Here is a 57,671-nt window from a genome sequence, read left to right as displayed (position 1 = left end):
CGCATGTTTTCAAGGAATTCCGCAGTCATTGTATAATGACTGGAAACATCTCCGGCAATGAGCAGGAGATCCAGTTCGCGGGATTTCACTTCTTCCGACAGCAGTGTCTCATATATATCAGTTCCTATATTTCCGCGATCGATATGCAGATCGGAAATGACGCCAATTTTCATAATGAATCTCTCCGTCTTTCTATTGTTGGCTTCAATTCTATCATGCTGAATTCCAAATGCCATCTTGGAAAGCTGTGACCATTTGAAGATATAAAAAGGAGACCGGCCGTCCGGTCTCCAATGTAAAACGGTATTTCATTATGCGAAGAACCCGACAATTGTTGCTGTAAGCAGACTCACGAGTGAAGCACCATAGACGAGTTTGAGGCCGAATTTTGCAACTTTGTCGCCACTTTCGTTATGGAGGCCTTTGACAGAGCCTGCAATGATGCCGATGCTTGAGAAGTTGGCGAATGAAACAAGGAATACTGAAATCATCGCCTGTGACTTCTCACTGAACTGATCGGCAATCGCCTGATAGTCGAGCATCGCTACGAATTCATTGGTGATGAGCTTCGTTGCCATGAGGGCGCCTGCCTGCTGTGCTTCAGACCAAGGTATCCCGATAAGGAATGCAATTGGCATGAAAATGTAGCCGAGAACGTCCTGGAATGTGATGCTGACACCGGGGATGAGCAGGAATGCCTGGTTCAGGATGGCGATCAGGGCAATATAGCCGATCAGCATCGCTGCAACAGTCATCGCGACTTTGGCACCATCCATGATGTAGTCCCCAAGAATCTGGAAGAAGGATTTTCCGTCATCCGGGCTGCCGCCGATGTCAGTGGCAGCCTCTTCCTCTTCTGTCAGTATATAAGGATTGATTACGTGTACGATGACATATGCACCGAACAGGTTGAGTACGATTGCTGCAACTACATACTGGGGCTCGAGCATCGTCATGTATGCGCCGACGATGGACAGTGAAACGGACCCCATGGACTGTGCCGAAAGAGTGTACAGCCTGTGTGTTGTCAGTTTAGGCAGCTGGTTTTTCAGGGAGATGAATACTTCGGACTGCCCGAGAATCATGGATGCTGCACCGTTGTATGATTCAAGGTAACCCATGCCGGTCACTTTAGTCAGCAGAATTCCCATTCCACGGATGATGAGCGGAAGGATCTTCGTGAACTGCAGAATGCCGATCAGTGCGGAAATGACGATGATAGGCAGAAGAACATTAAAGAAGAACACGTCTGCAGGGGCACCATCTTCAAGAGTTGTGAGATCCCCCATTACGAATCCGACACCTTCTGCTGCGAAACCGAGCAGCACGTTAAATCCTGAAGCCAATGCGCCGATGATGGACTGTCCAGCACCTGTGGAAAGAAGAAGGAATGCAAAAAGCAGCTGGATGGCGAGAAGAACGAGGATGTTCTTCCAGTTTTTGAAGGCGAGTTTACGGTTGCTGCTGGCAAGCCATGCTAAAAACAGCGTGAAAGCAATACCGATAATACCCAGTAGAATACTCAATACGGTCACCTCATAAGTTTTTTATTTACAATTATGTATGAATCCATTATGTGCGTTTAAAACCTGATTGTAAAATAGTCCTTAATTATTATAATGCAAACGTTTACAGAAATAAAGGGGGAATTTATAAAACTTTCCATTTGCCTTATTCCGACTGAGATTATATAATTATAGTCAAAGAAGGTCAAAAGAGGTGATGAAATGCGTAATATGTCGGACATCATCGAACAATATTTGAAGCAGCTGATCCAGGACTCCGGCGGTGAGGTTGTTGAGATAAAACGGGCACATATTGCTGAAAAATTTGATTGCGTCCCATCGCAGCTGAACTATGTCATCAAGACCCGCTTCACAAATGAACATGGGTATACCGTGGAAAGCAAGCGCGGCGGCGGGGGATATATAAGAATTACCAAAGTGGAGACGCATTCCAAGTCTGAATATCTTGCCCATCTGAAGAAACTCATCGGCGATGGTGTATCTGAACAGAATGCAAACCGTATCATCCAGTCCATGTTCGAAAATGAGGTCATAACCATCAAAGAGGCAAAGATTATAAATGCCGCGGTGGAACGTGAAACACTGATGCTGGAGCTCCCTTACCGCGATACATTAAGGGCGAGTATTCTGAGAAGAGTGATAGACGTTATTCTATACAGCGAGGAGTGAGCGGATGAAATGCGAATCATGCAATGTGCGTGAAGCGACCATCCACATTACAAAAGGCAGTGGATTGGATAAGTCGGAAAAATTTTTGTGTGAACAGTGTGCAAATGCCTCCTTTGAAAGTGACTTCAGCTATCCGGACGATTCATTCAACATCCACCAGTTGCTGAAATCACTATCGCAGCAGAAGACCACGCAGCAGAAAGAGAGGAAACGCAAGGAGTGTGAGACGTGCGGATCGACCATCGACTCAATTGTCAAGAATGGAAAGTTCGGCTGCCCGGACTGCTATAGCACATTTGACAGGCAGGCCCCGGAAATAATTACACGTGTCCAGGCGCATCAGACGGAGCATATCGGTAAAGTGCCGAAAAAGGCCCGTTCACAGATAAAGGTCAAAAAACAGATTGAAACACTGAGGCAGAAACTGTCGGAACTTATAGAATCACAGGAATTCGAGGAAGCGGCAGTCGTCCGTGATGAAATCAGGGAACTTGAGAAGGCAGGTGGAATGGATGGCGCAAAATAATGTGAGCCCCTGGATAGAAGAGTCCGCCGAGCTTCCTGTTGAAATGTCAGCACGGGTGCGGCTTGCCAGGAATGTCAGGCATGTCCCTTTTCCGCATATGATGAGGGACGACGATGGACTGGATGCAGTCCTGGAAAAACTCAGCACGGCTTTTGATGACTATCAGAAAGTGTCGATGAACATGCTGAAGTTCGAAGACAAGGCGTTGCTTGTGGAAAAGCATCTGATCAGTCCGCTCTTTACCAGGCAGGGACTGCACAGTTTCATCAATGAGAATGAATCGGTTTCCATCATGATCAATGAAGAGGATCATATACGTATCCAGACGATGGGCACGGGAGTGCCGATCCATGCACTCTACAAAGAAGCTGAAAAGATAGATGAATCCCTGGAAGACGTGGTGGACTATGCCTTCGATGAACATTTCGGCTACCTGACAGCCTGTCCGACGAATGTCGGAACCGGCATGCGGGCCTCTGTCATGCTCCATCTTCCCGCGCTTACACTGGGGAGGAAACTTGAACGGCTGTCAGGCAATTTAAACCGTTTCGGATTTACGTTAAGAGGTATATATGGAGAAGGGTCCGTTCCTCTCGGACATATATATCAGCTGTCGAATCAGCTCACACTGGGACAGGGAGAGGAAGAGATTATCCAGAACCTGGATGAGCTGAAGTCGCAGATCATCGAAGAGGAACTTGAGATGCGCTCACGTCTTGAAAGCGAACATCTTCTTGAAGTGAAAGATTCAGCATCCCGTTCCTACGGGCTGCTGAAGCATGCATATAAGATGTCTCTTAAAGAAGCGGCGAAATGTCTGAGTGATGTCAAGCTGGGCATTGATCTTGGAGTCCTTGAGCATGACGGTTTCAAGTTCCAGAAATGGATCCAGCTGATCCAGCCGGCTTTCCTCAAAATGAGACTGAACGAACAGCACAAACACTATACATCTCTTGAACAGGCGGTCGATGAAGAACGTGCAACACTATTAAGAGAATTATCAGGAGGGAAATGAATATGCTATTTGGCAGACTGACAGAACGTGCACAGAAAGTGCTCGCATACGCGCAGGAAGAAGCAATCAACCTCAAGCATTCGAATATTGGTACAGAGCACCTGCTCCTCGGTCTCGTTAAGGAGAATGAAGGCATCGCAGCGAAAGTGCTGGAATCATTCAATATTACAGAGGATAAAGTCAAAGAAGAGGTATTCAACCTCATCAATGAAGGGTCAGAATCCTCTTCTTCCATCCACTATACGCCGCGGGCGAAAAAAGTCATCGAGCTTTCAATGGATGAAGCGAGAAAACTGCATCATAATTTCGTCGGTACGGAGCACCTGCTCCTCGGCCTGATCCGTGAAAGCGAAGGCGTGGCCGCCAGAGTACTATCCAACCTTGACCTGAATATAACCAAAGCGCGTGCTGCGGTGATCAAGATGCTCGGCAATCCTGAGGCGCTCCAGCAGAAAGATAATATGAAGAAGGACCACAACACACCCACACTGGATTCGCTCGCCCGCGATCTCACACAGATAGCCCGTGATGATATGCTGGATCCGGTCATCGGTCGTTCAAGCGAGATCACACGGGTTATCGAAGTCCTGAGCAGAAGGACGAAGAACAACCCTGTGCTGATTGGTGAACCTGGTGTGGGTAAGACTGCGATTGCCGAAGGGCTTGCACAGCAGATCGTCAAAAACGAAGTGCCTGAAACACTGAAGGACAAGCGCGTCATGTCACTCGACATGGGAACGGTTGTGGCGGGCACCAAGTACCGCGGTGAATTTGAGGAACGCATGAAAAAGGTCATGGAGGAAATACACAAGGCCGGCAACGTAGTGCTGTTCATCGATGAGCTGCATACACTGATCGGTGCCGGCGGAGCCGAGGGCGCAATAGATGCATCCAATATTCTGAAACCGGCGCTTGCCCGCGGTGAAATGCAATGTATCGGTGCGACGACACTGGAAGAGTACCGCAAGCACATTGAGAAGGATGCGGCACTCGAACGCCGCTTCCAGCCGGTGCAGGTGGACGAGCCGAATGTGGAGGATGCCATCCTCATCCTGAAAGGGCTGCGCGACCGTTATGAAGCGCACCACAGGATCACAATCAGTGATGAAGCCTTGGAAGCTTCGGTTACGATGAGCGACCGCTATGTCCAGGACAGATACCTGCCGGACAAGGCGATTGACCTCATAGATGAAGCCTCCTCCAAAGTGAGGCTGAGAAGCTACACGTCTCCTCCGGATCTTAAGGATCTTGAAAATAAACTTGAGGAAATCAAAAAAGAGAAGAATGCGGCGGTTCAAAGTCAGGAATTTGAAGCAGCGGCGAACTTCCGCGATCAGCAGACAAAACTTGAAAAAGAGCTCGAAGACCGTGAAGACAATTGGAAGAAAGAGCAGGGCCAGTCTTCGCAGTCCGTGACAAGGAGCGATATCGAACTCGTCATCAGCGGCATCACGGGCATACCACTCGCAAAGATTGCGGAAGAGGAGTCGGAGAAGCTGCTTAATCTGGAATCCATACTCCACGACAGGGTGATCGGCCAGAATGATGCAGTGGAATCCATCTCCAAAGCTGTAAGGCGTGCCCGTGCCGGCCTCAAGAACCCAAAACGGCCGATCGGCAGCTTCATCTTCCTCGGGCCGACAGGTGTCGGTAAGACAGAGCTCGCCAGAGCGCTGAGCGAGGCGATGTTCGGTGAAGAGGATGCGATGATCCGCGTTGATATGAGTGAGTACATGGAGAAACACTCCGTGTCGAGGCTTGTCGGTTCACCTCCGGGCTACGTCGGCTATGATGACGGCGGTCAGCTCACTGAAAAGGTGAGAAGGAAGCCTTATTCACTCATCCTTTTCGACGAAATCGAAAAAGCGCACCCCGATGTATTCAACATGCTGCTGCAGGTGCTTGATGACGGCCGGCTGACAGACTCCAATGGCCGTACAGTGGACTTCCGCAATACGATCATTGTCATGACATCCAATATCGGAGCCCAGGAACTCAAAGATCAGAAGTTCGCAGGTTTCGGTACTACAGATAACGCGAGGGACTATGACACGATCAGAAACACGATGATGAAAGAGCTGAAAAACACATTCCGTCCGGAATTCATCAACCGTGTCGACGATACCATCGTCTTCCACAGTCTCGAGAAAGAACATCTGAAAGAAATAGTGACACTCATGATCGGTCAGCTGAAAACAAGGCTTGCCGGACAGGAGATCCATCTTGAAGTCACAGATGCGGCGAAAGAAAAAATCGCCGATGACGGCTATGATCCGGAATACGGAGCAAGGCCCCTCGCACGCTCCATCCAGCGCCATATTGAGGACAGGCTGAGTGAATCCCTCCTGTCCGGCGCACAGCTGGAAGGAAGAGTAGTGACAATTGATTACAAAAATGATGAGTTTGATGTCAGTACAGACGAGAAGGAAAAAGTGGAAAAATAAATGAAGAAACGGCGGCTCCCGATTATATGGGGGCCGCCGCTTTTAGTTTAGAGAGAGGATTTTCTGCGCAGTCTCATCATCGGTAACGAGCACATCGACAGCGCCACTGAGCAGGCCGGCGTGGATGCTTGGGACTTTGTTGTCCCCGTGCGCGATGGCAATGGTTTCTGGGATTTGTCTAAGGCCGTCCATATCAATGCCGATGACACTTTCATTGATATGATGGTCAAGGCTGACTCCGTTCTTGTCAAAGAATACTGAGTTGATGTCCCCGGCAGCTTCTGCAGCCCTTAACGATTCGACATCTTGTTTTGACAGGTAGCCGATCGTCTCCATAGTGGAATCCACGACAGGATTCCCCATGCCGACTATTGCCATATCTACGGATCTGCCTTCATCAAGGACCCCGTATATATCTTCTGACTCCAGCAGTCTGTTTTTAGTATCTATATTCTTTATCATAGCAGGCGCATACAGGTAGCTGCATGTCGTGTTTAATTTTTGGGCAAATTTCAAAGTAAGCATATTTGAATGAAGATCGAGTTCGCTTCTTCCCATGCCTCCGATGAGGGGGACAACATTCACACCTTGATTTTTCTCAAAAGGATATGCGTTGACAAAAGCAGAGACTGCATTGCCCCAGCTGATACCGACAGAGCTTACGCTGTCCATTCTTTTGGATACATGAGCCGCGGCAGCCTGGCCCAGAAGACTGAGTGTTTCTTTTTGGGCATAGTCAGAGCTCGGAATGACAATCGCTTCCTGCAGGGAGTATTGTTTTTCAAGCCGGAGCTCGAGATCGACAGTATGGGCAGACTCATCCTTGATGAAAATCTCAACAATCTTATCTTCCCGTGCCTTGGTGAGCATTTTGGAAACGATGGGGCGGGATACACCGATTTTCCTGGCAATCTCAGCCTGCGTCATCCCATCGAAATAATAAAGTTTAGCCACCTTGACGATGAGCCTTTTGTCTTCTGTGATTGTTGCCATAGGCCAACCTCCTTGTATCGTAACAATTATATCATTTAATAAATCGAATGCCATCCCGTTCAAGGAATGGCAGTCTGAGTCAGAGTATCAATTCAACTGGATTTTCTGCAAGATGCTTTACAGTATTGCAGAATGCTGCAGCGGGGGCACCGTTTACCCCCCTGTGATCAAACGACAGGCTGAACGTTGCCGCCTTTTTATTGATAAGGCGGCCATCGTGGACGGCTGGCCTATCCATTGTACCGCCTATGCCGAGTATACCTGCCTGAGGCTTGTTGATAATCGGTGTAAACTGCCTGATGCTGTACATGCCGAGGTTGGAAATCGTGAATGTCCCTCCCTGCATTTCAGCAGGAATTAATTTTCCATCCCTTGCCTTACTGATCAGTTCTTTACTGTCATCCCTGATGGAAAGAAGGGATTTCGACTCTGTATTTTTGATGACCGGGACAAGCAGCTCTTTGTCTACGGCAACAGCAAGACCGATGTTTCGGGCATCATGATATTGTATCACATCGTTTTCGAAGGTGATGTTGATCTCAGGATGTCTGTTGAGTGCTCTGGAAGTGATGAGAATGAAAAGATCGCTGAATGACACTTTATCATCCGGATTCTGCTGATTTACACGGTTTCTGAGGTCGATGAGATTGTCCATTTCGACTTCAAAGTCGATTGTTACATGTGGAATGGACGTGCTGCTGTCAGCCATCCTGTCAGCGACAGTTTTTCTGGCTCCTTTCAGTTTCTCAGTGCGGACTCCAGTTGCCAGGTGATTGACGGGAGTCTTCTGATGTTCCTCAGAACCGGATGTGTGATCTGCCACATCCTGCTTATGGATGCGCCCGTTTCTTCCGCTACCTGAAACATCATGGATATCAATTCCCTCATTTCTGGCCAGGGCGCGTGCGGCAGGCGTAGCCCTTACTTTTCCAAGGCTGTTTTCCCTGGTTCCGGACACGGTCCTATCACTCTTTGATGGCGCTTTTTCTTCTGGTGTCCCGGTATCGGAAGATGCGGCATTATCCTCTCTGCTGCCTTTTCCCCCTGTTTCTTCAGCAGAAGCTTCTGAGCTTAATCCTGGAGCGGTATCAGGCACTCCCTCACCTTCTTCCCCGATGTATCCGATCACATGGTTTACGGGTACGACATCGTCGGCTCCGAAGTATGTTTTCAGAAGAATACCTTCATGGTAGGCTTCCACCTCTATGTTGATCTTATCAGTCATGATCTCAAGGATGGGCTCGCCAATCTCTACGGTCTCCCCCTCATCCTTGAACCATTCGATCACAGTACCTTCGGCCATGGTACTGCTAAGCTTGGGCATGAATATTTCGTTCGGCATGATTAACCCTCCTTAAGATTGGTAATTGACCATTTCCTGAATATTTTCGACAATCTCCTCTACAGAAGGAACAGATGCCTTCTCCAGCACCGGGTTGTACGGAACCGGGACAAACGCCGCTCCGAGACGCCTTATAGGATAGTCAAGATAATCGAAAGCTTCGCTTTCCGCAACTATGGAAGCAATTTCTCCGCCAATCCCTCCGAATTTGACAGCTTCATGCACTACAAGCAGTCTTCCGGTCTTTTTGACTGATTCCACGACTGTTTCCGTATCGAACGGCACCAGTGTTCTCGGATCCACCACCTCTACATCGATTCCTTTTTCTGAAAGCAGATTGGCGGCCTCAAGGGATTTGTGGACCATCATTGCGGTGGCGACAATCGTCGCGTCTGTGCCTTCTTGTTTGATATCCGCTTTGCCGAGAGGGATGCTGTATTGTTCTTCAGGCACTTCCCCCGATGTTTTGTACAACAGTTTATGTTCATAGAAAACGACCGGATTGCTATCATCTATTGCGGCTTTGAGCAGGCCTTTTGCGTCTCCGGCTGTTGAAGGCTGTACGACTTTAAGACCGGGTATATGCGCAGCCCATGCCTCGAGGCTCTGTGAGTGCTGGGCTGCAGCACCTGTGCCGGAACCTGATGGCGTCCTGAGAACCATCGGAATCGTTCCCTTCCCGCCGTACATATAACGTATTTTTGCCGCCTGGTTTGCCAGGTTATCCATTGCGATAGTGATGAAGTCTGAGAATTGCAGTTCCAGTATCGGGCGCATTCCTGTAAGTGCAGAGCCGACTGCGGTACCGGATATCGCAGCTTCTGAAATGGGGGTGTTCCTGATGCGTTCGGGCCCAAACTCTTCAATCATGCCTCTGGAGACACCAAATGCGCCTCCATATACACCGATATCTTCTCCGAGCATGTAAACATCTTCGTTATTTCTCATTTCCTGCGACAAAGCTTCTCTGACAGCCTCTAAATAAGTTATTTCTCTCATGTTTTTCCCTCCTATTCAGCGTAGACATCTTCAAGCAGTGTGGATACATCGGGTTCTTTGCTGTCGAGTGCGAATTGGACGCTCTCCTCAATCATCTCCACAGCTTTCTTTTTGATATCCTCAGCGTCCTCTTCTGTAAAATGGCCGGCCTCGATGAGCTTTTCCTTCATCAGTCTGATCGGATCTCTGTCTCTCCATTGCTTTTCCTCTTCACGGGTTCTGTATTTTTTCGCATCACTTTTCGAATGCCCTTTCCATCTGTAGGTTTTGCATTCCACAAGGCTTGGCCCATTTCCTTCCCTTGCGAATCTGACAGCTTCATCTGTCGCCTGCATGACATCGAATATGTCATTTCCATCCACGACGCTGCCGGGGATGCCATAGGAGGCGGACCTGTCAGCGATATCGCTGACATTTGTCATATCATTTACTGATCCGGACATCCCGTACTGGTTGTTTTCGCATACAAAAATGACAGGCAATTTCCATATGGATGCAAGATTCAGAGCTTCGTGGAAACTTCCTTCGTTTGATGCACCGTCTCCGAAGAAGCAGACTACGACATATCCTTCGTCTTTCATCTGGGAGGTGAGGGCTGCGCCGGCTGCGATTGCAAACCCGCCTCCGACGATCCCGTTTGCACCGAGATTACCTTTTTTGAGGTCGGCGATGTGCATTGAACCGCCTTTCCCCTTGCAGTACCCAGTTTCTCTGCCGAAAAGTTCTGCCATCATATATCTCGTGTCCGCACCTTTTGAAATACAGTGCCCGTGGCCCCTGTGTGTGCTCGTGATTTTATCACTGTCATCAAGCAGAGCGCATACGCCGGCGGCAGATGCTTCCTGTCCCACCGCCAGATGGGTTGTTCCGTGTATCTTTCCCTTTGCGAAAAATTCGTCGACTTTTTCATCAAAAAGTCTGATAAGCCACATCTGTTCATAAAGTTCTGTCAACTTCTCTGTGGAAACAGCTTCCGGCAATTTCAGGTTCATATGACATACCCCTTTCATTTACATATGTTCAACTATGGAACATTTGATAAAAATGATAATGGATAAGACGCATCATGTCAAACATAACTGAATTTTATTTTAAGTTTTAATTTTCAGATATCTATTGACATGCGGATGGAAACGCTTTACTATTTACATAAGTTCTTTATTGGAACAAATGTAAAAGGGGGAGTCGGGAGTGCAGACATGGATATTCATTGCATTATTGTTTGCCGTCTTATGGGGGCTTCAGTTTCTGCTCACTCACTATCAGTTGAAAAATTATCATCAGACGATACGCGAGATGAGCAAAAGGGGTTCAGGATATTTGGGAGTAGGAAGAAGCAAAAGGCGATTTGGCAAAGGGGTAGTCATGGTTTTGGTGGCTGATGTGGATGATGTTGTGGTAGAAGCGAGAAAAATGGAAGGTGTCACAGTCTTTTCCAGGTTTGAGGAATACTCGGAGCTTGCAGGGCAAAAAATGTCATCCCTTCTCTCCTATGAAGCGGAGCCACAACTGCAGCAGGCGATTGTAAGTGCAGTAGAGAAAATCGAAGTGACTAAAGCTGATAAGGAAAGGCAGGGGTAACTATGGACTTTGTAGTCAGGATTGCAGAAGGTTTCATCGGCATGTTCCAGGAAGGCGGGGATACATTCATGGGGATGGTGACAGATATCATTCCCTTGCTGATTGTACTGATTACCGCCGTGAATGCAGTTGTAAGGTTTGTCGGTGAAGATAGGGTGACCAGATTTGCACAGAAACTCACGAAATATTTCATACTCCGCTATACACTATTTCCGATTTTGGCAGTGTTTTTCCTGACCAATCCGATGGCGTATACATTCGGGAAATTTCTGCCGGAAAAGCAGAAACCGGCTTTCTATGACTCAGCCGTTTCCTTTGTTCACCCGATTACAGGGTTGTTCCCGCACGCAAACCCGGCGGAACTGTTTGTGTACCTGGGCGTGTCAGCAGGACTCACGACACTCGGCATGCCTCTCGGACCGCTGGCTCTTATGTATTTTGTGACCGGTGTTGTGGTCATTCTGATCCGGGGGATACTAACGGAGATAATCACAGTGAGGATGATGAAAAAACAAGGGCTTTTAAAGGATGAATAGGGGGTTCAGAAATGTATAAATCAGTTAAAATTTCAAAAGGTTCCGGCGGATGGGGCGGTCCTCTTATGGTCACCCCCAGTGCAGAAAAGCCATATGTAGTCTCGGTTACAGGTGGCGGCATCGATCCGCTTGCCCAATACATTGCTGACCAGACAGGGGCAGAAGCAGTGGATGGGTTCAATACGAAAGTGGATTACGATGAAATGGCGTGTGTAATCATAGACTGCGGAGGCACTGCAAGATGCGGCATCTATCCAAAAAATGATGTGCTTACGGTAAATCTGCACGGAACGGGTCCATCGGGGCCGCTCATGCAGTTCATTAAAGAAGATAATTTCGTCTCCGGGGTAAGGGAGAGGAATATTGAACTGTCTGAAGATGGGGGGACATCGTCAGATGGAACCAATCCGGTCAAACCGGCTGCTGCCGGCAGGAAAACCTCGAAAGAATTGAAAGAAGAAGCAAAGCAGAAAGTTGCCGACAACAAAAAGGAACCTGAAAAGAAAAAATTCATTGAACGTATCGGCCGTGCCATGGGTGGCATAGTCAGCGTATTCTATCAGGCCGGACGCGAAACGATTGATCAGGTCATCAAAAACATACTTCCATTCATGGCATTCGTATCAATGCTCATCGGTATCATTACATTCACCGGCATCGGCGATCTCATCGCCAATGCAGTAACCCCGCTTGCCGGAAACATTCTGGGTCTGCTGCTGCTTTCGGTAATCGTATCACTGCCGGTACTGTCACCTGTACTGGGCCCTGGTGCGGTAATCGCCCAGGTAGTCGGTGTCCTGATTGGTGTAGAAATCGGCAATGGCAATATACCACCGGAAATGGCCCTGCCTGCATTATTTGCAATCAACCCTCAGGCAGGTGCGGATTTTGTGCCGGTTGGACTGACCCTGGGGGAGGCAGAGCCGGAGACGATCGAAGTCGGTGTGCCGGCAGTGCTGTTCTCAAGAGCGATCACAGGACCACTTGCTGTTCTGATTGCATTCGGTTTCAGTTTCTTCATTTATTAACAGCAAAGGAGATTTTTGAGCAATGGAAAAATTAAACGCAACAATCAGTGAACTCGGCAACGAATGGGAAATGATGAAAAGTGAAAATATGGTGATTCTGTTCAACGAAGACTCACCACAGGAACTGCGGGACATTTCAGTGGTCCATGATGGTGCTGTTTCAGAGATAGTGGAAGCAGGAGATGTTATGGAACTTGGTGATGAATCTTATGACATATTGTTTGTCGGCGGCAAAGCGAATGAAACACTCCGTGAGCTGGGACATGCGACATTCCAGTTCAATGGTCAGAGCGATTCAGACTTGCCCGGTACGATATGCCTCGAGAAAAAAGAAATTCCCAGTCTTGAAATAGGGCAGAAAGTCATCATCAAATCTAACTAAAACATGGAGGTAGTAAATCATGCTTGGAATAAACAGAGAACTTGAAAAGCTGGAGAAATCAGGCAAACAGATAAATGTAGGACTGGTAGGTGCAGGCCAGATGGGCAGAGGCATGATTTCTCAAATCGCCTCCATGAATGGCATGAAGGTCGTTGCAACATCAGATATACAGATTGATAATGTGATTCGTGCGTATGAACTGGCAGGCATCCCTTCCGAAGAAGTGATGGTCGCAGATACTCTCGGGCAGGCGGCACAGGCGGTGAAGGAGAACAAGAGCGTTGCAATGATAGATTCCGGCCTTCTGTGCCAGGTGGACGGTATCGATGTGATTGTTGATGCAACCGGGATCCCGGAAGTCGGCGCTTCAGTTGCCCTCGGGGCAATCGAGCATAAAAAGCACATCGTCATGCTGAATGTCGAAGCTGATATTACAGTCGGTGTCTACCTTAACAGTCTGGCAGAGGAGCAGGGAGTCGTATATACGGGGTCTGCAGGTGATGAACCGGGAGCGATAATGGAACTGTACGATTTTGCCGATGCACTTGGGTTTGAAGTGGTCGGGCTGGGTAAAGGGAAGAACAATCCGTTAAATCAAGATGCCAACCCTGACAGTGTTGCAGAGGCGGCGAGAAAGAAGAAATCCAACCCCAAAATGATCGCTTCATTCCAGGATGGCACCAAGACCATGGTGGAGATGAATGCAGTGGCCAATGCCACCGGATTCCTGCCGGACCAGCCGGGTATGCATGGTTTTAAAGCCGGTGTCAAGGAACTTCCGGAAATCTTCAGGCTCGAGTCTGAAGGTGGAGAGGTGAGGAATCATAAAATCGTCGATTTTGTGCAGGGTATCGCCCCCGGTGTATTCGCCATCATCTCATCAGAAAAGGAAGAAGTGAACGAAGAAATGAAATATTTGAGCATGGGGGAAGGGCCGAACTATGTACTTTACAGGCCATATCATCTGACAAGCCTTGAGACGCCGCTGTCAGTTGCAAAAGCCTATCTGCATAACACACCGACCATTGCACCATACAAAGGGATGGTTGCCGAAACTGCAACAGTAGCCAAAATTGACCTGAAAGCAGGAGACAGCCTGGATACAATCGGAGGGTATACAATATACGGAAGAATCTACGATTATGAAGAGGCCAAATCCATGAATGCCCTGCCTGTCGGACTTGTCAGCAATAAACTGGTGCTGAAGAATGATGTCCGAAAAGGGGATGTCATCACTTACGATGACGTCGACCATGATGAGTCCTCCCTCATATGGGAACTCAGAAAAAAGCAGGATGCAATGCTTGAGCGATAAATTATGGCATCTACTGGAATAACCATGGATCTGTGAACAGGAGGGTTCATGATTTTGGGGGAAATATGAATTTTGGTTTAAAGCGAACATCTTTCATCTGAAAGAAGGGCTGCAATGGAAGGAGAAGACAATGCAGATTGACGAAGAGTTGATGATGATCGACATCGATTTTCAAACGAAGGAGGAAGTTTTGGAAGCGATGGGCACAAGGCTGTACGAGTTAGGGTATGTCGCGGATGATTTCATAGAGAATGTCTTAGACCGAGAGGAGAATTTCCCCACAGGTCTTCCCACTTCTCCCTACGCTGTTGCCATCCCGCATACTGATACTGATAAAGTGATCGAGCCCGGAATTGCTCTGGCGACATTAAAAGAACCGGTGCCATTTTCAAGTATGGGGAATGCGGAGCTGGAGGTCGGTGTGAAAATAGTATTCATGCTTGCCGTAGACGCGCCCGGTGAACAGGTGACCACCCTGCAGAACCTTATAGAGATGGTGCAGGATGAAAGGGTTGTTTCGAAGCTCGCCACAGTACGGAGTATCGATGAGTGCAACAAGGTGCTGGATGATTTTAAAGAGCAGAAAAACTAGATCCGATTTGGATAAAAGGGGATGAGGGGTGTGCAGGTTTTTGAACAGGTAATGCAGTGGTTTCTTGATTTAGGGGCAAGTGTCATGCTCCCTATAATTTTTCTTGTTTTTGGACTGATACTAGGAGTGAAATTCGGCAAAGCGTTTAAAGCGGCTTTGACCATCGGTGTCGGCTTCATAGGACTTAACCTGGTGATCGGTCTTCTGACCGACAACCTGGGACCTGCAGCTGAAGCGATGGTCGAGAACTATGGGTTGTCAATGCAAACCATAGATGTAGGATGGCCGGCTGCTGCCGCCATAGCATATGGCACATTTTTGGGGAGTATGGCAATCATAGTAGGAATAGTAGTCAATGTTTTATTACTGGTGACAGGTATGACGAAAACCCTCAATGTCGATATATGGAACTTCTGGCATATCGCATTCTCGGGTTCCATCGTCTATGCCATTACAGGGGATTTTGGGCTGGGAATATTCACCATGATTACACATTCGATGCTAATCTATTACTTGGGGGATATAAGTGCCAAATATGTGCAGAAATATTACGGCCTTGCCAATATGTCCTTTCCTCACGGCCTCTCGGTGGCAGGGCTTGTATTGGCGCTGCCGTTGAATTGGCTCTTTGACAGAATCCCGGGTTTGAATAAACTCAACCTCAGCCCCGAATCGATACAGAAGAGGTTCGGGATTTTTGGTGATAATACAGTATTGGGTTTTTTCATAGGTATAATAATCGGTCTGCTTGCAAGTTACGGTGTAGGAGAAACATTGGGGCTTGGTGTGGCGACAGGTGCAGTGATGCTACTTTTGCCGAGAATGGTGTCCCTTCTTATGGAAGGGCTTTCTCCAATATCTGAGGCGGCGACGGATTGGGTCAAGAAGAGGTTTCCCGGCAGAGAACTGTTCATCGGGATGGACAGCGCACTGGCAGTGGGGCATTCTTCAGTGCTGGCGGCCTCCTTGTTGCTCGTTCCAATTACTTTACTCCTGGCAGTGATTCTCCCGGGCAATACCACGCTGCCGCTTGGAGACCTGGCAACCATTCCTTTCATCATCTGTCTGATGGTGCCTGTTTTCAGAGGGGATATTTTCAGGAGTGTCATAGGGGGCGGAATCCTTCTTGCAGGTGCATTGTATATTTCTTCATGGGCAACGCCGTTCATTACCGAAACTGCAAAATCGGCCAATTTTGATCTGGGGGGGAATACATCAATCACAGTGCTGAGTGACGGAGGTGCGTGGACAACCATCCTGTTTGGCGGGCTGGGCGACCTGGCCGGCTGGATTGGCATTGGAATTGTATTTTTGGTTACGCTGGTTCTGATAGTGTATAAGAATAAAGTCAGTGACTTGAAAAAAGAACAGGAATCATAAATAGTTAAGGAGGCGAAGAAAATGACGAAGAAACTTTTGATAATGTGCGGAACTGGTGTAGCGACTTCGACAGTGGTGACGGGGAAAGTGAAAACATGGCTCGAAGATAACGGTCTGGAGGATAAAGTCTCGCTGCATCAGTCGAAGATAAGTGATGAGTTAAACCGCATCGATGACTATGATATCATCGTTTCCACGACCATTGTCCCGGATGACATCCGGGACAAAGTGATCGACGGTGTGCCATTGCTTACAGGAATGGGAGTAGATGAGATGTATGACAGGATAGAGGAAAAAATCAATCAATGAATCGACACGGTGGTCGAATACATCGAAAACCGGCGGATGCATCATGGTGCATCCGCCGGTTTTCATGTTGCTGTGAATAACCCGGTGTTATCCTCCGCCTTCCTCCAGTCTGACGAATCTGACGTGCTCGAGAAAGGTGCTGCTGATATTTCCAGATTCGTCTTTTTCGATCAGCAGGAGTTTCTGGCTGAAGGTGTCCCCGACGGGGATGATCATCCTGCCTCCGGGTGCGAGCTGGCGGGTAAGTGCATCGGGGATTTCAGGGGCGGCGGCTGTGACCATGATCCTGTCATACGGGGCGTGTGCTTCCCATCCGCGGCTGCCGTCACCAAGGTGGAAATGGATATTGGTATACCCTTCCGCATGAAGCCGCTCCTTCGCCTGCTGATGGAGCGGCCCGATCCTTTCGACTGTATGGACGTCTTCTGAAAATTTGGCGAGAAGGGCGGTCTGGAAGCCGGACCCCGTTCCGATTTCCAGTACTTTGCTGTCATCTTCAAGCTTCAGATGCAGTGTCATGTTCAAGACGAGTGACGGCTGGGATATGGTCTGGCCGTGCCCGATGGGGAACGGCATGTCCATATCTGCATCGTCTTTGTGCTCATCCATATATACGCTCCGGTCGAGATTCCGGAAGAATGCTGTGATTTCATCCTTTGGATACTTCATGGAATGCTCACCTGCCTTTTAATCCCCATACCCGGATTATGGAGAGGTTATACGGTATGAATAGGAATATGCGGGTATTCTCTTGAACTTCATTGATAATTTTCCGGGCTGCGGGGAATATTATCCCTGTGCAGGGGGTCCAAGCTTTAAAATTACATTAAATAGTAATACAATAGTAACGATAAACAAAAATAAAATAGGAGGAATAGTGCCTGATGGCTAAAGCGAAAAATGTATTCGAATGTATGGCCTGCGGATATGAATCCCCGAAATGGGCGGGGAAATGTCCGAACTGCGGCGCATGGAACCAGATGGAGGAGAAGCTGGTCCATAAAGAGACCACGGGCAGGGGGACATTCGGCAAACCTGAAAAGCAGGAGCGGCAGCGGAGCCGCAAGCTGGACCGTGTCAAAAAAAGCCATACCCCCAGGACGCTGACCCAGAGCGGGGAATTGGACCGCGTGCTCGGCGGCGGCATCGTGGACGGCTCACTGATCCTCATCGGAGGAGATCCGGGAATAGGGAAGTCGACGATTCTGCTGCAGACGGCCTTGAAACTGTCGGAAGACCATGAAGTACTCTATGTTTCTGGTGAGGAATCACTCGAGCAGATAAAACTGCGCGCGGACCGGCTGCTTGAAGCGAGCGACAATCTGAACGTATACAGCGAAACAAATCTCTTCCATATCCACGATGAAATCAAGAACACCAAACCTGATTTCCTCATCGTAGACTCCATCCAGACCATCTTCCACCCGGATGTCACGAGCGCGCCGGGCAGTGTCTCACAGGTGCGTGAATGTACCCAAAGTCTAATGAACATCGCGAAAAGCGGCAATATTGCTACATTCATCGTCGGCCATGTGACGAAGGAAGGTCAGATCGCAGGCCCGAGGATGCTTGAGCACATGGTGGATACGGTCCTTTATTTCGAAGGGGACCAGCATCATACCTACCGCATTCTGAGGGCGGTCAAAAACCGCTTCGGTTCAACGAACGAAATGGGTATGTTCGAAATGAAGAATGTGGGCCTCACTGAAGTATTGAATCCGTCGGAGATATTTCTAGAGGAACGTTCCAAAAATGTCCCGGGTTCTGCGATTGTTGCAACCATGGAAGGGACGCGTGCAATGCTCATTGAAGTGCAGGCGCTGGTTACACCGACGCATTTCCACAATCCGAGACGGATGGCAACGGGCATAGATCATAACCGCCTGTCGCTCCTCATGGCGGTGCTCGAGAAAAGTGAAGGGTTGCTCATGCAGCAGCATGATGCCTACATTAAAGTAGCCGGCGGCGGGAAACTGGAAGAGCCGGCGGTGGATCTGAGCATCATCGTGAGCATCGCCTCGAGCTTCAAGGGTTCTGCGGTACGCGGTGATGACTGTTTCATCGGCGAGGTCGGCCTGACGGGGGAAGTGAGACGGGTCACGAAAATCGATCAGCGGCTCATGGAAGCAGCCAAACTCGGCTTCAGGCGTGCCGTCATCCCGGCTTCGAACATGAAGGGCATCGAGGTTCCGGAAGGCATTGAAGTCATCGGTGCCCGCACATTGAAGGATGCCCTGAAGGCTGCTGTCAAATAAGAAGACAAGGAGGTTAGGCCGTTATGCTGAAATATCTGCTGTATGTTCTTTATTTTCTCATAGGGATTTCGCTCGGGGTCTGGCTGTTCCCGGAACTCGTCCAGGTGCTGCCGGTGGCGGTGCCCGCCATCGTCGGCAATGTTCTCGTATACGGCGTTCTGGGCGGTTTTCTGTTCCTCGGGCTGTTCCTCTGGACCGTACCGAAATTCGAGTCGCTCATCAGGAGGGGCGAGGGACTGATCATGAACCGCAACCTTTCGGAAATCGTATTTGCCACTCTGGGAATGATCATAGGACTTTTAATTGCTGTCTTAATTTCATTATTGATCAACACCATGGACATTCCCATCTTCGGCGATATCATCCCGTTCGTTCTTGCGGTTGTCCTGGGCTATCTCGGGTTCCAGATCGGTCTCAAGAAATTCAGTGAAGTGCTGGATCTGTTTCCGAAAGCCGGCGCCTCGAAAGATGCCGGAGAAGCAGCACGGGGGCAGAAGAAATTTCTTGATACCAGCGCAATCATAGATGGTAGAATAGTGGATGTATTGAAAACGGGATTCGTTGAAGGGGAGCTCATCATCCCGCAGTTTGTGCTCGATGAGCTGCAGCTCATCGCGGATGCGACGGATCCGATCAAACGCGACAAGGGCAAAAGGGGTCTGGATATGCTCAATGCGTTGCAGGAACTGAGCAGAAGCGTTAATATTATGCCGGTTGCCTACGAAAAACTTGATGTGGACCACCAGCTGATAGAACTGGCCAAAGAGGAGAACGGCGCTGTTGTCACCACAGATTACAACCTCAACAAAATCTGCCAGCTTCATCAGATCAAAGTGCTCAATGTCAATGAACTCTCAGACGCCATCAAGATGGTCGTCATCCAGGGGGACACATTCGACCTTCTCGTGTCGAAAGCCGGCAAAGAGGAAAAACAGGGTGTCGGCTACCTCGAAGATGGTACAATGGTAGTTGTAGAAAACGGCAGAAAATTGATAAACCAGACGATAAAAGTAGAAGTGACAAGTGTTCTCCAGACCAACTCAGGGAGAATAATCTTTTCAAAGAAAGTGAGCTAAATATGGGATATGTTGCAGTAATACCAGCCGCGGGCCTCGGCAAGCGGATGGGTTATGATTATAATAAAGTCTTCATCCAGATCAATGAAATGGCGATCATACAGATGACGATTGAACAATTTGAAAAGGACAGGAACTGTGATGCCATCTATCTTGCGGCCAGGAAAGAAGAGATGGACAGCATGATCGACCTGTTCTCCTCGTCCTATAAAGTAAAAGGTGTGTTCGAGGGCGGGGACGAGCGGCAGCACAGTATCTTCAACGTTCTGAAAAATATCCCTGAGTGCGAGTATGTGCTTATTCACGACGGGGCGCGGCCGTTTGTCTCACAGGATATACTTTTTGAATTGTATGAAAACGTCAAGCACAAGTCTGCTGTGATCTGTGGCGTGAAGGTGAAGGACACCATCAAGAGGGTTGAAGGCGGCAAAGTCAAAGAGACCGTCCCCCGGGACGAACTTTTCGTGACGCATACCCCACAGGCATTTAGCTATGACCTCATCATGAGGGCCTACAGTGAAGCGGAAAAGAATAACCTGAGTGTGACGGATGATGCGGGCATGGTGGAATCGTTGGGCGAGGAAGTCCATGTTGTCACATCGAATTACGACAATATAAAAATCACTACCATGGAGGATCTGATCATGGCGGAAGCAATCATAAAAAGAATGGTGGATCATCATGTTTAGAATCGGGCACGGTTTTGACGTCCATGCTTTCGAGTCGGGCAGGCCGCTCATCATCGGTGGCATTGAAATTCCGCACGAGATGGGACTCAGGGGTCATTCGGACGCGGATGTACTGCTGCACACGATGGCGGATGCGATACTCGGAGCGCTCGCACTCGGTGATATAGGCAAATTCTTCCCTGACACTGATGAAGCGTACAAGGGTATGGATTCCAAAGTGCTGCTTGCAGAAGTAGTGGAAATGATGGAGGGAAAAGGCTACAGGATCGGTAACATCGATGCTGTGATCATGGCGGAAAAGCCGAAGTTCAGACCTTATATAGACGACATGCGTGAAATATCCGCCTCGCTTTTGAAGGCGGAAACCGGCAATGTTAACATTAAGGCGACGACTACAGAAAAGCTTGGCTTCACCGGCAGAGGAGAGGGCATCGCAAGCGAAGCGGTGGTACTACTTGAAAAAATGGAGGAATCATAATGGATAAAGTCAGAGTAAGGTATGCACCCAGTCCGACTGGATATCTGCACATCGGCAATGCAAGGTCCGCGCTGTTCAACTATCTTTTTGCGCGTCATTACGGCGGGGATTTCGTCATCCGCATCGAGGATACCGACAAGGCGAGGAATGTGGAAACCGGCGAAGAGTCGCAGCTGCACTATTTGAAATGGCTCGGTCTCGAATGGGATGAGAGTGTCGACCAGGACGGAGGCTACGGACCGTACCGCCAGTCTGAACGCGGACACATCTATGATCCACTCGTCCAGCAGTTGCTGGATGAAAACAAGGCATACCGCTGCTATATGACGTCTGAAGAGCTGGAAACGGAGCGTGAAGCGCAGATTGCCCGCGGTGAGATGCCGCGTTATGGCGGACAGCATGCCAACCTGAGCGAGGAAGAGGAAGAGGCGCTGATCGCAGAAGGCAGGCAGCCGAGCATCCGGCTCCGCGTGCCCCGGGACAAGACATACACATTCGACGATATCGTCAAAGGCGATGTGTCGTTTGAATCGAACGGTATAGGCGACTGGGTCATTGTGAAGAAGGATGGTGTGCCGACATACAACTTCGCTGTTGTCGTAGACGACCATTACATGGGAATTTCCCACGTCCTCCGCGGCGACGATCATATTTCCAATACGCCGAAGCAGCAGATGGTCTATGAGGCATTTGGCTGGGAGGAGCCGAAGTTCGGACACATGACGCTCATCGTCAATGAGGATAAGAAGAAACTGTCCAAGCGTGATGGTTCAATCATCCAGTTCATCGAGCAGTACAAGGATCTGGGTTACCTGCCTGAAGCACTGTTCAACTTCATCGCGCTGCTTGGCTGGACACCTGAAGGGGAGGAGGAAATCTTCTCCAAAAAGGAATTCATCGAGCTGTTCGACGAAAAGCGCCTGTCCAAATCTCCGGCGTTTTTCGACAAGCAGAAGCTGACATGGATCAATAACCAGTATATGAAGGAAAAGGATACGGAGACTGTGTTCGAGATGGCGCTGCCGCACCTTGTCAAGGAAGGGCTCGTTGCGGAGAATGCTTCAGAGGAGGAGCTGGACTGGGCGCGTAAACTTGTCGCACTCTATCAGGAGCAGATGAGTTTTGCCGGGGAGATCACGACGCTCTCCGAGCAGTTCTTCAAGGAAGATATCGAGTTTGACGAGGATGCCAATGCAGTGATTTCGGATGAGCATATACCGGAACTTATGACAGCCCTGCATACACGCTTCGGTGAACTTGAGGATTTTTCCCCCGAAACGATCAAGGCTGCAATCAAAGATGTCCAGAAGTCGACAGGATACAAGGGCAAAAAACTCTTCATGCCGATCCGCGTAGCGGTAACCGGTCAGACAAGAGGGCCTGAGCTTCCGGATACGATTTCGCTGCTTGGTAAAGAGAAAGTGATGGATCGCATCGCAAAATTGAAATAGCGGGCAAACACCTTGCAGATGCAGGGCTTATGCCTTATGATTAAGACGATATGGGGACCAGGAGTAGGATTGGCGGCGGAAATCAGAGATCATCCGGAAGCTGCGAGGATGACCGGCCACTGATCAGAATTGCACCCTGTATGCAACTTCATAATTTTGAAGTGCGGACTGTATTTTCAGTCTGCAAACAGAGTGGAACCGTGCATATTGCGCCTCTGTCCCATCATCGGGGCAGAGGCTTTTTATATACGGTGTCAATACAGGAGGGATGAATAGTGTTTCGGAGAATAAATGAAGATATCGACATGGTGCTTGAGTTGGACCCGGCGGCAAAAAACCGCCTTGAAGTATTCTTTACGTATTCCGGTCTCCATGCAGTGTGGTCCCATCTGCTGGCGCACAGGCTCTACAGGAAAAACTTTACGACGAGCGCGCGTATCATTTCACAGGTGAGCCGTTTTGTCACGGGCATTGAAATTCATCCCGGAGCGCAGGTCGGCAGGAGGCTTTTCATAGATCACGGCATGGGTACGGTAATCGGTGAAACATGCCGGATAGGCAATAACGTGACGATATACCAGGGAGTAACGCTCGGCGGTACGGGTAAAGAAGAAAAGAAAAGGCATCCTGATGTGGATGATAACGTGCTTATCGCCGCGGGTGCGAAAGTGCTCGGCAACATCCGGATCCGCGAAAACTCGAAAGTGGGGGCGAACTCCGTAGTGCTCTACGATGTGCCGAAGGATTCGACAGTTGTCGGCATCCCGGGGCATGTAGTCAAACAGGCCGGGGAAAAAGTGAAGAATGCCCGGGATCTTAACCAGACCGACCTCCCCGATCCTATACTGGATATGATCCTAGGGCTGGAAGATGAAATCAAGGACTTTAGAAGTGAAGTCAGAAACGAGGTAGAGAATGGTTCGCATATATAATTCTTTAACAAGACGCAAGGAGGATTTCAGGCCGATCGAGGACGGCAAAGTGAAAATGTATGTGTGTGGTCCGACGGTCTATAACTATATCCACATCGGCAATGCACGCCCGGCCATCGCATTTGATACGGTGCGACGGTATCTGGAGTATAAGGGATACGATGTGAATTACGTATCCAATTTCACCGACGTGGACGATAAGCTGATCAGGGCTTCGATGGAACTGAAAGAGGAGGTCCCAGCCATTGCAGACCGTTTTATCCATGAATTTTTCGAGGATACGGGTGCGCTCAATGTGAAACGGGCGACTGAACACCCGCGGGTGATGGATCACATGGATGACATCATCGAATTCATCCAGGTGCTTGTCGACAAGGGGCATGCCTATGAGTCGGAAGGGGATGTCTATTTCAAAACGCGCTCATTCGATGAATACGGCAAGCTGTCCCACCAGTCGGTGGACGATCTCAAAGTCGGGGCACGCATCGAATCCGGTGAGAAGAAGGAGGATCCGCTCGATTTTGTCCTGTGGAAACAGGCCAAGGAAGGTGAAATCAAGTGGCACTCCCCCTGGGGGGAGGGACGCCCGGGCTGGCATATCGAGTGCAGCGTCATGGCCCGCCATCATCTTGGTGACACAATCGATATCCATGCGGGGGGGCAGGACCTGACGTTCCCCCACCATGAAAATGAAATTGCGCAGAGTGAGTGCATGACGGATGCGACATTTTCGAACTACTGGATGCATAACGGCTACATCAACATCGATAATGAAAAGATGTCCAAATCACTAGGGAATTTTATTCTTGTGCACGACATCATCAGGGAAATCGATCCGAATGTGCTCAGGTTCTTCATGATCAGTGTCCATTACCGCAACCCGATCAACTACAACCGTGAGCTTGTCGAAGCGGCGGCAGCAGGTCTCGAGCGCATCCAGTCAAGTTACGCGCAGGCGCAGGAGCGCCTTGAAACATCCGTCGGCAGCGGCGACGCCGGGGCCTATGTGCGTGTGGTAGAGGACAAGGTCGCCTCATTTGAGCGTCACATGGATGATGATTTCAACACGGCTAATGCAATCACCGTGTGGCATGAACTTGCTACGGAACTCAACAAATATATGCGGGGCAGCACGACGGACAAAGAAGTGCTGAAAGCATTCATGGAAGCATTCGATATATTCAGCGAAGTGCTTGGAGTGACGCTCGTGCGTGAAGAGATACTGCTGGATGAGGAAATCGAGGCACTGATTGAAGAGCGCGATGCAGCACGGGCAAACCGGGACTTTGCCCGTGCTGATGAAATACGCGATTCATTGAAGGCTCAGGGCATCGTGCTCGAAGACACCAGGGAAGGCGTGCGTTTCAAACGTGGCTAGGTTCACACTGGATGACGTCCCGGCCCTGTCGCTCGCCTTTTTAGGAGATGCGGTGTATGCCGTGTACATCCGCACATTCCTCATAAAGGAGAAGCCGTATCTGAAGCCGGACCAGCTGCACAGGGAAGCGAATATGCTTGTCAGTGCGCGTGCACAGTCGGAGGCGCTGCTTCACCTGAAAAACGAAGGTGTACTGACGGCTGCCGAATGGGATATGGCCAAACGTGCGCGGAACAAGTCCAGCGCGACCCGTGCCAAAAATGCCACGATCAAAGAATACCGGAATGCTTCGGGGATAGAGGCGCTAATCGGCTGGCTCGAACTGCACGGGGCACAGGACCGCATAGGGATCCTCATGCAGAAAATCATAGAAAGAGGGAGGGATGGCGATGAGTGATTCCGTAATTGTCGGGCGCCACGCTGTCAAGGAGGCGCTTCAGAATAACGCAGACATCAACAAAGTGATGATACAGGATTCAATCAACAAAGGACAGATCCGGGAAATACTGGACACTGCCAAAAAACGAAGGATTGTCGTCCAGGCGGTACCGAAGAACAAGATTGACGGCCTGACGGCGGAGCGTCACCAGGGCGTGGTCGCCATGGCGAGCCCGCATGAATACATGCCGCTTGAAACGCTTCTCCGTAATATTGAGGGCAGGCGGGCGAACCTGGTCATCCTGGACGGGCTTGAGGACCCCCATAATCTGGGGTCGATTCTAAGGACGTGTGATGCCACCGGCTTTGATGGTATTATCATTCCGAACCGCAGATCGGTGCAGTTGACGGATACGGTCGCCAAGACTTCGACCGGTGCGATTGAACACGTACCCGTAGTCAGGGTGACGAATATCAACCAGACGATAGATGAACTTAAGGAAAAGGGATTCTGGATTGCCGGCAGTGACGGCAAAGGGGAGATGGATTTCCGTGAGTTTACCGCCGATGTGAACACCGCCCTGGTCATCGGCAGTGAAGGCAGGGGAATCAGTAAAAAGACGCTGGAAAAATGCGATTTCATCGTCAGGATTCCGATGGTGGGACATATTACCAGCCTGAATGCATCGGTCTCCGCAGCGCTTCTGATGTATGAAGTGTACCGTAAGCAGAACCCTGCCGGAAGTGAATAGCCATGAAGCGGAAAAAGCGGCGGCTGCTCGTGGTGGACGGCTACAACCTGATCGGGGCGAACAGGGAACTTCACCGCGAATCTCTCCACTCAATGATCGTTCCCAGGGAGAAGGTGCTGGCTGCACTGAGCGAATACCAGTCGGTCGTAAGCTGCGAAATCATCTGTGTATTTGATGCCTATGAAGTAAAATCGAAGGAGAGCATATTTGATTTTCACGGAGTCACTGTAATATATACGAAGGAAAAGGAGACGGCAGATGAGTATATAGAGCGGTTTGTCCATGACAACTATCATCCGCACCTTTGCGAGATCAGCGTTGTCACAAGCGATCTCACGGAGCAGAATGCGATCTTCGCCCTCGGTGCCTACAGAATCTCTTCGCGTGAAATGTGGATTTCACTGTCGGAGGCGGAAAAGAATATCAGCAGGAAAGTGGATGCGATTAATGAAAAAATGCCCAGGCAGAAAATAGATATCGGCGAGGATATCCACGCAAAACTGGAAAAATGGCGGCGCGGCCGTTTCTGACATATTGAATTAAAAGGCGATCCCTCTTATCATTTGTTTAATACAGTATAGGAGGGGTTGTTTTGTACCGGATTACGGACTTTCATTTCATTATAAAAGAAAGCATGGACGATGAGCTGGACCGACTTGCCCTTCAAGTCTACGATGGTGATATGGAAGCATTCGATGCAATCGACAGATATCTTCGCCCAGGTGTCATACACATGAGCTTCAAATACACGAATGCATATAATGAAAGGGAAGACATCGAGCAGGATATGATGGAGTATGCCCTTCGCCTGTGCTACCGGTATGAACATGACAGTGGACACTTCCGGCATTATGTAATGCGCTCCATACGCTTTGAAATGTATAAGCGCATCAAGGAATACCACTCCGCAAAAAGTGGGGAGCATGTCCTCCGCGGACGGATTGCCAACTTTGATGTGGGGGAGTCCCGGGACAGGCGCATGGAGGATCCGGCGGAGCATCTGGTCAAGGAGGAGCAGATCGGTTACCTTCTCGGTGAAAAGAGCGTCTGTTCACCGTTCGAACAGCGGATACTCAGACTTTTCAGAAGCGGCTGGAGCATGGATAATATAGCTGAGCGTCTGAAGGTGGACAGGAGGACCGTGTCGAACAGCCTGTACCGTGTCAGGCGCAAAAAAGAACAGCTGGACCTTGATCCGGAGCCTGAAGGGTCATTTGACAACATGGCCTGAAATCGTTATAGTAAATTAGAATTGAAATGAGGATTTTATGATGAAAGTGGCACTACTGTGCACTGAATGCGGGTCGCGTAACTATACGACACAAACTGAGCATAACGAACGGCTCGTTATAAAGAAATACTGCAAAATGTGCAACCGGCATACGACTCATAAGAGTTCCATCTGATCACAGGAGGAAACAGAATGGCTAATAATAAGAATTTCCTACAGAATGTCGTTAGCGAAATGAAAAAAGTAAGCTGGCCGACAGGCCAGGAGACAGTACGTTATACTACGGTCGTCATGCTCACAGTGATATTCTTTCTGGCGTTCTTCTACGCGCTGGACCTGGGTATCTCCGCTATCATAGACTTAATGTAATAAAAGGAGAGATACTGCTATGTCAGGAGAAAAGAATTGGTATGCTGTCCATACTTATTCCGGATATGAAAACAAAGTAAGAAAAAACCTCGAGGCGCGCGTCGACTCCATGAATATGCAGGACCAGATCTTCAGGGTGGTCATTCCGGAAGAGGAAGAGACGACTGTCAAAGACGGCAAGCGTAAAACTGCGATGAAGAAAACCTTCCCGGGCTACGTCCTGGTCGAACTCGTCATGACCGATGAGTCTTGGTACGTGGTGAGGAACACGCCGGGAGTCACAGGTTTTGTCGGTTCCCAGGGAGCGGGGAGTAAACCGAATCCACTTCTGCCGGAAGAGGCGAAGTTCATCCTCAAATCCATGGGCATGGTCGAGCGCACAGTCGATTTCGAAGTGGAAGTCGGTGAATCCGTGAGCATTGTCGACGGTCCATTCAAAAATCAGGCAGGCGAGATCAGCCATATCGATGAAGAGCGTTACAAGCTCACCGTACTGGTTGAAATGTTCGGCCGTGAGACGCCGGTTGAAGTTGAATTCGACCAGATCGAGAAATTGTAATAAGTCACTTGTAATTCATGCATGAAGATGGTATATTATTATGGTCGAATTTTATTCGGCCATCTTTTTATGGATGCGAGTGGGAGGATGAAAACTACAACATCCTATGACCACATCACGATAACGAGGAGGTGCACATCGTGGCTAAAAAAGTAATCAACGTTGTGAAATTGCAGATTCCTGCAGGTAAGGCGAATCCGGCACCACCGGTAGGTCCGGCGCTGGGTCAGGCTGGTGTAAACATCATGGGATTCTGTAAAGAATTCAATGCGCGTACACAGGAACAGGCTGGTCTCATCATTCCGGTTGAAATATCCGTATTTGAGGACCGTTCTTTCACTTTCATTACAAAAACTCCGCCGGCTGCTGTTCTGCTTAAGAAAGCGGCAAGTGTTGAAAAAGGTTCAGGCGAACCTAATAAAAACAAGGTGGCAACTGTAACTGAAGCACAGGTACGTGAAATTGCTGAAACAAAAATGGAAGACCTGAACGCTGCAAGCGTGGAAGCGGCTATGCGCATGGTCGAAGGTACAGCAAGAAGCATGGGCTTCTCTGTAGAAAAGTAATTAAAACAAATTTTAACGAATGAGTATTAATACAAACGTGGGAGGATAACCCGCTATAACCACAAGGAGGAATAGTAATGGCTAAGAGAAGTAAAAAGTATCAGGCAGCTCTTGAAAAGTTCGACCAGACTTCTGCATATTCAGTAGAAGAAGCGGTAAAACTTGCTAAAGAGACAAGCACTGTTAACTTCGACGCTTCTGTAGAAGTAGCATTCCGTCTCGGTATTGATACACGTAAAAATGACCAGCAGATCCGCGGAGCAATCGTGCTGCCGCACGGTACTGGCAAGTCACAGCGTGTATTGGTATTCGCCAAAGGCGATAAAGCTAAAGAAGCAGAAGCTGCAGGGGCAGATTATGTAGGGGAAAAAGAATACATCGACAAGATCAACGGTGGATGGTTCGACTTCGATGTCATCGTGGCAACACCTGACATGATGGGCGAAGTTGGTAAACTTGGGCGCGTGCTCGGACCGAAAGGCCTTATGCCGAATCCTAAAACCGGCACTGTGACTATGGATGTAACTAAAGCTGTAGAAGAGATCAAAGCCGGTAAGGTCGAGTACCGTGCCGAGAAAGCCGGTATCGTCCATGCAGCTATCGGAAAAGTTTCCTTCGACGGAGAGAAGCTCCAAGATAACTTCCGGGCAATCTACGATGCGCTTCAAAAAGCGAAACCTGCATCTGCAAAAGGTACTTACTTCAAGTCTGCTGCAGTGTCTTCAACTATGGGGCCTGGAATCAAAGTTGACTTGAATGCTGTTGAAGAAACCAAGTAATTGTATATTGACAACTGCAGCCTGATTGTGTATAGTTGCAGTTGTATTTTAAATGATTACCTAAGACAGTAGGAGCACACAGTGCTTAAAACATCATCCTGCCGAGGCAATGAAAACGACTTGAATCTTAATTTTTAATATTCAAGCACTTTTTGCCGTGGGTAAAAGGTGCTTTTTTAATGCACCGGATACACAAAAATTATGGAGGTGTAACTATGTCAAACGTAATTGAAGCTAAGTCACAGCATGTCGATGCCATTTCTGAACAGCTCAAGAACTCTGTATCAACAGTACTTGTTGACTACCGCGGTCTTTCAGTGTCTGAAATGACAGAACTTCGTAAACAGCTTCGTGACGCGGGTGTTGAATTCAAGGTTTACAAAAACACGATGACCCGCCGTGCAGCTGAAAAAGCTGGACTGACGGAAATCAACGAATTCCTCACTGGTCCGAACGCGCTTGCATTTTCAAACGAAGATGTGATTTCGCCGGCGAAGATCATCAATGAATTCGCAAAAGACCATGAAGCTCTCGAAATCAAAGCCGGCATCATCGAAGGTGCGTTCACACCGGCTGAAGATGTCAAGGCAATTGCGACACTGCCGGATAAAGACGGCCTTGTTTCCATGCTGCTGTCCGTACTTCAGGCTCCTGTCCGCAACTTCGCTTATGCAGTTAAAGCTGTCGGCGAACAGAAAGAGAACGAAGAAGCTTAATATCCAAACTAAAAAACTATTGATGGAGGAATTATAATGACTCACGAACAAATCATTGAAGCGATTAAAGAAATGTCCGTTCTAGAACTTAACGATCTCGTTAAAGCAATTGAAGAAGAATTTGGCGTAACTGCAGCAGCTCCAGTAGCAGCAGCAGGTGCCGGTGCTGGTGAAGCGGCAGCTGAAGAGCAGACTGAATTCGACGTAGAACTTACTGATGCCGGATCTTCCAAGATCAAAGTCATCAAAGTTGTGCGTGAAGCAACTGGTCTTGGCCTGAAAGACGCTAAAGAACTCGTTGACGGTGCTCCTAAAGTCGTCAAAGAAGGCGCTTCTAAAGAAGAGGCTGAAGAACTCAAAGCTCAACTTGAAGAAGTTGGCGCCAGCATCGAACTTAAATAATTTTTGTGTAAACCCGAAGGCTCATCTTAAACATCACGTTTAAATGGGCCTTTTTTAATTGCTTGGGCATTGATGACTTTTTGGGAGTGATTGAATGGCGCATTATTTTACAAATGATGATACCGAACATGATTTCAGGGAAATAGAATATGTGCATGCAGGCAGAACGTACCGATTCACGACCGACCGCGGAGTGTTTTCGCGTGAGCGTATCGATTTCGGGTCGAGGGTGCTGATCGAAGCTGTGATCACTGACTTCAACGGGGTGGAACATGCGCAGTTCATTGATATGGGGGCAGGATACGGTCCGATCGGCATTATAGCCGGGGATGCCCTCGGCATGAAGCCTGTCATGGTGGAAGTGAATGAGGATGCGGTCCGGCTCTGCGCCAGGAATGCCGAGACCAACGATGTCCAGGCCGAAGTGCTGACACGTGCAGAGTACGATGCAGATAGTGCTTTTTCAGATGTCGGCTTGTATGTGACGAACCCCCCCTTCCGTGCGGGGAAAAAGGTTGTGATGGGCATCATTGATGATGCGTCAGAAAAACTTTCTCCAGGGGGAATATTCTATATGGTGGTTCAGAAAAAACAGGGCATGCCGTCATATAGGAAGGCGATGGAAGCATCCTTCGGCGATGCCGTATCCATTCACAACGAAAAGGGTTATCATGTGCTGAAAGGTGTCAAGAATCACTGATTATAAATTTGACTTGACAAATGTACTGTGATATAGTTATAGAATGTAAAAATATAATGTCAATAAGTATGCATTTTTGTGCGCTGTTGATAGGAGCGTATTAAATATAGTCGATCAATATAAATAGGAAATGGGGTTGTGAAGCGATTCCGTTTTCTTTTTGTCTTATTGGCTGTTTAACTGCTTCGGTGAATGTTTTACGTAATTTTTAATAGGGGTGAATCTGTCGATGAGTCAACTGATTCAATATGGAAGACACGCTAAACGCAGAAGCTATGCACGTATCGAAGAGAAATTGGATCTGCCTAACCTGATCGAAATTCAGACAAAGTCCTATGACTGGTTCCTCAAAACTGGTCTGATTGAGATGTTCAAGGATATCTCTCCTGTCGAGGACTTTACTGGCAATATGTCACTTGAGTTTGTGGATTACAAGCTGGGTGAGCCGAAATATGATGAGGATGAAGCAAAGAACCACGATGCAACATATTCTGCACCGCTGCGTGTTAAAGTGCGCCTTGTCATCAAGGAAACGGGAGAGGTCAAGGAACAGGAAGTGTTCATGGGTGACTTCCCGCTGATGACGGATACAGGCACTTTCATCATCAATGGTGCTGAACGTGTTATCGTATCCCAGCTTGTCAGGAGCCCGTCTGTCTATTATTCAGAGAAACTCGACAAGAACGGCAAGACAAGCTTTGGTGCTACGGTGATTCCAAACCGTGGCGCATGGCTCGAATACGAAATCGATGCCAAAGATATCGTATATGTAAGGATTGACCGTACCCGCAAGCTGCCTATGACAGTATTGCTCAGGGCTCTCGGCTTTTCCACAGACCAGGAGATTGTAGAATTACTGGGCGACAATGAATATATCAGAAACACACTGGAAAAAGACACGACAGAAACAGTAGACCAGGCGCTCCTAGAAATCTACGAACGACTTCGCCCGGGTGAACCACCTACAGTTGAGAATGCAAGGAATCTTCTGTACTCAAGGTTCTTCGATCCGAAGCGTTATGATCTTGCAAACGTCGGCCGCTACAAGATGAACAAAAAACTTCACCTTCAGAACCGCCTGTTCAACCAAGTGCTGGCGGAACCCATCGTTGATAAAGAGACCGGCGAAATCGTGGCGGAGGCTGGAACAACAATAGACCGCCGCACACTGGACAGCATCATCGAGGTGCTGGAATCAAGTGCCAACCTTGAAACATACCATCTGGAAAACGGACTTCTTGATGAACCGGTGGAAATCCAGTCCATCAAAGTTGAAGCGCCGAACCAGGAAGAGGGAACGACGACCATCATCGGTAACGCATTCCCTGATGTGGAAGTTAAATCGATCACACCGTCAGATATCATCGCTTCCATGAGCTATTTCTTCAATCTGCTGCATGGAGTGGGTAATACAGATGATATCGACCATCTCGGCAACCGGCGTCTGCGTTCTGTCGGCGAATTGCTGCAGAACCAGTTCAGGATTGGTGTGTCCCGTATGGAGCGTGTCGTAAGGGAACGTATGTCCATCCAGGATACAGAATCCATCACGCCGCAGCAGCTGATCAACATCAGGCCTGTGATTGCATCAATCAAAGAGTTCTTCGGAAGCTCGCAGCTCTCACAATTCATGGACCAGACGAACCCGCTTGCGGAACTCACACATAAACGCCGTCTCTCAGCTCTCGGACCCGGCGGTCTGACACGTGAACGCGCCGGCATGGAAGTGCGTGACGTGCACTACTCCCACTACGGGCGCATGTGCCCGATTGAAACGCCGGAGGGGCCGAACATCGGTCTCATCAACTCCCTGTCAAGCTATGCACGGGTGAATGAATTCGGCTTTATCGAGACCCCTTACCGCAGGGTGGATGCTGAAACGAACAGGGTGACGGGCCATATCGACTACCTTACAGCTGACGAAGAGGACAACTATGTAGTCGCACAGGCGAACGCCGCGCTGGAAGAGGATGGAGCGTTCATCAATGAAGAGATCCTCTGCCGTTTCCGCGGCAATAACACCAAAATGGCAAGGGAACGCATGGACTACATGGACGTTTCACCGAAACAGGTGGTATCTGCAGCGACGGCATGTATCCCGTTCCTTGAGAACGATGACTCCAACCGTGCTCTCATGGGCGCGAACATGCAGCGTCAGGCGGTACCTCTCCTGATTCCCGAGTCCCCGCATATCGGCACCGGCATGGAACACGTGGCAGCACGTGATTCCGGAGCGGCGATTGTATCCCGCTACAGAGGCCGTGTAGAGCATGTGGCAGCGAGTGAAGTGCATGTGCGCCGTATCGAAGAAGAGAACGGCAAAGAGACTGAAACTGAAAAAGATATCTATAACATGTCCAAATTCATACGTTCCAACTCAGGGACATGCTACAACCAGAAGCCGATCGTATCGGCGGGAGATGTTGTATCCAAAGGTGAAATCCTTGCCGATGGTCCTTCCATGGACAATGGTGAGATGGCGCTCGGCAGGAATGTGGTGGTCGGCTTCATGACATGGGACGGCTACAACTATGAGGATGCTGTCATCATGAGTGAACGCCTCGTGAAGGATGATGTCTATACATCCATCCATATCGAGGAGTATGAATCCGAGTCACGCGATACGAAACTCGGGCCTGAAGAAATCACACGCGATATTCCAAACGTTTCGGATAACGCATTGAAGAAACTCGATGACAGAGGTATCGTACACATCGGTGCCGAGGTCAAGGATGGCGATATTCTCGTTGGTAAAGTGACGCCTAAGGGTGTTACCGAACTCACAGCGGAAGAGCGTCTCCTGCATGCAATATTCGGTGAAAAGGCGAGGGAAGTCCGCGATACATCACTCCGTGTGCCACACGGTGCAGGCGGAATCGTCCTCGATGTCAAAGTCTTCAATCGTGCAGATGGCGACGAGCTTTCCCCGGGTGTCAATCAGCTTGTCCGGGTTTATATCGTCCAGAAGAGGAAGATCAGCGTAGGGGACAAGATGTGCGGCCGCCACGGTAACAAAGGTGTAATTTCCAAGATTCTCCCGGAAGAAGATATGCCTTACCTGCCGGATGGCACACCAATCGACATCATGCTCAACCCGCTCGGGGTGCCTTCACGTATGAACATCGGGCAGGTTCTAGAGCTTCACCTGGGCATGGCGGCAAGAGCCATGGGCCTTAAGATGGCTTCACCTGTATTTGATGGTGCGAATGAAGAAGATGTGTGGAGTACAATGGAAGAAGCAGGGCTTGCCCGCGACGGTAAGACAGTCCTCTATGACGGACGTACAGGCGAACCGTTCGAGAACCGTATATCCGTAGGCGTAATGTACATGCTGAAACTCGCACATATGGTAGATGATAAATTGCACGCCAGAAGTACAGGACCATACTCACTCGTTACACAGCAGCCGCTTGGTGGTAAAGCACAATTCGGCGGACAGCGTTTCGGTGAGATGGAGGTATGGGCGCTTGAAGCATACGGTGCCGCGTATACTCTGCAGGAAATCCTGACAGTAAAATCCGATGATACAGTCGGGCGCGTGAAGACGTATGAAGCGATTGTCAAAGGAGAAAACGTCCCTAAACCTGGTGTACCTGAGTCCTTCCGCGTATTGATGAAGGAACTTCAAAGTCTTGGTCTTGATGTCAACATTCTCGATGAGAACGATGAAGAGATTGAAATGAGAGATACCGAAGAGGATGAAGCATCCAATCAGGTTAACTTGAGTGAGAACACTGATGCTAAAACTGAAGATGTGACTGAATGATGACTGAGCTTGATAAAACTTTAGGGAGGAAAGCTCATTGATAGATGTTAATAGATTCCAATATATGAAAATAGGTTTGGCTTCATCTGAAAAGATCCGTTCCTGGTCTTTCGGTGAAGTGAAAAAGCCAGAAACAATCAACTATAGAACGCTTAAGCCCGAGCGTGATGGTCTGTTCTGTGAGAAGATTTTCGGCCCAACCAAAGACTGGGAATGCAGCTGCGGCAAATATAAACGTGTAAGATACAAAGGCATGGTCTGCGACCGCTGCGGCGTCGAAGTGACCCGTGCCAAAGTACGCCGTGAGAGAATGGGGCACATTGAACTGGCTGCCCCGGTTTCCCACATATGGTATTTCAAAGGTATCCCTTCCCGCATGGGGCTGCTGCTGGACATGTCACCGCGTTCCCTTGAAGAGGTCATTTATTTCGCCTCCTATGTGGTGGTCAAGCCCGGCTCCACCGGACTTGAACCGAAACAGCTGCTGACAGAGCGTGAGTATCGTGAATACTACGACAAGCACGGCAACACTTTCACTGCAAAGATGGGTGCTGAAGCAATCAGGGACCTTCTGGAGGATGTAAAGCTCGAAGAAGAGCTTGAAATGCTCAGAAAGGAACTCGAGACCGCGACGGGACAGCGCCTGACAAGAGCAATCAAACGCCTTGAAGTCGTCGAGTCCTTCCGCAGCTCCGGCAACAATCCTGCATGGATGATCCTTGATGTACTGCCGATCATCCCGCCGGAAATCCGTCCGATGGTACAGTTGGACGGCGGCCGTTTTGCAACGAGTGACCTGAATGATCTCTACCGTCGTGTAATCAACCGTAATAACCGCTTGAAACGCCTGCTTGACCTCGGTGCACCCGGGATCATCGTGCAGAACGAGAAACGCATGCTGCAGGAAGCCGTGGATGCGCTGATCGATAACGGACGCCGCGGCCGTCCTGTGACAGGACCGGGCAACCGTCCGCTCAAATCCCTGTCGCACATGCTCAAAGGTAAACAGGGGCGTTTCCGTCAGAACCTGCTCGGTAAGCGTGTCGACTATTCCGGACGTTCCGTCATCGTCGTAGGCCCTTCCCTCAAAATGTACCAGTGCGGTCTGCCGAGGGAGATGGCGCTCGAACTCTTCAAGCCTTTCGTCATGAAAGAACTTGTTGAGCGTGAAATGGCGACGAACATCAAAAATGCCAAAGGCAAGATTGAACGCATGGAGAACGAAGTATGGGACGTTCTTGAAGATGTTATCAAGGAACACCCGGTACTGCTCAACCGTGCGCCGACACTCCACCGTCTGGGTATCCAGGCGTTTGAGGCGACGCTGGTGGAAGGGCGTGCGATTCGTCTCCATCCGCTCGTGACGACAGCCTACAACGCCGACTTTGACGGTGACCAGATGGCCGTCCACGTACCGCTTTCAAAAGAAGCCCAGGCGGAAGCGCGCATGCTGATGCTTGCGGCACAGAACATCCTCAACCCGAAAGACGGTAAGCCGGTTGTTACACCTTCACAGGATATGGTTCTTGGTAACTATTACCTGACGCTTGAAAGGGAGAACGAAAAGCGTGAAGGGCACATCTTCAAAGATGCCAATGAAGTGGTCATGGCGTACCAGAACGGCTACGTCGGATTGCATACACGTATCGGTGTCCATACTAATGCGTACGGAACGGAGAAAGTCTCTGAAGATAACGAAGGCAAGATCCTGATGACGACTACGGGTAAAGTCATCTTCAACCAGATCATGCCCCCGTCCTTCCCTTATATAAACGAACCGACAAGGGAGAACCTGGAGTTCAAGACACCGGAAAAATACTTCGTCAGGGCATCCGAACTTGGTGAAAAGGGACTGAGGGCCAGATTTGAAGAGTCGCCTGTCGGCGATCCGTTCAACAAGAAATTCCTCGGTCAGATCATTGCCGAAGTATTCAACAAGTTCCACATTACAGAAACATCTGTAATGCTGGACCTTATGAAAGACCTTGGATTCAAGTATTCTTCCAAAGCGGGTATCACAGTAGGGGTGTCCGACATCGTGGTCCTTCCTGATAAGCAGGAGATCATCAATGAAACGGAAGAGAAAGTGGAGAAAGTCCAAAAACAGTTTACACGCGGTCTCATTACAGAAGAAGAACGCTATGGTGCTGTCATTGAACTATGGACGAAGGCGAAGGATGTCATACAGGAGCGCCTGATGCAGTCGCTTGACCGTCTGAACCCTATCTTCATGATGAGTGACTCCGGTGCCCGTGGTAACGCATCTAACTTCACGCAGCTTGCCGGCATGCGTGGTCTGATGGCCAACCCGTCCGGACAGATCATCGAACTCCCGATCAAATCAAGCTTCCGTGAAGGTCTGACAGTGCTCGAGTACTTCATATCCACCCACGGTGCCCGTAAAGGTCTTGCGGATACAGCGCTCAAGACAGCCGACTCAGGTTACCTGACACGCCGTCTTGTCGATGTTGCACAGGATGTCATCGTCCGCGAAGAAGACTGCGGAACAGACAAAGGCCTGCTGGTTTCAGCACTTACCGAAGGTTCCGAGCTGATCGAACCGCTGATTGACCGCCTTGAAGGCCGTTATTCAAAAGAGACGGTAAGGCATCCGGAAACAAACGAAATCCTTGTGCGTTCCAATGAACTGATCACATCCGATCTTGCCAAGGAAATCGTGACAAGCGGCGTCGAAGAGATGTATATCCGCTCTGCATTCACATGCAACACACGGCACGGCGTCTGTGAACGCTGCTATGGTAAAAACCTGGCGACAGGAGAAAAAGTCGAAGCCGGTGAAGCGGTCGGTACAATCGCTGCGCAGTCAATCGGTGAGCCGGGCACACAGCTCACAATGCGTACGTTCCATACGGGCGGTGTTGCGGGAAGCGACATCACCCAGGGTCTGCCGCGTATCCAGGAGCTGTTCGAAGCCCGTAACCCGAAAGGTCAGGCAGCCGTCTCAGAGATCCGCGGTGCGGTAACTGATATCGAAATCGTCAAAGATCGCCAGCAGGAAGTCAAAATTAAAGGCGAACAGGAGACGAAGACGTATACTGTACCTGCCACTGCAAGGCTGATAGTGGACATCGGTGATGTCGTCGAACCGGGTCAGCCGCTCAATGAAGGTTCGATCGAACCTAAAGAACTGCTGACAATCGCCGGGCTGAATCGCACTCAGGAATACCTTCTCAAAGAAGTCCAGAAGGTATACCGCATGCAGGGTGTTGAAATAGATGATAAACACGTTGAGGTCATGGTAAGACAGATGCTCAGAAAAGTGAGGATCATCGATGCAGGGGATACTTCACTGTTGCCGGGTGCTCTTGTGGACATCCACCAGTTTACGGATTCCAACAAAGACATCTTCAAGAAGCGCAAGCGCCCTGCAACAGCAAAACCAGTCCTGCTTGGTATTACCAAAGCATCTCTTGAAACAGAAAGCTTCCTGTCCGCAGCGAGCTTCCAGGAAACAACAAGAGTGCTCACAGATGCCGCAATCAAAGGCAAGCGCGATGAACTGCTCGGACTCAAGGAAAATGTCATCATCGGTAAATTGATCCCTGCCGGTACCGGCATGCCAAAATACCGTGATGTTGAAATTGATGTCGCAGCAAAACCAGTCGAAGAAGTACAGGAAGAAGTACTGGTCGAAGAGTAATTCTTCGCCGGGGGATATATGGCCGGGGTGGAGCATCCCGGCTGTTATTCTTTTAACTCCATATGAAATATCAGGTTTTGAAATTTATAGACCTTGACTTTGAAAAGTCCGGATGATATTATAATTAAGGTTACTCTATGTGGGGCTTTTGTGCCTTTATATGGAGATACAAAATGTTGAAATGTAAGAATTTTTTCTTACACATTTTTTATACCCAAAAAATGAACCACCTGGATGTGTGGTATTAAGAAAAGAGAGGAGGAAGAACATGCCAACTATTAACCAGCTTGTCAGAAAATCTCGCCAGTCTAAATCAAAAACATCAGACTCACCAGCTCTGAACAGGGGATTCAACAGCCTTAAGAAACGTGTTACCAACGAAACTGCTCCACAAAAACGTGGTGTCTGCACTCGTGTGGGTACGATGACTCCTAAGAAGCCGAACTCTGCTCTCCGTAAATATGCTCGTGTGAGACTTTCAAATAATGTCGAAGTGAATGCATACATTCCTGGAATTGGACATAACCTCCAGGAGCACAGTGTGGTACTCATCCGCGGCGGCCGTGTAAAAGACCTGCCAGGTGTACGTTACCATATCGTGCGCGGTGCTCTTGACACTTCCGGTGTCGACACTCGCAGACAGGGCCGTTCCCTATACGGTACCAAAAAGCCTAAAGCTAAAAAATAAACAGGCCGTATCCAACGGTTCTGTTCTGAAAAAATTATTTGAAGGGAGGCAAAACTATGCCACGTAAAGGACCAGTTGCCAAAAGAGACGTACTGCCGGATCCGATCCACAACTCCAAGCTTGTGACCAAACTCATCAACAAAATGATGGTTGACGGCAAACGCGGTACATCCCAAAGAATTCTCTATTCTGCATTTGATCTTGTACAGGAACGTTCTGGCAGAGATGCTATGGAAGTCTTCGATGAAGCAATCGATAACATCATGCCGGTACTTGAAGTTAAAGCCCGCCGTGTTGGTGGATCCAACTACCAGGTGCCAGTTGAGGTACGCGCAGAGCGCCGTACGACTCTCGGACTTCGTTGGCTTGTGAACTACGCACGTCTGCGTGGGGAGAAGACAATGGAAGAACGTCTTGCAAACGAAATTCTTGACGCTGCCAACAACACAGGCGGAGCTGTCAAGAAACGTGAAGAAACTCACAAAATGGCAGAGGCTAACAGAGCATTCGCCCATTACCGTTGGTAGTAGGCGGGTAATACAGCCTTTAAATTTCAACCCATTCCTGGAAGGAGAAAAGAATACCAATGGCAAGAGAATTCTCTTTAGAAAAAACTCGTAACCTCGGTATCATGGCACACATCGATGCCGGTAAGACTACGACAACTGAACGTATTCTTTATTACACAGGCCGTATCCATAAGCTTGGTGAAACTCACGAAGGGGCATCCCAGATGGACTGGATGGAGCAGGAGCAGGAACGTGGAATCACGATCACTTCAGCTGCCACTACAGCTCAATGGGATGGTCACCGTGTAAACATCATCGATACACCGGGACACGTAGACTTCACTGTCGAAGTTGAACGCTCCCTCCGTGTACTTGACGGTGCGGTAACTGTACTCGATGCTCAGTCCGGTGTTGAACCGCAGACTGAAACTGTATGGAGACAGGCGACCACTTACGGTGTCCCGCGTGTTGTTTTCGTCAACAAGATGGACAAGGTAGGCGCCGACTTCGAATATTCGGTAGGCACTATCAGAGAACGCCTTCAGGCGAATGCTCATCCGATTCAGTTCCCGATCGGTGCTGAAGATAACTTCACAGGCATCATCGACCTGATCGAGATGAAAGCATACAACTATGGTAACGATCTCGGAACAGAAATCGAAGAAATGGAAATTCCTGACGAGTATAAAGACAAGGCCGAAGAGCTCAGGGAGTCCCTCATCGAAGGACTTGCTGATGTGAATGAAGACATCATGGAAAAATATCTTGGCGGTGAAGAAATCGCCAAAGACGAACTGATGGCAGCAATCCGTCAGGCTACATGTGATGTTGAATTCTACCCGGTTATGTGTGGTACGGCATTCAAGAACAAAGGGGTACAGCTGCTCCTCAACGCAGTGATCGACTACCTTCCTTCACCACTTGATGTCAAGCCGATCGTCGGTCACGCCAAAGATGACGAAGATGAGGAGATCATCGCCAAGCCTGAGGAGTCTGCACCTTTCGCAGCGCTTGCGTTCAAAGTCATGACTGACCCGTACGTAGGTAAATTGACATTCTTCCGTGTGTATTCCGGTACACTGGATTCCGGTTCATACATCAGGAATACAACAAAAGACAAGCGTGAACGTGTCGGACGTATCCTGCAGATGCATGCCAACTCCCGTGAAGAGATTTCCACTGTTTACGCAGGGGACATCGCTGCGGCTGTCGGCCTGAAGGATACAGGTACGGGGGACACACTCTGTGATGAGAAGAACCAGGTCATCCTGGAATCCATGGAGTTCCCTGAGCCGGTTATCCATCTGTCTGTAGAGCCTAAATCCAAAGCTGACCAGGACAAGATGACGACAGCTCTTGTCAAGCTTCAGGAAGAAGATCCTACATTCACAGCACGTACGGACAGCGAAACAGGACAGGTTATCATCGGCGGCATGGGTGAGCTTCACCTTGACGTCCTTGTAGACCGCATGAAACGCGAATTCAGAGTTGAATGTAACGTGGGTGCGCCAATGGTGTCCTACCGTGAAACATTCAAACAGGGTGCCTCCGTACAAGGGAAATTCACCCGCCAGTCCGGTGGACGCGGACAGTACGGTGACGTACACATCGAATTCATGCCAAACGAACAGGGCGGCGGCTTCGAATTCGAAGATGCGATTGTCGGTGGTGTTGTTCCGCGTGAATTCATTCCATCCGTTGAGCAGGGTCTCAGGGATTCACTCGACAATGGTGTAATTGCAGGTTATCCGCTTGTGGACATCAAAGCGAGACTGTTCGATGGTTCATACCACGACGTCGATTCCTCAGAGATGGCGTTCAAAGTCGCAGCTTCCCTTGCCCTCAAAGAAGCAGCGAAAGTTTGTCAGCCGGTTCTGCTTGAGCCGATGATGAAGGTGGAAATCGTAATGCCGGAAGAGTACATGGGTGATATCATGGGTGACGTAACCAGTCGGCGCGGACGTGTCGAAGGTATGGCTGCACGCGGTAATGCACAGGTAGTCAACGCTTTCGTACCACTTTCCGAAATGTTCGGTTACGCTACAAGCCTGCGTTCAAATACACAGGGCCGCGGTACGTACACTATGTCATTCGACCATTACGAAGAAGTTCCTAAGTCTGTCTCTGAAGAAATCATCAAGAAAAACAAAGGTGAATAATCAGCTGGCTTGATTTTTGCCCCTGAATCATTTATAAGTGATTTAGAAACACCTCCGGGCGGGGAGACCCCGTCCTGAGTTTCAAATAAAAACAACTTACTTTAAGGAGAGGTATAACAAAATGGCTAAAGAAAAATTTGACCGTTCCAAAACACATGCCAATATTGGTACAATTGGTCACGTTGACCACGGTAAAACAACTTTGACAGCTGCAATCGCAACTGTACTTGCTAAACATGGTGACACTACAGCTCAGAGCTATGCTCAGATCGATAACGCTCCAGAAGAAAAAGAGCGTGGTATCACAATCAACACGTCCCACATCGAATATGAAACTGATAGCCGTCACTATGCTCACGTAGACTGCCCGGGACACGCTGACTACGTTAAGAACATGATCACTGGTGCTGCTCAAATGGACGGCGGTATCCTCGTAGTATCTGCAGCAGACGGCCCAATGCCACAAACTCGTGAGCACATCCTGCTTTCACGTAACGTTGGTGTACCGGCACTTGTTGTATTCCTTAACAAAGTTGACATGGTTGACGACGAAGAGCTTCTTGAACTCGTTGAAATGGAAGTCCGTGAACTTCTTTCTGAATACGACTTCCCTGGCGACGACATCCCTGTAATCGCTGGTTCAGCTCTCAAAGCTCTTGAAGGCGATGCAGAATACGAAAACAAAATCATGGAACTGATGGAAGCTGTAGACACTTACATTCCAACTCCAGAGCGCGACTCTGACAAGCCTTTCATGATGCCTGTTGAGGACGTATTCTCAATCACTGGCCGTGGTACAGTGGCAACTGGGCGTGTTGACCGTGGACAAATCAAAGTCGGTGACGAAGTTGAAATCATCGGTCTTGCTGAAGAATCCGGTAAAACAACTGTTACAGGTGTTGAAATGTTCCGTAAGCTTCTTGACTATGCAGAAGCCGGCGACAACATCGGTGCGCTGCTCCGTGGTGTAGCACGTGAAGACATCCAGCGTGGACAAGTACTTGCTAAACCTGGATCCATCACTCCACACACAAACTTCAAAGCTGAAGTTTACGTTCTTTCAAAAGAAGAAGGTGGACGTCACACTCCATTCTTCAACAACTACCGTCCTCAGTTCTACTTCCGTACAACTGACGTAACTGGTGTTGTTAACCTTCCGGAAGGAACTGAAATGGTCATGCCTGGCGACAATGTTGAAATGACAGTTGAACTCATTTCCCCAATCGCCATCGAAGATGGTACACGTTTCTCTATCCGTGAGGGTGGACGTACTGTTGGATCAGGCGTTGTAACTGAAATCATTAAATAATTTCAATATGCAATGCTGAAGCCTGGACATCATGTCCAGGCTTCTTTTCGTTGCACAAAAAGAACCGGGGTGCACATGCACCCCGGTTTCTCTATGGATTATCAAATTCCATCACTGTTCTGAGCAGTGTTTCCACCCCGGCTTTCATGCCGGCTTCATCAATATCGAATTTCGGATGATGGTGGGGGTAGTCAGCACCCAGTTCACTGTTGCCGACCCCGGTGTATACGTAGGCACCGGGTCTGTTCTGCAGGAAGTAGGAGAAGTCCTCCCCGCCCATGGACGGGGGATTTTCCTGAGCAGTCTTTACATATGCCGCGTCCCTGACTGCACGGACGACATGCCCGACCTGAGCGTTGTCATTCAGCAGGGCAGGGTAGCCGTCGCTGTATTCCACTGTGCACTGTACGCCGAAGCTTGATTCGATCCCTCTGGCGATGTTCTCGATGCGGTTCTGCACCTGTTCCTTGACATCCCTTTCAAAAGTACGGACTGTCCCCCGGATTTCCGCAGTATCCGGGATGACATTGAACACCGATCCGCTGTTGAAGGTGCCTACTGTGACCACTGCGGATTTCAGTGGGTCCACAGTACGGGATACAATGGACTGGAGCTGTTGGATCAGGGAGGCTGCCGCAACTACCGGATCGATTGCGCCGTGTGGCTCCGCTCCGTGGCCGCCCTGGCCCTGTATGATGATATTGAATGAATCCGCATTGGCATATGCATAGTCATATGTATATGACAGTGTCCCGACAGGGTAGTTGCTTGAGACATGCTGGCCGAATACAAGATCGACACCGTCCAGCGCGCCGTCTTCGACCATCGCACGGGCACCGCCCGGCAGCATCTCTTCGGCGTGCTGGTGGATGAAGACAACATTGACCGGCAGCTCCTCTTTGTGGTCTGAGAGGATGCGTGCAGCAGTAATCAGCATCGCCGTGTGGGCATCGTGCCCGCATGCATGCATGGCACCGTCGATCTGTGACCTGTAGGAGACATTCTTCCCGTCCTGGATCGGCAGGGCGTCAAAGTCGGCACGAAGGCCGATGGTCAGGAAATTATCATCCACATGCAGTCTTGCAACGATGCCGTTTCCACCGACATCCCTTCTTATATCAAAGCCAAGATCACTGATCTGGTCGTATATATACTGTTTTGTCTTTTCCTCCTGGAATGAAACCTCCGGATACATGTGCATATGGCGTCTGATCGCCACCATATCTTCGTATTTTGCTTCTATCTCTTTTGTTATGTCCATCATCAATTCGTCTCCTTCTCAAAAAACTTGAACACGGCATTCAGCATGACGGAGACCGCATTGACCAGACCTTTTTCGTCGATATCGAAATTGGAGTGGTGATGCGGATAATCCGCTTTGAAATTCGGATTGCGCGTCCCTGTGTAATAAAAGGTGCCCGGCACACGCTCTAGATAATAGGAGAAATCCTCTCCGCCGAGATCCGGTTCCAGTGCGATGGTCTTCCTGACGGTTGAAATCTCTTTTGCGGCTGCTAGCACAATGTCCGTCTTTACCTCATCGTTCACCACCGGCGGATAGCCTTTCATGTAATCCAGGTCGTATGAGATGCCGGTGGTGGTCACGAGACCTTCCAGGCATTTCTTCAGCTCTCTGATCATCACTTCCTGCGCCTCTTTTGTGAACGTGCGGATCGTTCCGCCGACTGTGACGACGTCGGGAATCACATTGTGCTGATGACCGCCCTCGAGCATGGTGATGGACAGGACGACAGGCTCCATGGGTTTCGACTTTCTCGTTACCGCATACTGCAGCTGATTGCAGAATGAGATTGCGGCAGCCACGGGATCTATTGCGACATGGGGTTTGGATGCATGTGCCCCGCGGCCGTGTATTTTGACCGTGAAGTCATCCGGCATGCCGGTCGCTATGCCGTATTTATAACCGATGGTACCGACATCAAGGCTGCTCGTCACATGCTGTCCGAATATTGCATCGACACCGTCGAGGCAGCCATCCGCAATCATCTGTATCGCGCCGCCCGGATCGACCTCCTCGGCATGCTGGAAGAGGAAGACGATATTCCCCGAAAGGGACTCTTTGTGCTGTGACAGTATGCGTGCTGCCGTCAGCACCACAGCAGTATGGGCATCATGTCCGCATGCATGCATGACTCCCGGCACGGTTGATTTGTACGGGACATCCTTGGCATCCTGTATGGGCAGTGCATCAAAATCCGCCCTGAGGGCGACGGTCGGCAGCGTCTCATCAACAATGAGCCGCCCGACGACCCCCCGTCCGCCGATGCCTTCCTGTACATCAAGTCCGAGTTCCCTCAGGTACTGAGCGATGTATGCCGGTGTCTGAACCTCCTGGAATGAAAGTTCCGGGTACATGTGGAAATGTCGGCGCAGCCGCACCATCTCGTTATAATTCTCCTGTGTCAGTTTTTCAATGACGTGTGTTTCCATTCGATCACCTGCTCGATTTCAAGTATTTTCATGAACATGGTCAGCCCGTTGACCATTGCGTCTTCATCCAGATCGAACTTGGGATGGTGATGGACAAAATCACTCAGCTTTTCATGGTTGCCCGAGCCGGTGAAGAAAAATGCGCCGGGACGTTCATTGATGAAGTACGAGAAGTCCTCGCCGATCATCAGCGGCTTCGATTCTTCGAACGCGATGCCTGCCTCCCCGGCCGCCTGGCGCACGATTTCCGCTTCCGCGTCGTGGTTGATGACCGCCGGATAACCGAAGTTGTAGAGGACATCTGCTGTCGCGCCGCGTTTTTCAGCCGTAAGAGACGCTTCCCTGTGGAAAATGTCATGTATCATCTCTTTCGTTTCCTGCTTGAATGTGCGGACTGTGCCCGTAATGGTTGCGGTATCGGGTATCACATTGAAAGCATCCCCGGCCCGAACCTTGCCGACAGTGACCACCGCATTATCGAGCGGGGCGACCTGTCTGGCAACGGTCGTCTGCAGGCTTGTGATCAGCTCTGACACAATGACGATCGGATCGACCGCATTATGCGGATGGGCTGCATGCCCGCCTTTGCCCCGGATGGTGATCTCGAAATAGTCCGGGCTGGCAACAAGCGGTCCCGGCTTCGTCCTGATGACCCCTGTCGGATACTGGCTCCAGTAGTGCTGGCCATACACTTTATCGATGCCTGTGAGCACGCCGTCCTCCACCATGGAGATGGCGCCGCCCGGCTGTACTTCCTCGGCGAACTGGAAGAGGAAGGAGATGCTCCCTTTCAAGGAGTCCCGGTTGTGGTAGACAGTATCCAAAAGAGCGAGCAGAGTGCTTGTATGGGCATCGTGACCGCATGCATGCATCACACCTTCCACGGTGGACCTGTAGGGTACATCCTTCTCATCCTGGATCGGGAGGGCATCGAAGTCAGCCCGTATGGCAACGTGCGGATGCGGCGCATTGCTTAGTGTTGCGAGCAGGCCGCCGCCGCCGACATTCTCTTTTATGGAGAGTCCGGGGTATTTATTCAGACGTTCCAATATGTATTTATAAGTCTCTTTTTCATGAAACGATACTTCGGGGTGCATGTGCATATAACGTCTCGTTTCGATCATTTCGGGCAGAATGGATTCCGCCATTTCTTTTATATCCATGACTTTCGCCTCCATAAATCGTATTAGATAATTTTATCAAATTTTCGGAGTTTTATAAACATTATAGTTCGTCATCTTTCAATTATAAGACGCTGTCCACTTGTGATATGATAAGGAAAAGAGGAGGCGATTTGGAATGTCTAAAATTTTGGACGAATATCTTGCGGAGAACCTGCAGGAATTGAAAGACAACGGATTGTATAATGAGATCAATGTGGTCGAAGGCGCCAACGGTCCTGAGATCACGATCGAAGGGGAAAAAATGATCAACCTTTCTTCCAACAACTACCTGGGTCTGGCGACAGATGAAACGCTGAAAACAGTGGCGAAGGAAGCGATCGATTCCCACGGTGTCGGTGCAGGGGCGGTCAGGACGATCAACGGCACCCTCGACCTGCATGTTGAACTGGAGAATAAGCTTGCTGAATTCAAGGGGACAGAAGCGGCTGTAGCATTCCAGTCCGGCTTCAACTGTAACATGGCAGCAATCCAGGCGGTCATGAACAAGGAGGACGCAATCCTGTCGGACGAGCTGAACCATGCATCAATCATCGACGGCTGCCGTCTGTCACGTGCGAAGATCATCCGGGTGAACCATTCTGATATGGACGACCTCAGGAAAAAGGCGAAAGAAGCTGTCGAGTCCGGATTATATAAAAAAGTGATGTACATTACGGACGGCGTCTTCTCAATGGACGGCGACGTTGCATTGCTGCCGGAAATCGTTGAAATCGCCAAGGAATTCGATCTGATTACTTATGTGGATGATGCCCACGGTTCAGGCGTGATGGGCAAAGGTGCAGGTACCGTGAAGCATTTCGGCCTGCAGAACGATATCGATCTGCAGATGGGTACACTGTCCAAAGCAATCGGTGTGGTCGGCGGCTACGTTGCCGGGTCACAGGATCTGATCGACTACCTGAAAGTGGCGGCGCGTCCGTTTCTGTTCTCGACTTCCCTGACTCCGGGAGACACCCGTGCCATCACGGAAGCGGTACAGATGCTGATGGATTCCACAGAACTGCACGACAGGCTCTGGGAAAACGGGGACTATCTCAAAAAGGGGCTCAAGGAACTCGGCTTTGATATCGGTAATTCCGAAACGCCGATCACACCATGCATAATCGGTGATGAGAAGACGACGCAGCAATTTTCCAAGCGGCTCATGGAAGAAGGGGTATATGCCAAATCCATCGTCTTCCCGACAGTGCCCAAGGGCACAGGCCGTGTAAGGAACATGCCGACGGCTGCACATACGAAAGAGATGCTCGATGAAGCACTCCGCATCTACGAAAAAGTCGGCAGGGAACTCAATGTAATCTCATAAAACGAAGGAGTACACAATGGAACGAATTATTATAACAGGGGCTCTCGGTCAGATTGGTACGGAGCTTACTTTGAAACTGAGAGAGAAGTACGGTGAGGATAACGTCCTGCCGACAGACATCAAAGAGCCGGAAGATGAACAGCTGAAGGGGAAACCGTTCGAAATACTCGATGTGCGTGACATGGGTCGCCTGGAGGAAATTGCCCGTGATTTCAAGCCGGATACAATCATGCATATGGCTGCACTGCTCAGTGCAACATGTGAGAAAGATCCACAGCTTGCATGGGACATCAACATGGGAGGCCTTGTGAACGCATTGGAGCTTGCCAGGGAGTCTGGACTGAAGTTCTTTACGCCGAGTTCGATCGGTGCGTTCGGACCTTCCACGCCTAAGGAAAATACGCCACAGGTCACTATACAGCGTCCGACGACAATGTACGGGGTGAATAAAGTCGCCGGCGAATTGCTGTGTGACTATTACTTCGAAAAATTCGGAGTGGACACCCGCGGGGTAAGGTTCCCGGGGCTCATTTCACATGTCAAGGAGCCGGGCGGGGGAACGACTGATTATGCCGTGGAAATCTATTTCGAAGCAATCCGGAACGGCAGATATACATCTTACATCGACAAGGATACGAACATGGATATGATGTATATGGACGATGCGGTTGATGCAATCATCGACCTGATGGAAGCGGATGGTGCAAGGCTTGAGGACCGCAACGCGTTCAACGTGACGGCGATGAGCATCAACCCTGGAATGGTCGCGAATGAGATCAGGAAGCACATACCGGAGTTCGAACTGGACTACGATGTCGACCCTGTGCGTCAGGGCATCGCCGAGAGCTGGCCGAATGCCATTGATGCAAGCCAGGCAGTTCGCCAGTGGGATTTCGAACCGAAATACAATCTTGCCAGAATGACCGAGGTCATGCTGGAAGCGATAAGAAATAAGGCATAAGAAGGCTCTGAGCCTTCTTATTTTTCTAAAACTGGGAGGCAAAATGACGCGTGTAATCCTGTTTGATAAAGATGGAACGCTGCTGAACTATCAAAAAATCTGGACGCCTTATGCCAAACGGGTCATCCAGGCGTTTGCAGAGGAATTCGACAGGCATGATATCAAGGCCGAGCTCGCTTATGAACTCGGCCTGATTGACGGTGAGATTGCGCCGAACTCCATACTTGCGAGCGGCACCGGGGAGATGATCCAGAATCACTTTGAAAAATATGAATCCGGAGCCGCCGCCTGGATGCGCAAGTATTATGAAGCGAGCCTGAAGGAGATACTGGACAGCATGGAACTCATCGAAGGCTCGCGGGAAATGCTCGAAAAATTGAAGGGTGACGGTTTTGAAAATGTGATTGTGACGAGCGACAGTCGTGAGAGTACGGACTATTTCGTGGAGAAATTCAATCTCCATCCGCTGATAAAAGGCATTGTGGCGGGTGACGACGTCCCCTATCATAAACCGGACATCCGCATGCTTCACCCCTTCATGGACCGGCATGGCTACGATGTTCACGACATGGTGATGGTCGGTGACAACAGGTCCGATACGATGCTCGGTTATGAGGAAGGCCTCCGCACAATCGGGGTGCTCAGCGGGACATGCCGCGAGCAGGATCTGGAAGGTGCCGACATCATCGTTGAAAGTGTGGGAGATCTGTATGAGAATGGTGAATTCATCATGGGAGAGGACTGCAGATAAAATGCATGAAGAATTCATGAGGGCGGCCATTGAGGAAGCGAAGAAAGCAGAAGCGATCGGTGAAGTGCCGATTGGTGCCGTCATTGTACATGATGGCGGGATCATCGCCCGTGCACACAACAGGCGGGAGACTTCACAGAATCCGCTGACACATGCGGAGATCATCGCAATAGATGCAGCCAGTGAGAAGATAGGATCATGGCGGCTCGAGGATTGCACACTGTATGTGACGCTGGAACCCTGCGTCATGTGCTCGGGCGCCATTGTGATGAGCCGCATCCCGCATGTCGTCTATGGGGCAAAGGACCCCAAAGGCGGTACTGTGGAGAGTCTCATGCATCTGCTTGATGAGCCCCGGTTCAACCACCGGGCGTACATCACAGCCGGTGTGCTCGGGGAAGAGTGCAGCAGCATGCTCACTTTATTCTTCAGGAAACTGAGGGGAAGGCGTAAAAGAAGAGCGGAAGATTAAATTTTCTGATAAAATGGAATCAAAACAGTATAAGGGAGTTTTAGATGGCTTATGGTCAAACTGATCGCATTGGATATGGATGGGACCTTGCTGACCCCGAATCATGATATAAGCGGGCGGACAAGGGAAGCGATACAAATGGCAATGGATAGAGGAGTGCAGGTGGTGATTGCCACCGGCCGTGCATTCTATGAAGCCCACGGCATCATCAGCAAGCTGGATATGAATGTGCCGTACATCTGCCTGAACGGTGCTGAAGTCCGTAACGAATCCAGCGAAATCATGTCGACTTCAGCTCTGAACTCGGAACTTATCGATGAAGTGTCCGACGTATTCAAAGCCGAAGGGATATTCTACCAGGTCTATACGGACCGGGCGATATATACGACAAGTATTGAAAGGGATATAGAAGTATTCATCGACCTGTCCGAACAGATGGGACAAAAAGCGAATGAAACCCGCATCCGGAAGTTCATGGAAGAGCGTCTGGAGCGCGGAACACTTGTTGAAGTGGATGACTACAAGGGAATCTTCGAAAGAGGGGATGAGAATGTCCTCAAGTTCCTGGCGACTTCATCAAGCCGGGCGAAACTCGTCAGGGCGAAAAACGAACTTAATGAAATCGGCAACCTCGCTGTGTCTTCATCGTCTGCCGGCAATATCGAGCTCACCCATGAAAATGCCCAGAAAGGGGTTGCCCTCGAACATATAGCGGGGATCATGGAAATCGACATGAAGGATGTCATGGCAGTCGGCGATAACCTGAACGATATTTCCATGCTCAAACGAGTAGGCCATTCCGTCGCGATGGGCAACGCCGCTTCAGAAGTCAAAGGCATTGCGAATAAGACTACAAAGACGAACATGGAAGATGGCGTGGCCATTGCCATCGAGGAAGTACTGGCAGAGATGGACCGCCAGGAAGCTGCGGCAGTCTCCACTTCTTCTCCATCCGACGGAGAGAGCAGCACGGATTCGTAACAGCCAGAAAAATGAGATGATCAGAGTGATGAAAAGGACGGGAATCCTGATTTGTGCAGGCTTACCGTCCTTTTTGCGGTTTTTGAGCTTCTTGTATTGTCGATTCAGGAACGATGATAGGAGAAGGCGTTCTCCTGTTTTCGAATCAAAAACGATGATGAGAGCGGTGGTGTCTCATATTAACGATTCAGGAACGATGATAGGAGAGCGCTGCCCGGCCAAACCAATCATCTTTCCGGCTGTAATTCCGGCGAATCTCCGACGACAGAGTCTGCCTCAGCCACTGACGTATCCACCTTCTCTGTCTCCTCCGCCTTTGCCTCCTGATACATTTCTTTCGACATGTGTATCAGTTTTTTATTGAAGAAGATCATGGCGATTGAAATGACCGCGGCTGATGTGACCAGGTTGATCGCCCAGTATATTTCAAGATCGTAGAGATAACCGTAAACGATTGCCCCGAGCGGCATGATGCTCATTGAAAACAGTGAGATGGTCGAAAATACTCTGCCTTTTATGTGCTGTGGGATGACGAGCTGCATGAAGACGCCGAGCGGCACATTGATGAACTGGAAGGTGAGTGTGAATCCGATGCCGATGAGCCCGATCAGCAGCATGTTGGGCAGCATGCCAAGCCCGAGATGAAGCGGTGCCAGATATGCGATACAGAGGGCGGCCATGGCGAAGAACCCGCCTTTCATGGTCATGAAAGGATTATCGAACTGTTTAATCCTGGCGACGGTGATGCCGCCGATCAGCACGCCGAGACCAGCAATGGCATTTACAACACCGACGGTCTCAGGAGGAAATCCCAGCTCAAAGATCATCATCTTTTCGGGGAATATCGACACGATGCCGGTGGTGAAATTGACGAGTGCCCCAATGATCAGCAGCGACCGGAATACCTCGCTTTTGAATATGTATCTGAAACCTGCACTGATGTCCTTTTTGAACCCGGTTCCTTCATGAAAATTCTCTTCGTAAACCTCTTCCTTGTAGTACAAATCGAAGCGCAGCAGAAAATCGAGTGCAGTCGACAGCAGGAATCCGATGAAGAATATCAGGATGATGTGGTTGAATGACAGCAGGCCGAATAAAATTCCTCCGAGTATCGGACCGAGTATAACAGTTGATGACAGGATGGCCGAAGTGTACCCCATCACTTTCTGCACCCTGTCTTTATGGAACAGTTCCGTTATCGAAGTCTGGAAAGAGTTGGACACGAACGGTTCAATCAGTGAATTCAGGAAGGTCACGATGTAGATTGCGGCGAGATTGATCTCGAAGAATAACGTATAGATGAACAGCCCGAGAATCACAAGCGTGTTCAAAGCCTCTCCTGTGATGATGATCTTTCTTTTATTGCCGAGGTCACTGAGAAGGCCGGAAAAAGGGAGCAGGGCGACAGTGACAACCAGTGAAATTGCCATGTTGATTGAAAAATAGAGTGCGGACCCTGTTTCATACATGATGTAATAGCTTACCGAAAACAGATAGATGTAGCTGCCCACGCTGAGAATGAAGCGGCTTAAAGCATAGACGGCAAAATTCAGCCGCTCATGAAATGGTATCCCTTTATCTGAAATCATATTAACCTCCCTCTGATGTTTAATATTATTAAACAAAGTGTAATAAGAAAAACATTGATTGTCAAGATATAGTTTAATATAATTAAACTTGCAGATTGGAGATGAAGACATGGCACTGGGCGAACGAATCAGAAATTTAAGGAAATCCAAAAATATGACGCTGGCGGACCTCGCCGGAGATGAGATTACAAAGGGCATGATGAGCCTGATTGAAAACGGCAGATCAAAACCTTCAATGGAGACTTTGCAGTATATTGCGGGGACGCTTGATGTGTCGGTCAGTCATCTGATGCAGGAAGGGGATGATGAGTGGACTGAATCCGTTCTGGAATATGAAGGGTTTACGGACACTTTCAATTTCCCTTACGCATTCATAGAAGAGGAAGTATTGACGAATCTGGATAAAGTGGCACAGAATAGCAGAGGGATGGAGGTCTATAATATACTCCGGGTGTATTACCGTATGAAAGGAAAACATGAAATCGCCGATGAATATACAGCGAAGATAAATGAATTCTATAAAAGTGTAGGCATGGAACATCTGGCAGTGAGAAATAAACTGGATGATGCGGTGTCTTTCATGTACAGCCGGGATTACCAGGAAGCGTATTCCAGAATGTTTGATATTGAAGCGGATGTGCTGGAGTTCAAGGCATATGACTCAAGGATCGAACTGGATCATCTGTATCATAAAAGTATTCTGGCCGCCAGTGTGGACAGGGAAGCACATGTGAGGGTTGGGAATGAGGCAATCAATCTCTCCTATGAGCTGGAAAACTTCAAATATTTTGATTCACTCAATATAATACTGGGGATTTATTATCAGTATACAGGTGACGTGGAAAATTCGGAAACATGTCAGGAGAACCTCAGAAAATATCTTGCTTTCAATACAAAAAAAGCGGATTGGATTGATTTTGTGGATCCGGAAAATCCGATAATGTATTACCGGGTCTTAACAGATGACAGCAATGCAAGGGCAGCACTTTATGAATCATACCTTGCAAGGGTCGATTCATTCTTGGAAGGACATACTGTGAAGAATGCTTCTGCAAAATACTACAGGAATATATTTGAATTGGAACTTACTTATTTCCAAGGGAAGTATAAGGAAGTAGTGGATGGATATCGTGACGATATGCATATCAGACCTCTCGCCCAGCACCCGATTGACCGTATCATCATGGCTGTGCGTTCATCCATCTATCCCCTGAGCCTTCATCAATTGGGCAGGACGGAGGATGCCCGGGCAGAGTTCGGGAAAATAGAGGAAACCATTGAAGATATCAGTGACAGTGTGTTTACGAAAGAGTTCTATATGATAAAGGATATTATTTTTGGGGAATGATAACGATTCAGATATACGGTTTGAAATCGTATAGCCGCAAGTAATAAAAAGCTTCAGACAGTCTTGTCTGAAGCTTTTTTAAATATATTGATTCAGGCTGTCTTGCGCTCCTGGCGGCGGTCGTTTAAGGATCTGAATGTGCCTTTGTCCATGGCCAATCTGATGAAGCGGTCGAGGCCGAGGCTGCCTGCTTTATAGCCTGCAGCAAGGATGGCGGCACCGATCAGGATGTAGAGCGGGTTGACGGATACTGTGCCCGCGAACAGGAATGAGAAGTTCATGAGCAGTCCGAAGAATGCTGCATAGGCTGTGAAGCCGCCGACGATGAGGGCAAGTCCGACCAGAAGTTCACCCCAGGGAATCATCACGTTTATCGCAGGTCTCATGGACAGGAAGACATTTTCAACAAGGAATGTGTACCATGGATAAACCGGATTGCCGTCCGGACCGACGACCGGATTCTGTACAGCATTCTGTAAGAATCCTGAGGCGTCGAAGCCTCCCCCCATAACTTTCCCAAGTCCACTTGTAAACCAGCCGATACCGAGGTAGACTCTCAGGAATAACAGTACGTACTCACTCATTTTGTGCTCCAGCAACTTTTTGATCATCTTGTTTTCTCCTTTCGTTTTTCCGTTCTGTTCTTTGACCTCATTATATGTGAAATAAATCACGAAATCAATGTTATTTGTGAAAAAAATCTCAATATCTGTGTCGAAATCATGAACACCATTCATGCAATAAAAAAACAGCCTCCGCATCGAAGTCGGAAACTGTCTCTTGGGTAAAACATATGCTATTTCTGGTAACGCATCCTGCTGAAAGCATCGTGCTGGTGGATGCTTTCCTCATTGCGGCATTCGAGTTCGAACCCTTTCACCCAGTCGAGTTCGACGAGGTCATAGGCAATGAGGCGGATGAGGTCTTCCACGAAGCGCGGATTTTCGTAAGCGCGCTCTGTAACCATCTTCTCATCCGTACGTTTCAGGATGGGGTAGAGCTGTGAAGAGGCATTGATTTCGAGCACTTCATACAGCTGTTCCCTGTGATCGTCCGGCAGTTCTTTCTCCGGATCAACATCGAGCAGCACTTTTACATAGCCGCGCTGGTTGTGTGCACTGTATTCACTGATACCTTTTGAACACGGGCAGAGTGTCGTAACCATGGCTGTCATGCCGAGCTGCTTGCGGGTGGTGCCGGATTCGCCGATTTCCAGCGAGTATTTTACATCGGCATGCGCCATGCCGGAAAGCTGGGTATGCGGACTCTGTTTCGCAAAATACCATTTACCGTCTGCTGTAACTTCTGCGGATTCCTGATCCATGCGGTCGCGCAGTGTGCCGAGCACGGTCTCAAGTGTTCCGAAGTCGAGCCTGACGCCGCCGTCATTCTGGGTTTCGAGGGATTCCAGGATTCGGCTCATGTTGATGCCTTTTTCGTTCTTCCTCAGGCTTGTAGCAAGTTCAAAATTGCCGATGGACTGGAAGTCCCCGATCACTACAGGGTAGCTGAGATTATTTATCCCCACTGAATCCACTTCGAATAAAAAGTCTTTTTTCGAGCTTTGGAGGTCCACCATGAGCTCTTTCTCCATTGGCTTGGTTCCTTCGATGGGGTCGACGGAACCGAAATGTTTAAAGCGTCCTTCTCGTGTCGTAAGGTCCAGTTCTTCCATGCTTCTACTCCTTAATCTATATCATAACTGTAGAATGTTTCATATTTCATCCACATGTCACGGGCGTCCTGCCCTTCCTGCGTATCAGCAGCAAGAGACTTGAGCAGGGGGCCGGTCTGTGATGCATGGGCTGCCATGATCTTCTCTTTACGCTCCTGGTAGCCATCTATATCTATAATGATATCGGGTTCTCCGAGATCATTCAATGTGTTATTGCTGAAAGCCACAAGCTGGAGCGCCGGACGGGTACCCTCCGGCATTTCTTTTACTGCTTCAATGACAGCCTCAGCCGTCGCTTCATGATCGGGGTGGACAGAATAGCCCGGATAGAATGTGATGATCCTGGATGGTTCCAGTTCGTCAATCAGGTCCTTCATCACACCTGTCAGGTGCCCCGGCTCTTCAAATTCCAGTGTCTTGTCCCGGTAGCCGAGCAGGCGCAGGTCAGTCACACCGATCAGGCGGGCGCTTTCCTCGACTTCCCTTTTGCGGATCGAGTGCAGTGACTCCCTTGTGGCGAACGGAGGGTAGCCCAGGTTGCGTCCCATATCGCCGAAGGTCAGGCACGCGTACGTTACGGGGACGCCCATATCCACATACTGGCTCATCGTTCCGCTGACACCGAACGCTTCATCGTCCGGGTGTGGAAATACGACGAGAACTTGTCTTTCCTTTTCCATCACGCTTCCTCCTATTTAAAGAATTCCCGGGTTGAAATTTCAAGTGCACTGGCGAGTTTGCCGTCATAATTGAAGCCGTGCATGATGAATTCATCATTGTCGTTCACTTCAAAGTGGGTGAGACCGAGGACATAGATCCATCCCCCATTGTCCAGCTTGAGCCCGACGCGGAATTCACCGTTGTCACCGCCGCGGATTGCGCCCTGGCTGAAGACGACCTGCACGTTCCTCATGAACATCCCGGCGTTGAACACCCTCTCGTCCATATGCGAGGCATACATGCCGCTCGTCACTTCAACGTGGACGTACACTTTCTCATCCTGATACCGGTTCAATAAAGTCTGTACTTCTTCGCGATTGATCTTTTCCATAAATGCTGACGCTCCTTAAAATGATCCATAGAAAAGAGATAGGCAAGCTATCTCTTCCTGTTCTATATCGTTTCGTCCTGCACATCGATCTTTTCTACTGTGTTCGCAGCACCATGGCGGACAACACCGACATGGTCGTTCATCTTCCAGCCGTTCTTGATGGCTGAGGTGACGAAGCCTTTCGCATTCTGGATCGCTTCAAGGGGCGCCTGGCCGTTTGCCAGGTTCGCCGTGATGGCTGCTGCAAACGTACAGCCGGCACCATGGTTGTAGGAAGCATCGATCTTGTCGCTCGTCAGCATGTGGAACGTGTCACCGTCGTAGTAGACATCGACCGCCTTTTCCCCCTCGATTTCCGAACCGCCCTTGATGATGACGTGCTTTGCACCTTTTTCGTGGATGACTTCTGCACATTTCTTTGCAGCATCAAGCGTCTTCGGCGTCTTATATCCGGCAAGCTGC

At 49.3% G+C, this 57,671-nt stretch carries 59 protein-coding genes and 1 other annotated feature (2 of these 60 only partly in view); of the genes, 43 read left to right on the top strand and 16 right to left on the bottom strand.

Features of this window, described 5'->3' with window-relative positions:
* Window positions 1-173, bottom strand: partial view of a metallophosphoesterase gene (locus C792_RS0113575; RefSeq protein WP_017550008.1) — the 5' portion only. 637 nt of this gene lie to the left of the window's left edge; 173 of the gene's 810 nt are visible here — the first part of the coding sequence; the start codon lies at window positions 171-173; the stop codon falls past the left edge of the window.
* A gap of 138 nt (window positions 174-311) precedes the next feature.
* Window positions 312-1,526 (bottom strand): NupC/NupG family nucleoside CNT transporter, encoded by a 1,215-nt coding sequence (locus tag C792_RS0113570; protein ID WP_017550007.1) that lies wholly within the window; start codon window positions 1,524-1,526, stop codon window positions 312-314.
* 201 nt (window positions 1,527-1,727) lie between these two features.
* Here C792_RS0113570 and C792_RS0113565 point away from each other — a divergent pair, with 201 nt between their 5' ends.
* The 4 genes from C792_RS0113565 to C792_RS0113550 are packed head-to-tail and all read left to right on the top strand — an operon-like array spanning window position 1,728 to window position 6,180.
* A complete protein-coding gene (locus tag C792_RS0113565; protein WP_017550006.1) occupies window positions 1,728-2,195 on the top strand; it encodes a CtsR family transcriptional regulator in 468 nt (155 codons plus the stop codon).
* Between the two features lie 4 nt (window positions 2,196-2,199).
* Window positions 2,200-2,721 (top strand): UvrB/UvrC motif-containing protein, encoded by a 522-nt coding sequence (locus C792_RS0113560; RefSeq protein ID WP_017550005.1) that lies wholly within the window; start codon window positions 2,200-2,202, stop codon window positions 2,719-2,721.
* Window positions 2,708-3,736 (top strand): protein arginine kinase, encoded by a 1,029-nt coding sequence (locus tag C792_RS0113555; protein ID WP_017550004.1) that lies wholly within the window; start codon window positions 2,708-2,710, stop codon window positions 3,734-3,736. Before C792_RS0113560 ends, C792_RS0113555 begins: the two co-directional genes overlap by 14 nt.
* 2 nt (window positions 3,737-3,738) lie before the next feature.
* Complete coding sequence (locus C792_RS0113550; RefSeq protein ID WP_026090374.1) at window positions 3,739-6,180, top strand: ATP-dependent Clp protease ATP-binding subunit; 2,442 nt, start codon at window positions 3,739-3,741, stop codon at window positions 6,178-6,180.
* 42 nt (window positions 6,181-6,222) lie between these two features.
* On the opposite strand, the gene C792_RS0113545 is transcribed toward C792_RS0113550, so the two are convergent.
* The 4 genes from C792_RS0113545 to C792_RS0113530 all read right to left on the bottom strand — a co-directional run bounded on the left by C792_RS0113545 (window position 6,223) and on the right by C792_RS0113530 (window position 10,506).
* Entirely contained in the window at window positions 6,223-7,173 is a 951-nt protein-coding gene (locus C792_RS0113545; protein ID WP_017550002.1) for a sugar-binding transcriptional regulator, read from the bottom strand.
* 79 nt (window positions 7,174-7,252) lie between these two features.
* Window positions 7,253-8,515: a dihydrolipoamide acetyltransferase family protein gene (locus tag C792_RS0113540; RefSeq protein ID WP_017550001.1), complete on the bottom strand. Its 1,263-nt coding sequence runs from the start codon at window positions 8,513-8,515 to the stop codon at window positions 7,253-7,255.
* A 12-nt stretch (window positions 8,516-8,527) separates the two neighbouring features.
* A complete protein-coding gene (locus tag C792_RS0113535; protein WP_017550000.1) occupies window positions 8,528-9,514 on the bottom strand; it encodes an alpha-ketoacid dehydrogenase subunit beta in 987 nt (328 codons plus the stop codon).
* A gap of 11 nt (window positions 9,515-9,525) precedes the next feature.
* On the bottom strand, window positions 9,526-10,506 hold the full coding sequence (locus C792_RS0113530) for a thiamine pyrophosphate-dependent dehydrogenase E1 component subunit alpha (RefSeq protein ID WP_017549999.1): 981 nt from the start codon (window positions 10,504-10,506) through the stop codon (window positions 9,526-9,528).
* A 199-nt stretch (window positions 10,507-10,705) separates the two neighbouring features.
* On the opposite strand from C792_RS0113530, the gene C792_RS0113525 reads away from it, so the two are divergent.
* The 8 genes from C792_RS0113525 (at window position 10,706) to C792_RS0113490 (ending at window position 16,637) form a co-directional block, all read left to right on the top strand.
* The gene (locus C792_RS0113525) at window positions 10,706-11,095 is read left to right on the top strand and encodes a transcriptional regulator GutM (protein ID WP_017549998.1); all 390 of its coding nucleotides are present in this window, start codon (window positions 10,706-10,708) and stop codon (window positions 11,093-11,095) included.
* Between the two features lie 2 nt (window positions 11,096-11,097).
* Window positions 11,098-11,631, top strand: coding sequence for a PTS glucitol/sorbitol transporter subunit IIC (gene srlA / locus C792_RS0113520; protein ID WP_017549997.1), 534 nt, complete (start codon window positions 11,098-11,100; stop codon window positions 11,629-11,631).
* An 11-nt stretch (window positions 11,632-11,642) separates the two neighbouring features.
* Window positions 11,643-12,659, top strand: coding sequence for a PTS glucitol/sorbitol transporter subunit IIB (gene srlE, locus C792_RS0113515; protein WP_017549996.1), 1,017 nt, complete (start codon window positions 11,643-11,645; stop codon window positions 12,657-12,659).
* 22 nt (window positions 12,660-12,681) lie between these two features.
* Window positions 12,682-13,041 carry a PTS glucitol/sorbitol transporter subunit IIA gene (locus tag C792_RS0113510; protein ID WP_017549995.1) on the top strand — a complete coding sequence of 120 codons (360 nt, stop codon included), beginning with the start codon at window positions 12,682-12,684 and terminating at the stop codon, window positions 13,039-13,041.
* 19 nt (window positions 13,042-13,060) lie between these two features.
* Entirely contained in the window at window positions 13,061-14,356 is a 1,296-nt protein-coding gene (locus C792_RS0113505; RefSeq protein WP_017549994.1) for an NAD(P)H-dependent oxidoreductase, read from the top strand.
* 130 nt (window positions 14,357-14,486) lie between these two features.
* The gene (locus C792_RS0113500; RefSeq protein WP_017549993.1) at window positions 14,487-14,948 is read left to right on the top strand and encodes a PTS sugar transporter subunit IIA; all 462 of its coding nucleotides are present in this window, start codon (window positions 14,487-14,489) and stop codon (window positions 14,946-14,948) included.
* A gap of 21 nt (window positions 14,949-14,969) precedes the next feature.
* The gene (locus tag C792_RS0113495; protein WP_017549992.1) at window positions 14,970-16,328 is read left to right on the top strand and encodes a PTS galactitol transporter subunit IIC; all 1,359 of its coding nucleotides are present in this window, start codon (window positions 14,970-14,972) and stop codon (window positions 16,326-16,328) included.
* Between the two features lie 21 nt (window positions 16,329-16,349).
* Window positions 16,350-16,637, top strand: a complete 288-nt coding sequence (locus C792_RS0113490; RefSeq protein WP_017549991.1) for a PTS sugar transporter subunit IIB — start codon at window positions 16,350-16,352, stop codon at window positions 16,635-16,637.
* An 87-nt stretch (window positions 16,638-16,724) separates the two neighbouring features.
* Here the strand turns inward: C792_RS0113490 and C792_RS0113485 are convergent, their stop codons facing one another.
* Window positions 16,725-17,306, bottom strand: coding sequence for a protein-L-isoaspartate(D-aspartate) O-methyltransferase (locus C792_RS0113485; RefSeq protein ID WP_017549990.1), 582 nt, complete (start codon window positions 17,304-17,306; stop codon window positions 16,725-16,727).
* A 215-nt stretch (window positions 17,307-17,521) separates the two neighbouring features.
* On the opposite strand from C792_RS0113485, the gene radA reads away from it, so the two are divergent.
* The 25 genes from radA to tuf all read left to right on the top strand — a co-directional run bounded on the left by radA (window position 17,522) and on the right by tuf (window position 43,440).
* On the top strand, window positions 17,522-18,892 hold the full coding sequence (gene radA, locus C792_RS0113480; protein WP_017549989.1) for a DNA repair protein RadA: 1,371 nt from the start codon (window positions 17,522-17,524) through the stop codon (window positions 18,890-18,892).
* A gap of 23 nt (window positions 18,893-18,915) precedes the next feature.
* Window positions 18,916-19,968 (top strand): PIN/TRAM domain-containing protein, encoded by a 1,053-nt coding sequence (locus C792_RS0113475; protein ID WP_017549988.1) that lies wholly within the window; start codon window positions 18,916-18,918, stop codon window positions 19,966-19,968.
* Window positions 19,969-19,970: 2 nt separating this feature from the next.
* Window positions 19,971-20,657 (top strand): 2-C-methyl-D-erythritol 4-phosphate cytidylyltransferase, encoded by a 687-nt coding sequence (gene ispD / locus C792_RS0113470; RefSeq protein WP_017549987.1) that lies wholly within the window; start codon window positions 19,971-19,973, stop codon window positions 20,655-20,657.
* Window positions 20,650-21,135, top strand: a complete 486-nt coding sequence (gene ispF, locus C792_RS0113465) for a 2-C-methyl-D-erythritol 2,4-cyclodiphosphate synthase (RefSeq protein WP_017549986.1) — start codon at window positions 20,650-20,652, stop codon at window positions 21,133-21,135. The genes ispD and ispF overlap by 8 nt, the downstream gene beginning before the upstream one ends.
* Window positions 21,132-22,586 (top strand): glutamate--tRNA ligase, encoded by a 1,455-nt coding sequence (gene gltX, locus C792_RS0113460; protein WP_026090372.1) that lies wholly within the window; start codon window positions 21,132-21,134, stop codon window positions 22,584-22,586. The genes ispF and gltX overlap by 4 nt, the downstream gene beginning before the upstream one ends.
* 275 nt (window positions 22,587-22,861) lie before the next feature.
* The gene (cysE, locus tag C792_RS0113455) at window positions 22,862-23,518 is read left to right on the top strand and encodes a serine O-acetyltransferase (protein ID WP_017549984.1); all 657 of its coding nucleotides are present in this window, start codon (window positions 22,862-22,864) and stop codon (window positions 23,516-23,518) included.
* Window positions 23,502-24,896, top strand: coding sequence for a cysteine--tRNA ligase (gene cysS / locus C792_RS0113450; protein ID WP_017549983.1), 1,395 nt, complete (start codon window positions 23,502-23,504; stop codon window positions 24,894-24,896). Before cysE ends, cysS begins: the two co-directional genes overlap by 17 nt.
* Window positions 24,889-25,293, top strand: a complete 405-nt coding sequence (locus tag C792_RS0113445; RefSeq protein ID WP_026090371.1) for a Mini-ribonuclease 3 — start codon at window positions 24,889-24,891, stop codon at window positions 25,291-25,293. Before cysS ends, C792_RS0113445 begins: the two co-directional genes overlap by 8 nt.
* Window positions 25,286-26,026: a 23S rRNA (guanosine(2251)-2'-O)-methyltransferase RlmB gene (gene rlmB / locus C792_RS0113440; RefSeq protein WP_017549981.1), complete on the top strand. Its 741-nt coding sequence runs from the start codon at window positions 25,286-25,288 to the stop codon at window positions 26,024-26,026. The genes C792_RS0113445 and rlmB overlap by 8 nt, the downstream gene beginning before the upstream one ends.
* 2 nt (window positions 26,027-26,028) lie before the next feature.
* Entirely contained in the window at window positions 26,029-26,556 is a 528-nt protein-coding gene (locus C792_RS0113435) for an NYN domain-containing protein (RefSeq protein ID WP_017549980.1), read from the top strand.
* Window positions 26,557-26,618: 62 nt separating this feature from the next.
* Window positions 26,619-27,257, top strand: a complete 639-nt coding sequence (locus C792_RS0113430) for a sigma-70 family RNA polymerase sigma factor (protein WP_017549979.1) — start codon at window positions 26,619-26,621, stop codon at window positions 27,255-27,257.
* Window positions 27,258-27,294: 37 nt separating this feature from the next.
* The gene (gene rpmG, locus C792_RS14800; RefSeq protein ID WP_083854871.1) at window positions 27,295-27,432 is read left to right on the top strand and encodes a 50S ribosomal protein L33; all 138 of its coding nucleotides are present in this window, start codon (window positions 27,295-27,297) and stop codon (window positions 27,430-27,432) included.
* A 17-nt stretch (window positions 27,433-27,449) separates the two neighbouring features.
* The gene (secE, locus tag C792_RS0113425; RefSeq protein ID WP_017549978.1) at window positions 27,450-27,626 is read left to right on the top strand and encodes a preprotein translocase subunit SecE; all 177 of its coding nucleotides are present in this window, start codon (window positions 27,450-27,452) and stop codon (window positions 27,624-27,626) included.
* Between the two features lie 19 nt (window positions 27,627-27,645).
* A complete protein-coding gene (gene nusG / locus C792_RS0113420; protein ID WP_017549977.1) occupies window positions 27,646-28,185 on the top strand; it encodes a transcription termination/antitermination protein NusG in 540 nt (179 codons plus the stop codon).
* A gap of 140 nt (window positions 28,186-28,325) precedes the next feature.
* Window positions 28,326-28,751, top strand: a complete 426-nt coding sequence (gene rplK, locus C792_RS0113415; protein ID WP_017549976.1) for a 50S ribosomal protein L11 — start codon at window positions 28,326-28,328, stop codon at window positions 28,749-28,751.
* A 77-nt stretch (window positions 28,752-28,828) separates the two neighbouring features.
* Complete coding sequence (rplA, locus tag C792_RS0113410; protein ID WP_017549975.1) at window positions 28,829-29,530, top strand: 50S ribosomal protein L1; 702 nt, start codon at window positions 28,829-28,831, stop codon at window positions 29,528-29,530.
* A gap of 41 nt (window positions 29,531-29,571) precedes the next feature.
* Window positions 29,572-29,717: a sequence feature (ribosomal protein L10 leader region), on the top strand.
* 28 nt (window positions 29,718-29,745) lie between these two features.
* Window positions 29,746-30,246, top strand: a complete 501-nt coding sequence (rplJ, locus tag C792_RS0113405) for a 50S ribosomal protein L10 (RefSeq protein ID WP_017549974.1) — start codon at window positions 29,746-29,748, stop codon at window positions 30,244-30,246.
* 33 nt (window positions 30,247-30,279) lie between these two features.
* Window positions 30,280-30,648, top strand: coding sequence for a 50S ribosomal protein L7/L12 (rplL, locus tag C792_RS0113400; protein WP_156811693.1), 369 nt, complete (start codon window positions 30,280-30,282; stop codon window positions 30,646-30,648).
* A 94-nt stretch (window positions 30,649-30,742) separates the two neighbouring features.
* On the top strand, window positions 30,743-31,348 hold the full coding sequence (locus C792_RS0113395; protein WP_017549972.1) for a class I SAM-dependent methyltransferase: 606 nt from the start codon (window positions 30,743-30,745) through the stop codon (window positions 31,346-31,348).
* A gap of 229 nt (window positions 31,349-31,577) precedes the next feature.
* The gene (gene rpoB, locus C792_RS0113390) at window positions 31,578-35,114 is read left to right on the top strand and encodes a DNA-directed RNA polymerase subunit beta (protein ID WP_017549971.1); all 3,537 of its coding nucleotides are present in this window, start codon (window positions 31,578-31,580) and stop codon (window positions 35,112-35,114) included.
* Between the two features lie 37 nt (window positions 35,115-35,151).
* On the top strand, window positions 35,152-38,775 hold the full coding sequence (rpoC, locus tag C792_RS0113385) for a DNA-directed RNA polymerase subunit beta' (RefSeq protein ID WP_026090370.1): 3,624 nt from the start codon (window positions 35,152-35,154) through the stop codon (window positions 38,773-38,775).
* A gap of 268 nt (window positions 38,776-39,043) precedes the next feature.
* Window positions 39,044-39,463 carry a 30S ribosomal protein S12 gene (rpsL, locus tag C792_RS0113380; RefSeq protein WP_017549969.1) on the top strand — a complete coding sequence of 140 codons (420 nt, stop codon included), beginning with the start codon at window positions 39,044-39,046 and terminating at the stop codon, window positions 39,461-39,463.
* A gap of 56 nt (window positions 39,464-39,519) precedes the next feature.
* Window positions 39,520-39,990 (top strand): 30S ribosomal protein S7, encoded by a 471-nt coding sequence (rpsG, locus tag C792_RS0113375; RefSeq protein WP_017549968.1) that lies wholly within the window; start codon window positions 39,520-39,522, stop codon window positions 39,988-39,990.
* A gap of 59 nt (window positions 39,991-40,049) precedes the next feature.
* A complete protein-coding gene (fusA, locus tag C792_RS0113370; protein WP_017549967.1) occupies window positions 40,050-42,131 on the top strand; it encodes an elongation factor G in 2,082 nt (693 codons plus the stop codon).
* A gap of 121 nt (window positions 42,132-42,252) precedes the next feature.
* The gene (tuf, locus tag C792_RS0113365) at window positions 42,253-43,440 is read left to right on the top strand and encodes an elongation factor Tu (protein ID WP_017549966.1); all 1,188 of its coding nucleotides are present in this window, start codon (window positions 42,253-42,255) and stop codon (window positions 43,438-43,440) included.
* 91 nt (window positions 43,441-43,531) lie between these two features.
* Here tuf and C792_RS0113360 read toward each other — a convergent pair whose 3' ends face one another.
* The 3 genes from C792_RS0113360 to C792_RS0113350 are packed head-to-tail and all read right to left on the bottom strand — an operon-like array spanning window position 43,532 to window position 47,054.
* The gene (locus C792_RS0113360) at window positions 43,532-44,704 is read right to left on the bottom strand and encodes a M20 metallopeptidase family protein (RefSeq protein ID WP_017549965.1); all 1,173 of its coding nucleotides are present in this window, start codon (window positions 44,702-44,704) and stop codon (window positions 43,532-43,534) included.
* The gene (locus tag C792_RS0113355) at window positions 44,704-45,891 is read right to left on the bottom strand and encodes an amidohydrolase (protein WP_017549964.1); all 1,188 of its coding nucleotides are present in this window, start codon (window positions 45,889-45,891) and stop codon (window positions 44,704-44,706) included. Before C792_RS0113355 ends, C792_RS0113360 begins: the two co-directional genes overlap by 1 nt.
* A complete protein-coding gene (locus C792_RS0113350; protein ID WP_017549963.1) occupies window positions 45,864-47,054 on the bottom strand; it encodes a M20 metallopeptidase family protein in 1,191 nt (396 codons plus the stop codon). The genes C792_RS0113355 and C792_RS0113350 overlap by 28 nt, the downstream gene beginning before the upstream one ends.
* 136 nt (window positions 47,055-47,190) lie before the next feature.
* Here C792_RS0113350 and C792_RS0113345 point away from each other — a divergent pair, with 136 nt between their 5' ends.
* From C792_RS0113345 to C792_RS0113325, 5 genes are read left to right on the top strand one after another with little or no spacing between them, the layout of a single operon-like run.
* A complete protein-coding gene (locus C792_RS0113345; RefSeq protein ID WP_017549962.1) occupies window positions 47,191-48,381 on the top strand; it encodes a glycine C-acetyltransferase in 1,191 nt (396 codons plus the stop codon).
* Window positions 48,382-48,397: 16 nt separating this feature from the next.
* Complete coding sequence (locus tag C792_RS0113340; protein WP_017549961.1) at window positions 48,398-49,342, top strand: L-threonine 3-dehydrogenase; 945 nt, start codon at window positions 48,398-48,400, stop codon at window positions 49,340-49,342.
* A gap of 43 nt (window positions 49,343-49,385) precedes the next feature.
* Window positions 49,386-50,093, top strand: coding sequence for an HAD family hydrolase (locus C792_RS0113335; RefSeq protein ID WP_017549960.1), 708 nt, complete (start codon window positions 49,386-49,388; stop codon window positions 50,091-50,093).
* A complete protein-coding gene (gene tadA, locus C792_RS0113330; protein ID WP_017549959.1) occupies window positions 50,059-50,565 on the top strand; it encodes a tRNA adenosine(34) deaminase TadA in 507 nt (168 codons plus the stop codon). Before C792_RS0113335 ends, tadA begins: the two co-directional genes overlap by 35 nt.
* 51 nt (window positions 50,566-50,616) lie before the next feature.
* Window positions 50,617-51,546: a Cof-type HAD-IIB family hydrolase gene (locus tag C792_RS0113325; RefSeq protein WP_017549958.1), complete on the top strand. Its 930-nt coding sequence runs from the start codon at window positions 50,617-50,619 to the stop codon at window positions 51,544-51,546.
* A gap of 227 nt (window positions 51,547-51,773) precedes the next feature.
* Here C792_RS0113325 and C792_RS0113320 read toward each other — a convergent pair whose 3' ends face one another.
* Window positions 51,774-53,135, bottom strand: coding sequence for an MFS transporter (locus C792_RS0113320; protein ID WP_017549957.1), 1,362 nt, complete (start codon window positions 53,133-53,135; stop codon window positions 51,774-51,776).
* A 109-nt stretch (window positions 53,136-53,244) separates the two neighbouring features.
* Between C792_RS0113320 and C792_RS0113315 the strand changes: the two genes are divergently transcribed.
* Window positions 53,245-54,483 (top strand): helix-turn-helix domain-containing protein, encoded by a 1,239-nt coding sequence (locus C792_RS0113315; RefSeq protein ID WP_017549956.1) that lies wholly within the window; start codon window positions 53,245-53,247, stop codon window positions 54,481-54,483.
* 92 nt (window positions 54,484-54,575) lie between these two features.
* Here the strand turns inward: C792_RS0113315 and C792_RS0113310 are convergent, their stop codons facing one another.
* From C792_RS0113310 to thiD, 5 genes are all read right to left on the bottom strand, one after another.
* Window positions 54,576-55,094 (bottom strand): DoxX family protein, encoded by a 519-nt coding sequence (locus C792_RS0113310; protein WP_040608948.1) that lies wholly within the window; start codon window positions 55,092-55,094, stop codon window positions 54,576-54,578.
* Between the two features lie 185 nt (window positions 55,095-55,279).
* Entirely contained in the window at window positions 55,280-56,158 is an 879-nt protein-coding gene (gene folE2 / locus C792_RS0113305; RefSeq protein ID WP_017549954.1) for a GTP cyclohydrolase FolE2, read from the bottom strand.
* A gap of 11 nt (window positions 56,159-56,169) precedes the next feature.
* Window positions 56,170-56,838: a bacillithiol biosynthesis deacetylase BshB2 gene (bshB2, locus tag C792_RS0113300; RefSeq protein ID WP_017549953.1), complete on the bottom strand. Its 669-nt coding sequence runs from the start codon at window positions 56,836-56,838 to the stop codon at window positions 56,170-56,172.
* An 11-nt stretch (window positions 56,839-56,849) separates the two neighbouring features.
* Complete coding sequence (locus C792_RS0113295) at window positions 56,850-57,209, bottom strand: DUF1806 family protein (RefSeq protein ID WP_017549952.1); 360 nt, start codon at window positions 57,207-57,209, stop codon at window positions 56,850-56,852.
* A gap of 62 nt (window positions 57,210-57,271) precedes the next feature.
* On the bottom strand, window positions 57,272-57,671 hold the final stretch of the coding sequence (thiD, locus tag C792_RS0113290) for a bifunctional hydroxymethylpyrimidine kinase/phosphomethylpyrimidine kinase (RefSeq protein WP_017549951.1). The gene runs 431 nt beyond the window's last position; only the last 400 of its 831 coding nucleotides appear in the window; the start codon falls outside the window, past its right edge; it ends in the stop codon at window positions 57,272-57,274.

The organism is Salinicoccus carnicancri Crm, from assembly GCF_000330705.1.
In the GTDB taxonomy this organism is placed as follows: Bacteria; Bacillota; Bacilli; order Staphylococcales; family Salinicoccaceae; genus Salinicoccus; species Salinicoccus carnicancri.
This window is presented reverse-complemented; position numbering and strand designations above follow the sequence as displayed.

Excerpts from the sequence above, each read along its gene's own strand:
- C792_RS0113345 (WP_017549962.1), top strand. The coding sequence starts at position 47,191 with ATGTCTAAAATTTTGGACGAATATCTTGCGGAGAACCTGCAGGAATTG.
- C792_RS0113320 (WP_017549957.1), bottom strand. The coding sequence starts at position 53,135 with ATGATTTCAGATAAAGGGATACCATTTCATGAGCGGCTGAATTTTGCC.
- C792_RS0113490 (WP_017549991.1), top strand. The coding sequence starts at position 16,350 with ATGACGAAGAAACTTTTGATAATGTGCGGAACTGGTGTAGCGACTTCG.
- C792_RS0113435 (WP_017549980.1), top strand. The coding sequence starts at position 26,029 with ATGAAGCGGAAAAAGCGGCGGCTGCTCGTGGTGGACGGCTACAACCTG.
- rpmG (WP_083854871.1), top strand. The coding sequence starts at position 27,295 with ATGATGAAAGTGGCACTACTGTGCACTGAATGCGGGTCGCGTAACTAT.
- tadA (WP_017549959.1), top strand. The coding sequence starts at position 50,059 with ATGGTGAATTCATCATGGGAGAGGACTGCAGATAAAATGCATGAAGAA.
- srlE (WP_017549996.1), top strand. The coding sequence starts at position 11,643 with ATGTATAAATCAGTTAAAATTTCAAAAGGTTCCGGCGGATGGGGCGGT.
- rpoB (WP_017549971.1), top strand. The coding sequence starts at position 31,578 with ATGAGTCAACTGATTCAATATGGAAGACACGCTAAACGCAGAAGCTAT.
- C792_RS0113325 (WP_017549958.1), top strand. The coding sequence starts at position 50,617 with ATGGTCAAACTGATCGCATTGGATATGGATGGGACCTTGCTGACCCCG.
- C792_RS0113395 (WP_017549972.1), top strand. The coding sequence starts at position 30,743 with ATGGCGCATTATTTTACAAATGATGATACCGAACATGATTTCAGGGAA.
- secE (WP_017549978.1), top strand. The coding sequence starts at position 27,450 with ATGGCTAATAATAAGAATTTCCTACAGAATGTCGTTAGCGAAATGAAA.
- radA (WP_017549989.1), top strand. The coding sequence starts at position 17,522 with ATGGCTAAAGCGAAAAATGTATTCGAATGTATGGCCTGCGGATATGAA.
- C792_RS0113295 (WP_017549952.1), bottom strand. The coding sequence starts at position 57,209 with ATGGAAAAGATCAATCGCGAAGAAGTACAGACTTTATTGAACCGGTAT.
- rpsG (WP_017549968.1), top strand. The coding sequence starts at position 39,520 with ATGCCACGTAAAGGACCAGTTGCCAAAAGAGACGTACTGCCGGATCCG.
- fusA (WP_017549967.1), top strand. The coding sequence starts at position 40,050 with ATGGCAAGAGAATTCTCTTTAGAAAAAACTCGTAACCTCGGTATCATG.
- C792_RS0113505 (WP_017549994.1), top strand. The coding sequence starts at position 13,061 with ATGCTTGGAATAAACAGAGAACTTGAAAAGCTGGAGAAATCAGGCAAA.
- cysS (WP_017549983.1), top strand. The coding sequence starts at position 23,502 with ATGGTTCGCATATATAATTCTTTAACAAGACGCAAGGAGGATTTCAGG.
- ispD (WP_017549987.1), top strand. The coding sequence starts at position 19,971 with ATGGGATATGTTGCAGTAATACCAGCCGCGGGCCTCGGCAAGCGGATG.
- C792_RS0113510 (WP_017549995.1), top strand. The coding sequence starts at position 12,682 with ATGGAAAAATTAAACGCAACAATCAGTGAACTCGGCAACGAATGGGAA.
- rplJ (WP_017549974.1), top strand. The coding sequence starts at position 29,746 with ATGTCAAACGTAATTGAAGCTAAGTCACAGCATGTCGATGCCATTTCT.
- rlmB (WP_017549981.1), top strand. The coding sequence starts at position 25,286 with ATGAGTGATTCCGTAATTGTCGGGCGCCACGCTGTCAAGGAGGCGCTT.
- C792_RS0113550 (WP_026090374.1), top strand. The coding sequence starts at position 3,739 with ATGCTATTTGGCAGACTGACAGAACGTGCACAGAAAGTGCTCGCATAC.
- C792_RS0113340 (WP_017549961.1), top strand. The coding sequence starts at position 48,398 with ATGGAACGAATTATTATAACAGGGGCTCTCGGTCAGATTGGTACGGAG.
- C792_RS0113565 (WP_017550006.1), top strand. The coding sequence starts at position 1,728 with ATGCGTAATATGTCGGACATCATCGAACAATATTTGAAGCAGCTGATC.
- C792_RS0113555 (WP_017550004.1), top strand. The coding sequence starts at position 2,708 with ATGGCGCAAAATAATGTGAGCCCCTGGATAGAAGAGTCCGCCGAGCTT.
- bshB2 (WP_017549953.1), bottom strand. The coding sequence starts at position 56,838 with ATGGAAAAGGAAAGACAAGTTCTCGTCGTATTTCCACACCCGGACGAT.
- C792_RS0113355 (WP_017549964.1), bottom strand. The coding sequence starts at position 45,891 with ATGGAAACACACGTCATTGAAAAACTGACACAGGAGAATTATAACGAG.
- tuf (WP_017549966.1), top strand. The coding sequence starts at position 42,253 with ATGGCTAAAGAAAAATTTGACCGTTCCAAAACACATGCCAATATTGGT.
- C792_RS0113530 (WP_017549999.1), bottom strand. The coding sequence starts at position 10,506 with ATGAACCTGAAATTGCCGGAAGCTGTTTCCACAGAGAAGTTGACAGAA.
- C792_RS0113310 (WP_040608948.1), bottom strand. The coding sequence starts at position 55,094 with ATGATCAAAAAGTTGCTGGAGCACAAAATGAGTGAGTACGTACTGTTA.
- C792_RS0113500 (WP_017549993.1), top strand. The coding sequence starts at position 14,487 with ATGCAGATTGACGAAGAGTTGATGATGATCGACATCGATTTTCAAACG.
- C792_RS0113495 (WP_017549992.1), top strand. The coding sequence starts at position 14,970 with ATGAGGGGTGTGCAGGTTTTTGAACAGGTAATGCAGTGGTTTCTTGAT.
- C792_RS0113540 (WP_017550001.1), bottom strand. The coding sequence starts at position 8,515 with ATGCCGAACGAAATATTCATGCCCAAGCTTAGCAGTACCATGGCCGAA.
- ispF (WP_017549986.1), top strand. The coding sequence starts at position 20,650 with ATGTTTAGAATCGGGCACGGTTTTGACGTCCATGCTTTCGAGTCGGGC.
- C792_RS0113475 (WP_017549988.1), top strand. The coding sequence starts at position 18,916 with ATGCTGAAATATCTGCTGTATGTTCTTTATTTTCTCATAGGGATTTCG.
- C792_RS0113535 (WP_017550000.1), bottom strand. The coding sequence starts at position 9,514 with ATGAGAGAAATAACTTATTTAGAGGCTGTCAGAGAAGCTTTGTCGCAG.
- C792_RS0113560 (WP_017550005.1), top strand. The coding sequence starts at position 2,200 with ATGAAATGCGAATCATGCAATGTGCGTGAAGCGACCATCCACATTACA.
- folE2 (WP_017549954.1), bottom strand. The coding sequence starts at position 56,158 with ATGGAAGAACTGGACCTTACGACACGAGAAGGACGCTTTAAACATTTC.
- C792_RS0113315 (WP_017549956.1), top strand. The coding sequence starts at position 53,245 with ATGGCACTGGGCGAACGAATCAGAAATTTAAGGAAATCCAAAAATATG.
- C792_RS0113335 (WP_017549960.1), top strand. The coding sequence starts at position 49,386 with ATGACGCGTGTAATCCTGTTTGATAAAGATGGAACGCTGCTGAACTAT.
- rplA (WP_017549975.1), top strand. The coding sequence starts at position 28,829 with ATGGCTAAGAGAAGTAAAAAGTATCAGGCAGCTCTTGAAAAGTTCGAC.
- C792_RS0113545 (WP_017550002.1), bottom strand. The coding sequence starts at position 7,173 with ATGGCAACAATCACAGAAGACAAAAGGCTCATCGTCAAGGTGGCTAAA.
- srlA (WP_017549997.1), top strand. The coding sequence starts at position 11,098 with ATGGACTTTGTAGTCAGGATTGCAGAAGGTTTCATCGGCATGTTCCAG.
- C792_RS0113350 (WP_017549963.1), bottom strand. The coding sequence starts at position 47,054 with ATGGATATAAAAGAAATGGCGGAATCCATTCTGCCCGAAATGATCGAA.
- rpsL (WP_017549969.1), top strand. The coding sequence starts at position 39,044 with ATGCCAACTATTAACCAGCTTGTCAGAAAATCTCGCCAGTCTAAATCA.
- C792_RS0113360 (WP_017549965.1), bottom strand. The coding sequence starts at position 44,704 with ATGATGGACATAACAAAAGAGATAGAAGCAAAATACGAAGATATGGTG.
- nusG (WP_017549977.1), top strand. The coding sequence starts at position 27,646 with ATGTCAGGAGAAAAGAATTGGTATGCTGTCCATACTTATTCCGGATAT.
- C792_RS0113485 (WP_017549990.1), bottom strand. The coding sequence starts at position 17,306 with ATGAAGTATCCAAAGGATGAAATCACAGCATTCTTCCGGAATCTCGAC.